The sequence below is a fragment of the Ramlibacter sp. genome (assembly GCF_035548915.1).
Taxonomy (GTDB): domain Bacteria; phylum Pseudomonadota; class Gammaproteobacteria; order Burkholderiales; family Burkholderiaceae_C; genus Ramlibacter.
In genome coordinates this window covers 1-56,381 of the sequence record NZ_DASZSE010000007.1, presented here as the reverse complement: position 1 = coordinate 56,381, position 56,381 = coordinate 1, and the positions used below count along the sequence as shown (strand labels likewise).

Here is a 56,381-nt window from a genome sequence, read left to right as displayed (position 1 = left end):
GCGGGCCGGCCGGAGGTGAAGCACGTGTGCCTCTTCGCGCATCCGATCAATCGCATCGATGCGACGGGCGTCGAGGTCTTCCTCAGTCTTCGCCGGACGCTCGCCGCACGCGGCATCACGCTGCACGTGAGCGGTGTGAAGCTGCCGGTGGAGAAGGTGCTGGAGCGCGCGGGCGCGCTCGAGCCCGGGCCGCTGCTGCGGCTCTATCGCACCGACACCGAAGCGCTGCAGTCGCTGGATGAGCTCGGTCGCGGCGTTGAGACGGATTGAAAGGGGCGCCGAGGTGGCATCGCCAATCGCTTGATATCCTTCGAGCATGCTTTCCGCTGCTCGAAGCATCGTCACCGGCGCCCGCCCTGGGCTTTTCGTAGTTCTCTTTGCGTTCCATGTGATCGCAGGAGTCTGCGTGGGCGTTGCGCTCGTTTTCACAGCCATGTACACGTCTCAGGAAGCCGAGGCACCCCTGTGGTGGAGAATTCTCTACGTCACCTGGGAGATCGTCTGGTTTCCCTCTTCGTCCCGGCTTGTGGCGCAGTTCGGAATCACGCCCATGATGGGACTGATCTATGTGGGGAACAGCCTGGTGTGGGCGAGGCTTCTGACAGGCGCGTGGTCATGGTTTCGACCCATGCGCCTTGGATGACGAAGCGAACAGACGCACCAATCGAAGAACTGAGTCCGCGCTCATCGAAGGGGCGCCCTCGTCGGCGAATCGATCGGCGTGCATTGGTGCCCTCCCACAGGAACTCACGGTCCTCACCCGTGGTCCTTTCGACAAACGTCACTTTGCCGCGTTCGATGCCGACGCATCCGGGCCGCTGCGGCGAGGGGGAAACCTGAGCGCTTGCCGTTGCCTGGCAACACGCGACGAAGAAAGCCGTGATCCAGAACCTCATCTGTCTTCGCGACGTTTGACGATGGCCGTCACCGAAGCCCGAGCATAAGTCACGTCGCGCGACGCGACAGCGTCCTACAGCGCCCACGCCGCCGCTGCGCCAGAGTTCCCGTGGGAACACCGAAGCGAGGGCCTCTCCATGGCAAAGGAACGCATCGACGACGAACTGGGCCAGGCCTCGGCCGACCTCACGGCACGCCTGCTGCTCGGCAGGCAGCTGCCCCAACGTACTGTCGCGCTCGTGCTCGCCGGCGGACGCGGCTCGCGCCTGCACGACCTCACCGACCGCCGCGCGAAGCCGGCCGTGTACTTCGGCGGCAAGTTCCGCATCATCGACTTCGCGCTGTCCAACTGCATCAACTCCGGCATCCGCCGCATCGGCGTGCTCACTCAGTACAAGTCGCACTCGCTCCTGCGCCACCTGCAGCGCGGCTGGAACTTCCTGCGCGGCGAAGCCAACGAGTTCATCGACCTGCTGCCCGCGCAGCAGCGCGTGAACGAGGCCTTCTGGTACCGCGGCACGGCCGATGCGATCTACCAGAACCTGGACATCCTTCGCGCCTACGACCCGGACTACATCCTCGTGCTCGCCGGCGACCACATCTACAAGCAGGACTACTCGCTCATGCTGCTGGACCACGTGGAGCACGGCGCGCTGTGCACGGTCGGCTGCATCGAGGTGCCGCGGATGGAAGCCACGGCGCTCGGCGTCATGCACATCGACGAAAAGCGGCGCATCACCGCCTTCCTCGAAAAACCCAAGGACCCGCCCGCGATGCCCGGCAAGCCCGACCGCGCGCTCGGCAGCATGGGCATCTACATCTTCAACGCGCAATACCTCTACGAACTGCTCGAAGAGGAAATGCAAAGCGACGGCACCGAGCACGACTTCGGCAAGAACGTGATCCCGAAGGTCGTCGCCGCGGGCCGCGCGCTCGCCCATCCGCTCAATCTCTCGAGCGTGCCGGCCGCCACGCGCGAGCAGCCGTACTGGCGCGACGTGGGCACGGTCGATGCCTTCTGGGCCGCGAACCTGGACCTCGCCTCCGACATGCCCGAGCTCGACCTCTACGACCGCGAGTGGCCCGTGTGGACCTACCAGGAGCAGTTTCCGCCCGCCAAGTTCGTGCCCGACGAGAACGGCAACCACGGCGTGACCGCGAACGTGCTCATCTCCGGCGGCTGCATCGTGCTCGGCTCGGACATCCGCCAGGCAGTGATCTTCTCCAATGTCCGCATCCATTCGTCTTGCACGTTGCGCGAGGCCGTGATCATGCCCGGCTGCGTGATCGGTCGGGGCAGCCGGCTTTCGAAGGTCGTGATCGATCGCGGCTGCGCGATCCCGGAAGGCACCGTGATCGGAGAAAACGAGGAGCACGATGCCGGACGTTTCTTCCGCACACCCTCGGGGGTGACGCTCGTCACGAAGGAAATGCTCGAGAAGCGATGAGCCTTCGGCGCGAAGCGCCTGTCATGCCACGCGCGCGGATGCGTATCGCGGCAGGTCGTCGGCGATCTCCCACCAGCCGCACTTCGAAGCCGTGTGGGCGTGCCATGCGGGGCGCGCCCGCAGGGGTTCATCGATCAGGCCCGCTCGAACGCGCACGATGCCGGGCAGCGACTCGCGCCGGCTGATCAAGGGCGAGCCGCAGCGTCCGCAGAAGACGCGTTCCTTGCCCGGCGAGGACTCGTAGGCCTTCAGCAGGTCCGCTCCGGTGAGCCAATGCATGGCCGAGACATCCACCGCGATGTTCCTTGCGAAGGGCCCGCCCTGCGCCTTGCGGCACTGGCCGCAGTGGCACACCTGGATCGGCTCGAGTTCGCCGTCGATGCGGAAAGTCACCCCGCCGCAGAGGCAACTGCCGGTGTGCGTCGTGGTCACGGCGTCCCCGGCTCCGTCACCCAGGGGTCGTAGGTGCCGACGAACCAGCATCGCCCCTGCGGGTCCATGAAGCCGAATCCGCGGCCGCCATACTCCTCGTCGCGAATCTCGCGCACGATCGTCGCGCCACCGGCCTTCACGTTGCGGAAGACCACGTCGGCATCGCGCACCACGACATACGGACACTGCGTTTCGAACCCGCCGATTTCGTCGGGCTGGCGGATGCGCTGGCCGAACTCCGTGTCGGCGGACGCGGAGCCGAGCATCACCATCCCATTGCCGAGCACGAGCTGCGCATGCGCGACCGTGTTGTCCGGGCCCGGCACGACGAGGTGCCGCTCGAAGCCGACACAGCGGCACAACCATTCGATGGCCGCGTGCGCGTCGCGGTAGCGCATGGCGGGGATGATCGTGCTCTTGCCGCTGGCGAGTTGAGTCGTCATTGGGGGCTCCTTTGAAATGGCAAAGGGTAGCGCAATCACGCGCTCACGATCCACCCTTCCAGCGGATCGAGGTCGTGGGGCAGACCGTAGCGCGGCGGCCCATGGCGGGCTGCCCACGCCGCCTGCACGAGGCACAGCACCGCATCGAGCCGGTCGCCGCTCGCATCGGCGATCAACGCATCGTGCTGCGCATGCGTGAGCTTCAGCCGCAAGCCCAGGCGCGTGCGCCCCTGCTCGAGCGCGGTGACGATGTCCTTGCGCGCGATGAGGCGCTCGGGCGTCTGCTTGGCCTTCTCGTCGCTCTTGTAGCTGCGCCGCCCGATGAGCTCGCGCGCGAGCAGGCCCGGGTAGGCTTCGAGCGCCACGCGGCGCGGATCGCCTTCGTGCAGGCCGGGCAAGTGCACCCCCGCCTCGATGAGCAGCGGCACCGCCGCATGCAGCATGTACGCGACCGGCGGATTCACCCACTTCATCGACGGGCTCGATCCCGCGAGCCGGTCGAACTTGCGGTGCGCGAATTTCGCTCCGGCGGGGCGTGCGTCGCAAAACGCGGAGAAGGCGCCGCGAATCTCGGCACGCGTGAGCCTGGCATAGTGGGCGATGCATTCGCGCCATGCGTTCGGCCAGCCGAGATGCTCGACGAGTTCACGCGGCAGGCCAAAAGGAAAATCGAATCCGCCGATCCAGTCGGGAGTGCCCGAGAGACGGTGCGCGAATTCGGCAAGCGTCGGCAAGGCCTCGAGACGGGAGAGCACGACGCGGTCGCGCTGCAAGGTGCCCAACGCGAGCACGATCGGCTTGCGGCGGGTCGGCGTGCTCGAGAAATCGCAGCCGAGAAGAATCGGCAGCTGCGTCATCCCACCCTACGCGCCGGCCAGACCCAGCGCCGAGCGCAAGTCCGCGGGCATCGGCTCGGCGCGAAGGCGCGAGCCCGGGCCGGATTCGTAGCGGCACCACACGCGCGATTCGCTGCCGCGCGCGAGCACGCGCTCGCCTTCGGCCATCACCACTTCGTGCTGGACAGTGAACGACGAACGGCCGAACCGGCTCACGAAGGAGCGCACCTCGCACTCGTCGCCGAAGGTGGGCGAGCTCACGAATTCGCACTGCGCGTTCACGAGCGGCATCGCGAAGTGTTCGTCGCGCATCCGCGCGGCCCGATATCCCGCGGACGCGACGAGGGTCCACGTCGCGGTGTCCATCCAGCGGTAGTAGGTCGGGTAGTAGATGATCCCCGCGGGGTCGCATTCGCCCCAGCTCAGGATGTGGCGCACGCGGCCGAGTAAGGGCTGCACGGCGCTTTCAGATGCGGCCGCAGATGTTCGCCGTGGCCATCAGGTCCTCGAGCATCGCAAGGGAGACGTCGCCGGAGACGCCATAGGGATCGAGCTCGGGCTTTTCCGAATACTTCAGGAGGATCGAGTGGTTGATCTTGCTCATGTTCACCTGCCCCATCGACCAGCCGCCGAAGCGCCGCTCGGAAATCTCCTGGTACTTCAGCAGCGCGACGTCCTTGTGGCGGGCGTCCTTCACGATGTGGCCGAAGAGTTCGCTCACCTGCATGCGGCCGCCCTCGATCGCCTGCAGGAAGATGCCGCCGCCGTAGCAGAGGATGCCCGTGATGCCGGTGGCGGGGTTGTGTTCGCGCGCCTTCGAGAGGATGGATTCGATCGCTTCGGGGCTCGCGTCCACCGCGCGGCTGCAATAGAGGAGTCGGACCAGCATCTCGCCCTAGCCTTTATCCGGAATGAGTGAAAGGAATTCGCGGCGCAGCGCCGAATTCTTCAGGAATTCGCCGCGCATCACGGAGTTGATCATGCGGCTGCCGAGGTCCTTCACGCCGCGCCACGCCATGCAATAGTGGCTCGCTTCCATCACCACCGCCAGGCCGTCGGGCTGCGTCTTTTCCATGATGAGGTCGGCCAGTTGCACGACGGCCTCCTCCTGGATCTGCGGGCGTCCCATCACCCATTCGGCGAGCCGGGCGTATTTCGACAGGCCGATCACGTTCGTGTGCTCGTTGGGCATCACGCCGATCCAGAGCTTGCCGATCACCGGGCAGAAGTGGTGGCTGCAGGCCGAGCGCACGGTGATGGGCCCGACGATCATGAGCTCGTTCAGATGCTCGGCGTTCGGGAATTCCGTGATGGTGGGCGGCTTCGTGTAGCGGCCGCGGAACACCTCGTTCAGGTACATCTTGGCGATGCGCCGCGCGGTGTCGTTGGTGTTGTGGTCGCTTCCCGTGTCGATGACCATGCTGTCGAGCACCGACTGCATCTTCTGCTCGACTTCGTCCAGCAGCCGCTCCAGCTCGCCAGGCTCGATGAATTCGGCGATGTTGTCGTTGGAGTGGAAGCGCCTGCGCGCTGCCTGGAGGCGCTCGCGAATCTTCACCGACACCGGCACACCCTCGTCGGACGCGGCGGGGGTCAGCTGGCTGGAAGGATCGGCTTTCATGAGCACCGGACATGCTAGCAGGGTTCGGTCGGACCCGCCTTCGACCGCGGCAAAGACGGATTTCCCCAGTGGCCGCCCTACCCTGACCTAACCTAACGATCGACCCGCGCGAGCAAGCCCCGCGTCGACTCCTTTCGCAACGCGAGCGCGTCGACGAACTCGTTCTCGGCCGCCAGGTCGCGCCCGAGGATCAGGCTCGCGGTGCGCACCATCGTGTGCGTCGCGGGCATCGGCACTCCCGCCATGTCGCCGAGGACTTCGCAAAACGCGAGGCCATAGGGCATGTCTTCCGCGAGGAAGCGCGTCCCCGTGTCCGTGGGCCCCGGCGGGCCGCCGCGCTTGGCGTGCAGTTCCGCGGCGATGTCCGCGAGCGTGGCCGAGCCCGTGCCGAACGACTTCGCGAAATGCTCTTCGATCGTGCGCACCTGCAAGCCGAAGGCCCGCGCCAGCGCGAGCCGCTCGGCATCGATCGTGGTGATCGCGCGCGCCACCTGCGGCGTCATGTAGTGGTATTGCGGCCAGTTCTCGGCGCGCTCGATGCGCGTCCAGTTGAACACGGCGAGCGCGCCGTGGGCCACGGGGTTGATGTTGGTGAGCGCACTGGCGAGGCAGTTGTCCTGCGCGACGAAGAGATCGCCGAAGAGTTCGCGGCACAGCGCGAGCGCCTCGCTCTCTCGCGCGCGCGGCAGCGCGGACACGTCCAGCTCGCTGCGGCGCGTCATCACGCGCACCTGCGCCGCGCCCGTGCGCCGCGCCGTGAGCACGGTCGTGCCGAAGCTCGCCACCGTGACGTCGATTCCCCGGATGAGCGCCTGCTCGAACAGGTAGAGCGACGACAGCGAAGCCATCGAGCTCACGACGATCGACTGGCCGCTGCGCAGGTGCGGCAGCATGCTGTCCATCACGCGCTTGTGGCCATTGAGCGGCACGGCGATGAGGAGCACTTCGGCATCGCGCGCGAGCGCTTCGGCGCTCGCGGCCACTCGCACGCGCACGCTTGCTTCCAGCACGCCTTCCGAGCGCAGCGGCTCGTGCCGCAAGGCGGTCGCGCCCTCGCCGCGCGGCGACCACACCTGCACGTCGTGGCCGGCGTGCGCGAGCCACGCGGCACTGGCGTAGCCGATGCCGCCCGTACCCGCGATGCCGATCCTCACCTCACTCGGCCTTGATGTTGGCCTGGCGGATCACGCGGCCCCAGCGCGCGTAGTCGTCGTTCACGACCTTGCCCGCTTCGCTCGGCCCGCCGCAGGTCGTGAGCGCGCCGAGCCCGTTGAACCGCTCCAGCGTTTCCGGCAGCTTGCACACGGCCTCCACCTCGGCCGCGAGCTTGTCCACCACCGCCTTGGGCGTTTTCGCGGGCGCGAGGACGGCAACCCACACCGGCACTTCCAGGCCCTTCAGCCCGCTCGCCTCGTTCATCGTGGGCACGTCCGGGAGATTGCCGAGCCGGTGCGTCGTGAAGGTCGCGAGCACGCGGGCCCGCTTGTCCTCGACCATGGGCGTGATGGACGCGGCGCTGGTCACGATCATCGCGACCTGTCCGCCCATGAGATCGGTCATGGCGGGGGCCGCGCCGCGATACGGCACGTGCAGCAACTGCACGCCCGCGGTCTGCGCGAAGAGCTCGCCCGTGAGGTGCGAGATCGTGCCGTTGCCGGTGGAGGCGAACGTCACCTGCTTCGGCCGCGCCTTCGCGTCCTTCAGCACGTCGGCCACGGTCTGGTAGGGGCTTTGCGAACGCACGGCGAGCGTCATCGGCGTGTCGGCCACGAGCGCGACGGGCGCGAAATCCTTGAGCGGATCGTAGGTGAGCTTCGCGTTCAGGTGCGGCGCGATGGAAATGGCGCCACCGCTGGCGAGGAACACCGTGTTGCCGTCGGGCGCGGCCTTGGCCACCGACTCGGCGGCGATCACGCCGCCCGCGCCGGCCTTGTTGTCGATGACGACGGGTACGCCCATCCGGGTCGTGAGCTTGGTTGCGAGCCAGCGGGCGATCACGTCCTGCGCGCCCCCAGGGGCGAAAGGCACGACGATGTGCAGCGGCTGGCCGGCACCGCCCGCGCTCTGCGCATTCGCTGGCACGGCATGCAGCAGGGAAACGAGCGCGGCCACGGCCAGCAGGGACAGGATTTTCTTCATGAAACGACTCCGAAGGCTTGAAAAGAACAGTTTGTACATCACACGCGGCTTGCACGCAGCTCTACACGCCTCGGCTACGCGACTTCACCAAGGAGCCGCTCGAGTTCGCGCAGCGTGTCCGCTTCGTGCAGCGGCTTGTCGTGCCGGATGCGCAGCATGCGCGGAAAGCGAACGGCAATGCCGCTCTTGTGGCGCGTGCTGCGCTGGATCCCTTCGAAGCCCAGCTCGAAGACGAGCATCGGCTTCACGCTTCGCACCGGACCGAACTTCTCGATGGTGTTGCGACGAATCAGCGCGTCGACCTGCCGGAATTCCTCGTCGGTGAGGCCCGAGTAGGCCTTGGCGAACGGCACGAGCTGCAGCTCGCCCGGCTGCGCCGGCTCCTTTCGCATCATCTGGTCGATCACCGCATCGACTTCCGCCTTGTCCCGCGGGGCGCGGTTCCACACGGCGAACGTGTAGTCGGTGTGGATCGATGAGCGGCGCCCCGAGCCGGGCTGCGCGTACACGAGCACGCAATCGACCGACATCGGCTCCACCTTCCACTTCCACCACAGGCCCTCGGCCTTCGATCGCCCGGTGCCGTAAGCGGCATCCAGGCGCTTCAGCATGAAGCCCTCGACGCCTCGCTCGCGCGACGTCGCGCGGCGGGCCGCGAATTCGAGCCATGACGCGGCCGTCTCGACCGGCGACACGCGCATGCCCGTGCCTCGCAGCAGCGCTTCGAGCCGCGCGCGGCGCTCGCGCTGCGAAAGCGCGCGGATGTCCGCGCCGTCCTGCTCGAGGATGTCGTACGCCATGAAGCTCACGGGTGCATCGGCCAGCACTTTCTTCGTGAGGTTCTTGCGGCCGATGCGCTGTTGCAGCAGCGCGAAGGGCGCAGGCCGGTCGGACGCGTCGTTCCACACGAGGATTTCGCCGTCGATCACGGTGCCGTCGGGCAGGCCCCGCGCCAGCGCCACGATCTCCGGAAACCTGTCGGTCACGAGTTCCTCGCCGCGCGACCACACCCACACGGCGCCCTCGCGCTTCACGATCTGGCCGCGAATGCCGTCGTACTTCCACTCCACCATCCACTCCGCAACCGGCCCGAGACGCGAAGCGAAGACTTCCGGCGGCGCGTCGAGCTGATGCGCGAGGAAGAAGGGGTAAGGCTGGCCTGCGTCGCGAAGCTGTCCCGCTTCGTCTTCTTCCCTGGCGACGAGCGCGCGGTAGCGTTCGGCCGAAGGAAGCACCTTGCCGTCGGTGTAGCCCATCATCCGCTGCGCGATTCGCCTCGCATCGATTCCCGTGTGCGTCGCGAGCGCGCGCTGAACGAGTAGCTTGCTCACGCCGACACGAAAGGCGCCGCCGATCAGCTTGGTGAGCAGGAAGCGCCCGCGCGAGTCGAGCTCGTTCCAGTACGACGTGATCGCCGGCGCGATCTCTTCGTAGGGCTTGCCGCGCAGCGGCAAGAGCCGCTCTTCGACCCACCGCGCGAGGCCGACGTCGGACGTCTCACCCGCGAGCGGCAGCACGAGCGCGATGGTTTCCGCGAGATCGCCCACCTGCTGGTAGCACTCGTCGAAGAGCCACGGCTCGATGCCCGCCACTTCGCACGCGAGCATCCAGAGCGACCCCATCGGCACGACCTGCCGAGGCTTGCCGCCCGCGAGGAAGTACACCGCCCACGCCGCGTCGTGCGGCGACGCCTGGTCGAAGTAGCGCACGAGCGCTTCGACCTTCGCGTTGGTGGAAGTCGTCGCGTCGAGCTCGGCAAAGAGGCGCGAGAAACGTTTCACGCGGGCGGTTCCTTCGCGAGTCGCGAGAGCCGGGGCCGCGGATCGATCATGCGCCCTCGCCCTCGCCCTCGCCCTCGCCCTCACCCTCACCCACGCTTTCGCCCACGCTTTCGCTCGACCCCGCCTGCGCATCGGCTTCGATCGAGTCGTCGCCGTACTCGGTGGCGAAGGCGCCCGCCTCCCAGCCGTGCTCCTGGAGGTAGCGCACCATCGCCGCGCTGCTGCCGTGCGTGACGATGATGCGCCGCGCGCGGGTGGCCTCGATGGCCGAGAGCAGGCCCGGCCAGTCGGCGTGATCGGACAGCACGAAGCCGCGGTCGTAGCCGCCGCGCCTGCGGTTGCCTCTCACCTGCATCCATCCGCTCGCGAAAGCCGTCTCGGCATCGCCGAAGCGGCGCATCCAGGGGCTGGCCGTCGCGCTCGGCGGGCACACCACCAGCGCGCGGCCGAGGTCCGAACGGTTCTTCACGTCGGCAACGCGCAAGGTCTCGGGCAATTCGACACCGGCCGCGCGATAGGCGTCGTTCAAGGGCTCCACCGCGCCGTGCACGATGACCGGGCCGATCGACGGATCGATGCCCGAGAGCAGCCGCTGCGCCTTGCCGAAGCTGTAGCAGCCCACCACGCTCGCGCGCGAATGCGCGACGTTGCGTGACCACCAGTCGTTGATGTCGGCAAACACTTCGTCGTCGGGGCACCAGCGGTAGATCGGCAGGCCGAAGGTGGATTCGGTGACGAACACATCGCAGCGCACCGGCTCGAAGGGCGTGCAGGTGCGGTCCGGCGCGACCTTGTAGTCGCCGCTTGCGACCCAGACGCGCCCGCCATGCTCGAGCCGCACCTGCGCCGAGCCCAGCACGTGGCCCGCCGGATGAAGCGACAGCTTCACGCCGCGATGCGTGATGGCTTCGCCGTAGGCGAGCGTCTGCAGCGTGACGTCGCCCAGCCGCGCGCGCAGCACGCCTTCGCTTGCCTGCGATGCGAGATAGTGCCCGTGGCCCAGGCGCGCGTGGTCCGAATGCGCGTGCGTGATCACCGCACGCGCGACCGGGCGCCACGGATCGATGTAGAAATCTCCTGGAGGGCAATAGAGACCCTCGGGACGTTCGACGACGAGATCGGCCATCAGTATTTCTTGCCCTGGATCGCGAGGCCGATGCGCATGAGAACGAGCGCGAGCCATTCCTTGAAGCGCTGCGAAGGCGGCCGGCGCTCGTACTGCGTCGCATCCATGCGCACGCCGTCGCTGCGCATCGCTTCGACGAGCCGGCCGCGAAGCTGCAGGGCGAACGCAGAGTCTTCCACGACCACGTTGGCCTCACGCGCGAGCAGAAGCGACAGCGGATCGAGATTGGACGAACCGACGGTCGCCCAGTTCCGGTCCACCACCGCCACCTTGCAGTGCAGGAAGCTCGGCGAATACTCGTGAATCTCGACACCCGCGCGCAGCAGCGCGCCGAACACCGAGCGCACGGCGTAGTACTGCAGGAAATATTCGTAGCGGCCCTGCAGCAGCAGGATCACCTTCACGCCGCGCCGCGCCGCCTGCACGAGCGCGCGGCGAAGCTTGCGGCCCGGCACGAAGTAGGCGTTGGCGATGATGATTTCCTCGCGCGCGCGGCCGATCGCACGGCGATACGCCTGCTCGATGCGGGCGCGATTGCGCACGTTGTCGCGCAGCACGAGCGCGGCTTTCGAGCCGCCCCGCGCGGACTCCTGCACTGTCGCCGGCGCGGACGCCGGATAGGCAACCGCGCTGCGCAGCGACGCGAGCGCGCCGGTGAGCCGCGCGTGCTTCAGGCGGCTCACCATCTGCTGCCTTCGCCACTGCCGCGTCATCGTGAGGTGCATCTGCTCCACGAGCGGTCCCGTGACCCGCACGGCGAAGTCGAGCCGCGGCGACTCGAGCGCGCCCCAGTTGGGATCGTGGTAGTCGTCCAGGATGTTGATGCCGCCGCAAAAACCCACGACACCGTCGACCACGCACAGCTTGCGATGCAGCCGCCGCCACTGCCCGGGCACGAGAAGACCGAACATCCCCGGCGGCGAATACGTTTCCCATTGCACGCCGACGGCCTGGAAGCGCAATTGCCACACGCCGGGTATCTCGGGGCAGCCGACGCCGTCCACGAGCACCATCACGGCGACGCCGCGGCGTGCCGCGCGCTCGAGCGCGTACGCGACTTCCTCGCTCGCGCCGGTGAAATCGAAGATGTAGGTTTCGAGCCGCACTTCGTCGGTGGCCGCTTCGATCGCCTGCGCGAGCGAGGGAAAGAAGGCGCGGCTGCCTTCCAGGAGCACCAGGTCGTGCCCGGCGCGCAGGTGTGGCATGCCGTGGGCCATCGCCGTTCGCCCTACAACTTGAACTCCGCGATCAGCGGCAGGTGATCCGACATGCGCCACCAGATGCGCCCGCGCGGAATCTGCAGGGCGTGCGGCTTCATGCCGCGCGCGTACACGTAGTCGAGCTGCGCGAGCGGCAGCCGCGACGGATATGTCATCGCGCGTTCGCCGATGAAGTCGTGCAGGCCGAATGCCTTCATCGCGGGGCGCAGCTTGCCGCCCCAGTCGTTGAAGTCGCCCGCCACGATGAGGGGGGCGCGCCGCGGCACTTCGCGTTCGATGAAGCGGCCGAGCTGCTCGACCTGCCGCGCGCGGCTCGCGGGGATGAGCCCGAGGTGCACCACGATCACGTGGATGTCGCGGCGCATCGCGTGCACGTGCACGTGCAGGAGGCCGCGCTGCTCGAAGCGGTGGTCCGACATGTCCTCGTGCGTCTCGGCCATGACCGGCCAGCGCGAGAGCATCGCGTTGCCGTGTTCGCCGTGCTTCGTGAGCGCGTTGGTGCGGTAGACGGCATAGTAGCCTTCGGGCGCGAGGAATTCGTGCTGCGGCAGTTCGGGCCAGCGCGTGAAATACTGTTCCTCCCGCCGATGGACCTTGCGCACCTCCTGCAGGCAGACGATGTCGGCGTCGAGCTGCTCGACCGCGTGGCCGAGGTTGTGGATTTCGAGCCGCCGCGCGGGGCCGATGCCTTGGACGCCCTTGTGAATGTTGTAGGTGGCGACGCGCAGAACGCTCATCGAGCGAATTGTGGCAGCATCAGGATGGCTTCGGCGTTGGATGGCGAGAAGCACGCGTCCGCCGCTTCGCGATGCGGCAGCCAGCGCGATGCGGTGTGCTCGCGCGGGTTGAGGACGACCGGCGTGCCCGCCGGCACGCACAGGCCGAACACGTGCTCGCGGTTGCGCGTGACGCCCGGCGCATAGCGGTGCAGGTAGCGCGGGTAGATGTCGTAGATGTTTTCGATGTTCCAGTCGGTGAGCGTGCCGATGGCAGTGTCGATGCCGGTTTCCTCCCGCACTTCGCGCCGGGCCGTGTCCTCGAACAGCTCGTCGAGGTGGTCCTTGGAGCCCGTGACCGATTGCCAGTAGCCGGGGGAATCGGTGCGGTTGATGAGGAGGACGTCGAGGCTCGGCGTGTGGATCACGACGAGGACGGATTGGGGGATCTTGAAGGGGCGGGGGTTCACTCGCCTCTCACGAACGCAACTCGATCACATGAACGTCGGACATTCCGGTATCGGCATGAGGACTCTCCAATGATCGCTCAGGTCCAATTTGCTGCAGGTTTCCACGTCCCCACACCATTGACTCCGCGAAGTGCATCACGCAGAAGCGGATCGAGAAAGGCACGAAGTACCTCGACGAATTGGTCTCCGGGCGAGGTTTGCCGGGGCGTTCATGCGATCGAGTCGAGATAGGGTTGCATGACGCGTGTCACGCGGCAGATTCGCGCGAAGCGCGCAAGGTCGTTCGCACCACCACGATATTTCCGGCTGAAGTCGCGCAGCGCCTCCACCGCGACGTCGATGCCGATCTTGTTGCGGTACTTGAAGCAGTCGGCCACCGTCTTCGCCGCGGAGTAAACGCGTATCGGGACACCTTCCGTCTTGTGCACTTCGATGCCCTGCGTCCGCGCTTGCCCCGAGAATCGCGCGATGCGCAGGCGCGGATAGTCGAGTTGCGGCGCACGCGCCTTCTCCGCCAGCGCGATCCAGACTTCCGGAGCGGATTGCGTGGTCAGGTCGTGGAATCGCAGGGCCGTGATCAGGCAGAACACGGCACCCGGCAGGCGCTTGCCGACCTGCGCGAGCGTATGGGAGGGCGTCGGTTCGTGACTGGCCGCCGCGTAGATGCCGCGAGCCTGCCGGATCACTTGTCCCTGCGCCACGAGCCGCGCGAGGTGCGCACGAGTGATGCCGCGCGCCTCCAGCTCCTTGGGACGCGCGAGTCCGATTCGCTCGATCATCCGAATCGCTTGGGCTGAGGTCGTCGTCACCTGCGGATGATACGAAACGTCGGGGATTGTGCACAAGTCCCGATGTTTCGTACTCGGCCGGTCACCCCCCCGGATTCCTCAACCGGATATGCAGCTCCCTCAGCTGCTTCTCATCCACCGCCCCCGGCGCCCCGGTGAGCAGGTCCTGCGCCCGCTGCGTCTTCGGAAACGCGATCACGTCGCGCAGGCTCTCCGCGCCCGTCATCAGCATCACGAAACGGTCGAGGCCGATCGCGATGCCGCCGTGCGGCGGCGCGCCGTACTGCAGCGCATCCAGCAGGAAGCCGAACTTCACCTTCGCTTCCTCCGGCCCGATCTTCAGCGCCCGGAACACCTTGCTCTGCACGTCCTCGCGATGGATACGCACCGAGCCGCCCCCGAGCTCGATGCCGTTCAGCACCGCGTCGTAAGCCTTCGCGAGGCAGCGGCCCGGATCGGTCTCCAGCCAATCCTCATGACCGTCCTTCGGAGACGTGAACGGGTGGTGCACCGCGTTCCAGCGCTGCTCGCCCTCGTCGTACTCGAACATCGGAAAGTCGATCACCCACAGCGGCCGCCAGGCGCCTTGCAGGAGACCGCGCGACTTGCCGAGTTCGCTGTGCCCGATCTTCACGCGCAGCGCGCCGATCGCATCGTTCACGACCTTCGCCTTGTCGGCGCCGAAGAAGATGAGGTCGCCCGCCTGCGCGCCCGTGCGCGCCAGGATCTCGGCGATCGCCTTTTCGTGCAGGTTCTTCACGATCGGCGACTGCAGGCCCTCGCGGCCCTTGCCCGCATCGTTGACCTTGATGTACGCGAGCCCCTTCGCGCCATAGATCTTCACGAACTCGGTGTAGCCGTCGATTTCGCCGCGCGTCATCTCGCCGCCGCCGGGAACGCGCAGGCCGACCACGCGGCCGTCCTCGGCGTTCGCGGGAGCCGAGAACACCTTGAAGTCCACGTCCTTCATCACGTCGGTGAGCTCGGTGAACTCGAGCTTCACGCGCAGGTCCGGCTTGTCCGAGCCGTAGAGGCGCATCGCGTCCGCGTGCTTCATCACCGGAAACGCGCCGATGTCGATCCCAAGCACATTCTGGAACGTGCTGCGGATCATGCCTTCGAACATCGTGCGGATCTCTTCCTCGGTGAGGAAGGAGGTCTCCACGTCGATCTGCGTGAATTCGGGCTGCCGATCCGCGCGCAGGTCCTCGTCGCGGAAGCACTTGGTGATCTGGTAGTAGCGGTCGAACCCCGAGACCATCAAGAGCTGCTTGAACAGCTGCGGCGACTGCGGCAGCGCGAAGAACATCCCGTCGTGCACGCGGCTGGGCACCAGGTAGTCGCGCGCGCCCTCGGGCGTGGACTTCGTGAGCATCGGCGTTTCGATGTCGATGAAGCCGTTCGCGTCGAGGAACTTGCGCACCTCCATCGTCACCCGGTAGCGCAGCATCAGGTTGTTCTGCATGTACGGGCGGCGCAGGTCCAGCACGCGATGGATGAGGCGCGTGGTCTCGGAGAGGTTCTCGTCGTCGAGCTGGAACGGCGGCGTGACCGACGGGTTGAGCACCGTGAGTTCCTGGCACAGCACTTCGATCCTGCCGCTTTTCAGGTTCTCGTTGACGGTGCCCTCGGGGCGCGCGCGCACGACGCCCTTCACCTGCACGCAGAACTCGTTGCGCAGGCCCTCGGCCAGCTTGAACATCTCGGGCCGGTCGGGGTCGCACACGACCTGAACGTAGCCTTCGCGGTCGCGCAGGTCGACGAAGATCACGCCGCCGTGGTCGCGCCGGCGGTTCACCCAGCCGCAAAGGGTCACGGTCTGGCCGAGCAGGGCTTCCGTCACGAGGCCGCAATAGGTGGAGCGCATTTTTTGTGTGGACATGGAGGGACTCTGCAGGAAGTCGCGCCGCCCGGTCGGGCCGGCGGCGGATTATCGATTGTGGCCGATGGAGGGGGCGGCAGGCGCCACCACGCCCATGGAGACCACGTACTTGAGCGCGTCGTCCACGCTCATCTTGAGTTCGATGCAGTCGCTTCTGCGCAGCATCACGAAATAGCCGCCCGTCGGGTTGGGCGTGGTCGGAACGTAGACGCTCAACCAGTCTGCGCCCGTCAGGTGATTCGCGACGTCGCCGCCCGGCACGCCGGTCACGAAGGCGATCGTCCAGACGCCCGGCCGGGGCCATTCGACGAGCACGGCCGTGCGGAAGGCATTGCCGCCGGGAGAGAAGAGCGTGTCGGACACCTGCTTCACGCTCGAATAGATCGAGCGCACGACCGGGATGCGCGACACGATTCGGTCGCCCATGTGAACCAGCTGCTTGCCGATGAAGTTGCTGGCAGCGGCGCCCACCGCGAGCAGGATGAGGAGCGTGAGCAGCACGCCGAAGCCGGGGATGTGCACGCCGATCAGCCGGTCGGGTTGCCAGGCTTCCGGCAGGATGAGGAGCGTCTGGTCGAGCGTGCCGACGATCCAGTTCAGGACTGCCAGCGTGATCGCGACCGGAACGACGACGAGGAGGCCGGCGACCAGCCACTTGCGCAGGGCAGTCACCGCGGACCCGCTCAATGGCAGGCGCAGGAAGCGCCGCAGCCGCCCGCCGAGGCGCTGGGCGCGTCCGACTTGGTGGTGGTCGACTCCGCGGGCTTGGATTCCGCTGTCTTCGAGTCCGAAGTCTTCGAATCGGACGCCGTGGCGTCCGCGGGCTTGGCATCGGCGGCGGACTTGTCATCCGCCTTCGCGGCGCCACCGGCCCCGGAGCCGCCCCGGAAATCCGTCACATACCAGCCGGAACCCTTGAGCTGGAAGCCCGCGGCCGTGATCTGCTTCGTGAAGGAAGACGCACCGCAGGCCGGGCAATCGGTCAGGGGCGCGTCGCTGATCCTTTGCAGCACATCCTTGGCATGGCCACAGGCACCGCACTTGTAAGCATAAATGGGCATGGCGAAGTCGAGGAAAGGAGTGTTCGCAAAGCCCGAAATTATAGTTGACCAGGCGGTTTTCAACCCCGAGGTCCGCAGCTGTCATTCCGGCGCAGGCGGGAATCCGAGGCGTGAAGGGCGAGGATGCCCTGGATTCCCGCTTTCGCGGGAATGACGATGGAAGATTGCGGGAATGACGATGGAAGATTGCGGGGATGACGATGGAAGGTCGTGGGGCTGACGATCGAAGACCGCTGGAACGACGATGGAAGATCGCGGGAATGACGATCAAGATCGCGGTGCCTGAGGCAAGAAGCCAGTCACTGCGCTTGCGCCACCGCGATGTGATGCGTCGCATCATGCCGATTGCGCAACATCTGCGGCGCGAGCGACCCACCGATCATCCCGACGAAAGCCGCGATGAGGCCCGCGAGCTGCCCCGGGAACATCTTGCTCAGCGCCTCGCCGCCGACTTGCGGAAAGAAGACGATCCACACGCCCACACCCAGCGCCAGCGACAGGATCGCGCCTTGCGTCGTCGAGCGCTTCCAGTAGAGCCCCATCACCAGCGGGACGAACGCGCCCACCAGCGTCACCTGATACGCCGCCGACACGAGGTCGTAGATCGCGGTGCCCTTCATCGCGACAGCATAGGCCAGCACGAGCGCGGTGAAAATTACGATCGTCCAGCGCATCGCATAGAGCTGCTCGCGGTCCGTCATCCGCGGCCGCAGGTTCTTCAGGATGTTCTCGACAAAGCTCGTGGAAGGTGCCAGCAGCGTCGCTGACGACGTGCTCTTGATCGCCGAAAGCAGCGCTCCGAAGAACAGGATCTGCATCACGAGCGGCATCTTCGTGAGCACGAAGGTCGGCAGCACACGCTGATAGTCGTTCTTCGCCAGATCGAGCGCGCCGGCGCCCATCACCACCACCGCGCACGACACGATGAACATCGGCACGAAGGCGAAGAAGATGTAGCTCACCCCGCCGATCACCGCGCCGTTGCGAGCGGTTTTCGAATCCTTCGCCGACATGACTCGCTGGAAGACGTCCTGCTGCGGAATGCTGCCCAGCATCATCGTGACGCCCGCGCCCAGGAAGAACGCCATGTCGGTGAACGACCGCTCGGGCAGGAATTTCCACAGGTCCTTCTGCGTGGCCATGTCGATCACCTTGCCAGGCCCGCCCGCGAGGTCGCCCGCGAATACCGCGATGATCGACATGCCGATCACGAGCACGATCATCTGGATGAAGTCGGTCCAGGCAACGGCCAGGAAGCCGCCGATCACCACGTAGATCAGCACCGCAACGGTGCCCACGATCATGCCCGCCGTCTCCGACATCGCGCCGTTCGTGAGCACCGAGAACACGAGTCCGAGCGCCGTGATCTGCGCCGCGACCCAGCCGAGATAGCTCAGGATGATCGCGCCGGAGCAGAACACCTCCACGCCACGGCCGAAACGCTGCCGGTAGAAGTCACCGATGGTGAGCAGGTTCTGCTTGTACAGCCGCATCGCGAAGAAAAGGCCCACGAGGATGAGGCACGTGCCCGCGCCGAACGGGTCTTCGACGATGGCGTTGAGCCCGCCTTGCACGAACCTGGCCGGGATGCCCATCACCGTCTCGGCGCCGAACCATGTCGCGAACGTCGTCGTCACCACCATGACGAGCGGAAGCCTGCGGCCCGCGATCGCGAAGTCCGCGGTGTTCTTGATGCGCGTGCCGGCCCAGACCCCGAGCGCGAGCGTGCCGAGCAGATACAGGACCACGAATGTGATCAGCGTGACGTTCATCGACGGGCTTCCTTCCTCTTCCTCTCGAATTCGCGCGGGATTATGCGCTACATCCCGCGCGCGGCCGGCACGGCGCTACACCACGGGATAGCGCCACAGCAGCTGCATCACGAGCATCCCGAGCAGGAAGCCGATCGCCCCGTACACCGCGCCTTGCAGCAGCCTGTGCATGCGGCGTTGTTCCAGGAGAAGTTCCTGCATCTCGCGCTGTTCCCCCTCGCGCGGACCCTGCAGATACTGATACAGCAGCCGCGGCAGCTCCGGAACGATCTTCGCGTAGCGCGGCGCCTGGTCCTTGAGTTCGTCCAGCAGCTTCTGCACGCCGATCTGGTCGACCATCCAGCGCTCCAGAAACGGCTTGGCCGTGGCCCACAGGTCCAGATCGGGGTCGAGTTCGCGCCCGAGTCCTTCGATATTGAGCAGCGTCTTTTGCAGCAGCACGAGCTGCGGCTGAATCTCCACGTGAAAGCGCCGCGACATCTGAAAGAGGCGCATGAGCACCATGCCGAGCGAAATCTCGCTGAGCGGCCGGTCGAAGTACGGCTCGCACACCGTGCGGATCGCGCCTTCCAGTTCGTCCACGCGCGTGCCCGGGGGCACCCAGCCCGACTCCAGATGCAGTTCCGCGACGCGCTTGTAGTCGCGCCGGAAGAACGCGGCGAAGTTCTGCGCGAGGTATTCCTTGTCGCTTTCGGTGAGCGTGCCGACGATGCCGAAGTCGAGCGAGATGAAGCGGCCGAAACTGCCCGGCGCCACGCTCACCTGGATGTTGCCCGGGTGCATGTCGGCGTGGAAGAAGCCGTCGCGAAACACCTGCGTGAAGAAGATCGTGACGCCGTCGCGCGCGAGCTGGCGAATGTCGACGCCCGCCGCGCGCAGCCGCTCGGTCTGACTGATCGGGATGCCCACCATGCGCTCCATCACGATCGCTTCGGGGTGGCAGAACTCCCAGTACATCTCGGGGATCAGCACGAGGTTCAAGCCGGCCATGTTGCGGCGCAGCTGCGCGGCGTTGGCGGCTTCGCGCAGCAGGTCGAGCTCGTCGTGCAGGTACTTGTCGAACTCGCCCACGACTTCGCGCGGCTTCAGTCGCTTGCCGTCTTCCGACAGGCCCTCGATCCAGCCGGCCATCATGCGCATGAGCGCGAGGTCCTTCTCGATCACGTGCAGCATGCCGGGGCGCAGCACCTTCACGGCCACGTCGCGCAGCGTCCCTTGCCGGTCGCGCAGCGTCGCGAAGTGGACTTGCGCGATCGAGGCGCTCGCCACCGGCTCGCGCTCGAAAGTCGCGAAGATCGAGTCCACCGGCCGGCGAAACGCACGCTCGATCGTCGCGATCGCCACTTCCGAGGGAAACGGCGGCACACGGTCCTGCAGTTTCGCGAGTTCGTCGGCAATGTCGGCGGGCATCAGGTCGCGCCGGGTGGAGAGCACCTGGCCGAACTTGACGAAGATCGGGCCCAGATGTTCGAGCGCCTCGCGCAGCCGCTGGCCGCGCGGCGCATCGAGCCGGCGTCCGATGCGCGAGAGCCGCGCGAGCACGCGCGTCACCGGATTGTGGAAACTCGACAGCGCCAGCTCGTCCAGGCCGTAGCGCAGGACGATCCAGAGAATGACGATCGCGCGCAGGTAGCGCGTCATCGCGGCTTATCCCGCCCCCGAGGGGGGAGGGACGGGCGGCTTGCCTTCCTCCGCCTTCGTGGGTGGGGCGGGCTCGGGGCTTGCGGGCTCGCTCGCGCTCGCCTTGCTCCTTCCCGCGAACTGCCTGAGCGCATCCGCCGCGCGCCGCATGGCCTGGCCGATCGCGTGCGCGGGTGCATCGCCGATCAGGCGCGCCAGGTCTTCCTCGAGGTCCCAGCGCACGTGGTCCACGAGCCACTGCACTTCCGCGGCGAGCTGCACGTCGCCCGAGATCCGCAGCGCGGGCTTGTCGCCACGCAAGGCGGCCTGTGCCAGTGCAAAAGGAGATTCGTCGGTGATCGTGAGCGTGAGGTCCGCCTGCGCGCCTTCGGCGCCGAGGTCCAGCAGACCCGCGGGCGTCGCGACAAGCCGCACGTTGAAGTGGCGCCAGTGCGCCTCCATCACGCGCCCGGCCTGCCGCTTCAGGCGGGCCTGCGCCTCGGGTTCTTGCTGCAGCACGTGATTGAGCATCAGCACGAGCCTGCGCTGCAGTTCATGCACGAACCAGGGCGGCGGCTGCAGCAGCTCGCCCGCCTTGCCGAAGATGCCCTTGAGGAAGTGATCGGAGGAGTCGCTCGCCATCCTCCGATTATCTATTGCAACGCCTGCACGCCCGCCACCAGCCAGCCGCTCGATCCGTTCTTCGGCTTGGTCATGTTCCACACCTCCCGAAACGGGCTCGGCCCGGCGGAGGCATCCTCGCGGATCATCCCGGAGAATTCGACGCTCGCCATGTATTCGTCCGCGACGTCCTCGATGCCGAGGAGCTGCGCCTCGAGCATCACGACTTCCGTGCGTGTGCGCCCTTCGGCACGCGCGCCGGCCTGCGATTCGCGCTCGGCGAGCTCATCGCGGATTTCGCCCAGCATCCGGTCGGTCATCATCGAGCGCAGGATCTTCAGGTCCGCGTGATCCCACGCATCCTGCAGGGTCACAAAGTTGCGCTTCGCCGCGGCGACGAAGGCTTCGGTATCGAAGCCGGCCGGCACCATCCAGCCCGGCTTGCCCTCCAGCGCCGAGCCGATGCGCACGTTGCTGTACCGGGCCGCGTCGAACGCCATGCTGTTGCGCTCCCAGGGCCGGGCCGACGCGTCGTTGCCGACCTTGTCCGGGTTGTACTGGCGCGGCTCCCGCACTTCGGGCGGCGCGGGCTGGAAGTCATAGCCGCCGGTGCGCGGCCCCGCGGCAGGCACGGTCGCGATGCGGCGCGAGCGCGCGACGGCGCCCCAGATCGATGCGATCACGACAACCAGCAGCAGGAAAAGCAGGAAGTGCGCGAAGCCCGAGCCGAGGCCGAGCGAGCTCGCGAGCCAGAAGAGGCCAAGGCCCGCCACCAGGCCGCCGAAGAATCCCCCGAAGCCGGACCGCGGGGCGGCCGCCGGTGTTGCGGGCGGCGCGGGCGCATTGTTCGCGGCTTGCGATGGCGCGCCCGGCCGCTGCGCCGGCTGCCCGGCCTCGCGCTGCGTCACGTTCGACGACTGACGCCCGACCGAGCGGCCGCCACCCAGGCGGCTCGCCGCATCGGAATCGAGACTGGCGCATGCCAGCACCGCCGCCAGCACGACCGCCAAGACATTCGAGTACCTCATACCTCTCCCCTTCCACCACCCCTCGACCCTCTATCTCACCATCTCTTCATCTAGCACTTGATCCCGACGTGCAGGGCCACCACGCCCCCCGTCAGGTTGTGATAGTCGACGTGGCCGAAGCCCGCCGCCTTCATCATCGCCTTCAGTTCTTCCTGCCCCGGATGCATGCGGATCGACTCGGCAAGGTATCGGTAGCTCGCGTCGTCGCCCGCCACCAGGCGACCGAGCCGCGGCAGCACCTGGAACGAATACCACTCGTACGCCTTTTCCAGCGGACGCGCAACTTTCGAGAACTCCAGCACGAGCAATTTGCCGCCTGCGCGCAACACCCGCGCCATTTCGGCGAGCGCGCGATCCTTGTGAGTCATGTTGCGAAGCCCGAACGCGACCGTCACGAAGTCGAAGCTGCCGTCGGCGAAAGGCAGCTTCTCGGCATCGCACACCACCGTGGGCAGCACCACGCCCGCGTCGATGAGGCGGTCGCGCCCGCGCTGGAGCATCGTCTCGTTGATGTCCGTGTGCACGACGCGGCCCGAGCGCCCGACTTTCTTCGCGAAGGCCTCGGCCATGTCACCCGTGCCGCCCGCGATGTCGAGCACGCGCTGCCCCGCCGACGGATTGGCCACCATCAGCGCAAACCGCTTCCAGGCGCGGTGCAGCCCGAGCGACATCAGGTCGTTCATCAGGTCGTACCGCGGCGCGACGGAATCGAACACGCCCCGCACACGGCGCGCCTTCTCGCGCTCGTCCACGGATTCGAAGCCGAAATGCGTGTCGCTCATTCGCCGCTCCCGCGTGCGGCCGGTCCCGCCTTGCTCATCCGTGCCCTCCGCAGGCATGGCCGGCGGCCGTCGCCATGGGCGCATCGCGGTCCACTCCGGCGTCGTTCAGCCGCCGGAGGTATTCGGCCCACAGCTCGTCCTGCCGCGTGCCGAGCCAGTGGAGGTAGTCCCAGGAAAAGATGCCGCTGTCGTGCCCGTCGGAAAACACCGGCTTCACGGCATAGTTCCCGATCGGCTCCAGCTCGACGATGTCGACGCTGCGCTTGCCGGTCTGGAGCACTTCCTGCCCCGGCCCGTGGCCCTTCACTTCGGCCGAAGGCGAATAGACGCGCATCAGCTCGAAGGGGATGCGAAAGCGGGTGCCGTCCGCAAAGCCGATCTCCAGCACACGCGACTGCGAATGCAGGGTGATCGATTCGGGAATGGGCGTGTCGTGAGCAAGGCCTGCCATGGCCTCACACTATAGAGTGTTGGTGGAGCGTTGCGGCCCCGGCGCGCCCGCCGCCGGCTCAGAACTTGACCGAGAGGTTCACGTAGAAGCGGTCGTCGCCGCGCTTGGGGGCGGCGGAATTCGTCGTGAGCGGCATGCGGCTGCCTTCGATGATGCGGCCGTAATCGGCGGTGGCGGCGAACTGGCCCTTCGCATAGCGCAGGCCCACGCCCGCGCTCGCGAGATGGTCGCTCGACAGGCGCTGCACGCCGTCGGAACGGTTGTTCGAAATCCAGCCCGCGTCGACGAAGCCGAGCGCGCGCAAACCTTCCGTGAATTCGGGTGTCGTCACTTCGAACGTCACCGCGGCGCCGCTGTCGCCCGAGATCGGGCGGTCGATCGTCGTGCCGCGCACCGAGCCGAGCCCGCCCAGGCCGAATTGCTCGCCGGAAATCAGCGGATCGGGGCTGAACTGGTAGGTGCCGCGCAGGTTCCACGCCCAGCTCGTCGCGAACGGCGCGACGTAGCTCACCGCACCGCGCAGGACTTTGAAGCTCGTGGTGTCGATGCCCGCGTATTCGCTCTGGTAGGAGAAGAGATCGTTGTGCGAGCCCACTCCCGTGTTGGCGGAAAGTGCGATGTCATAGCCGAAGACGTAGGTGTCCGTCTCCGTGCGCGCCGTGTAGCCGAGCGTGAGAGGCGCGCTGCGGCGGTCGATGCCGATCGGGATGCCGTTGATGACCGTGCCTTTGAACACCTTGTCGTCCAGTCCGACCGTGAGGTAGCTGCGGCGGCCGCCATCCGGCTCGAAATAGTGCGTGTAGCTGAGGCCGAAGGTGTGGCCCGCGCCGGTGCTCGTGAACGCCCCGAAGTTGCCGACGACGTCCGACTTGGTGTAGCTCGCGCCGATCACGCCGCCCAGCTGGTAGAGCGGAATCTTGTACGCGAGGCCGAACTGCTTCACGTCCGACGTGCGCTCGAGCGACGTCGTGTAGGCGGCCACGATCTGGTGGTCCAGGTCCCAGAGATTGGTGTGGCCCGCCGTGAGCGTGACGCGGTCTTCGCCGGACGCCTTGGTGCCGCCGTTGGAAGCACCCAGGCCGAAGGTCCAGGGCTTTTCTTCCTTGACCGTGATGGCGGCGTTGATCTTGTCCGGCTCGTCCGCCTCGCGGATGCCGACCTGGATCTGCTTGTTCGGGTTCTCGTTGGCGATCGCCGTCTGGATCGCGAGCTTCCTGAAGTTCGGCGTCCTGCCTTCCTGCAGTTCCGGCACCGTGCGGCGGATGTTGCCCTCGTCGTAGATCTTGCGGCCCTCGATCACGACCTTGTCGATCGTGAAGGTGACGATGTTGAGCGTGACCGTGTCGCCGACTTCCTGCGGCGGCAGCGCCACCCGGTGCAAGCCGTAGCCACGGCGGCGCAGTTCGGCCTCGAGTGCGGCCGTGGCCTGCTGGAGCGTGTCGATCGTGGCGTCCGCGCGCAGGAAGGGCGCGAGCACGCGGGCCGTCTCGCCTTCGCCGAGCGGGTTGTCACCCGTCACCTTGAAGCCGCGGATCGTGAAGTGCGGGCTCGGCGCGGGCGTGGCCATCGGCGCCGGCGCAGCCGGATTCGCGGCGCGCGCCTGGGCGAGCGCCGCGCAGGGCACCGCCGCGGCGACCGCCGCGCCGGCCACCACATTCACCGCCGCATTCAACAGCGCATTCACCACGGCGTTCACCGGAGCGCTCCTGGGAACCACCATGGGGCCATGGCGGCGCGCCCCGCCCTGGCCGGGCGCCGTCAAGTTCTTTTCCATTCGGGTCTCGCCCTCTTTATGGTTGGTTCGAGCGCAAATTCTCGCACCGGGGCGAACGATTTGTCACCCGCGCCCGGAACCCTTGTGGCTTACCTGCACTGCCTGCTATGCCGGATGCCCGCTTCTCCCAGCACGCTCACGAGCAACGGGTTGTGCGAATTGGGCATCGGAATCCGGTCGAAGTCCATGAACTTCGGAATCGTGGCGGGCCGGCCCGTCTGGCCGCCGAGCCCCGCCCACACCGCCTCGCCGCCCGAGGCGTTGATCACCTGGCTCACGGTGGTCACCTGAATCTGCCCGTCGCGCACGTAGACGAAGAGGCCCTCGTCCGCATCCGTCACGTTGTCGTGGGAGAAGAGGTTCGGCGGGATGTTGATCGTGTTGCTGTCCGGCCGCGGTCCCTGGATGTTGGTCGGCGGGTTGGTGATGGCAAGGATCTGCGTGGGCGTGATGAGAAGGCCCTGCCCCGCCTGCAGCACCTGCAGCGCGGTCGTGCCCGAAGGCGTGACGGCGATCGAGCCGAGCCAGGTCCACAGCGTGAGCCCGGAATCGGACCCGGTGGGCGGCTCGCCCGCGCAGGCGCCCGTGCAGTTGATGTCGACGCCCGTGCCGCGGATGCCGATGGTGGCCGTCTGCGTGGCGAAGCCGACGTTGCGGTTGTTGGCCTTGGCGATCAGCCCCGTGAGCGCCCGCACCGAGCCGCGCAGGACCGACGCGAGGAAGCGGCCCTCGCCCGCGTTCTTGTCGTCGTAGACGAAGTTGTCGAGGCGAAACCGCGTGTTGGAGCCGAGCGTGACGCGGCTGTCGTCGCGAAAGACGAGCACCACGTGCGTGTTCGCGCCGGTCTCCACGAGTTCGCCCGGAAACACGCCGCCGCCGTCGGCGAGGCGGTGACGCTGCCCCTGCGGGTCGGTCGCGAACACGTCGCCTTGCACCTGCACGATCTTCGCGCTGGCCATCACCGCGTTGGGCCGCGCCGTGTCGGGAATCTTGGCCGATTCCTGAGCGCATTCGCGGCCCTGGCAGAGGCGCGCGTCGAAGTCCGTACCGCGGATGCCGATGGTGGCCGTGTTCGTCTGCACCCGGGCCGCGTTCGGCGAACCCTTGGAAATCAGGCCCGTGACGGCGCGAAAGCCCCCGCGCACGAGCTGCATGAGCATCCCGTTGTCCGGCGCGTTTTCCTTGAACTGGTACTGCGTGAGGACCAGCTCCGAATTGGGCCGCACCGTCATGCGCGTGCCGTCGGCCATCTTCACGATCGCCGAGGCGCCTTCGGAGGTCGTGATGCGGTCGCCTTCGCGCAGCGGCAGGCCCTTGCCGAGCGTGCGCGCGGTCTGGCCGGGCGTCTGCGCGAAGCCGACGCCGCGCGAGAACTCGACTTCGCCCGCCTGCTGGGCATACGCCGAGGCCGCGAGCACGAGTCCCAGGACGCCCAGGACGAGCCCGCGGGCATGCCGCGTGCTCCAGGATGTTCGGGTGGGGTTGCCTGCGCGCATCACATGACCTCCGACAGGACTCGAGCGTCCTTTTTGTTGCCTCTGCCTCTGACCACTTGTGGGTTTATACACGGTGATCGCGGCGACCGACCCGTCGCGCGAAACCGCGCCGCACGGCCGCCCGTGCGGAATTCACATTCGACGTGCGATTTTCAGGCCGGGAAGGCCAACTTGCCAAGGTCCCGTTCGAGGATTCCGCGCAACGCTTCGACGCGCGCGAGGCGGCCGGCATCCGGCTCGCGCCTCGCCTCGGCCCACACCGCCCCGGGGAAATGCGAGTCCCACTCGAAGCGTGCGATCACGTGCCAGTGCAGGTGCGCCACCGCGTTGCCGAGTGAAGCGAGGTTCACCTTGGCCGGCTGCAGGTGCTCGCGTATCAGGGTTTCCACCTGAACCACCGCGTCCATGCATTCGGCGCGCTGCGCGCTCGTGAGATCGGAGAACTCCCGCACGTGATCGTTCCAGATCACGCGGTAGAAGGCAGGAAATCCCGGTTCGTCCGCCCGCACGATGCGCCACCGGGCCGACTGCGCGACGAGCGCGCCGCCCGCGCCTTCGCAGAGTGCGCAGCCCTCCTCGCGCAGGCTCACACCAGCACCCGCTCGATGCCGCCCGCGTTCGCCGCGGCGACGTATTTCGGCATCCAGTCCTCACCCAGAATCCTGCGCGCCATCTCGACCACGATGTAGTCGGCTTCGAGCAGGCCGTTCTGAAGATCGTGGCTGTAGCGCGACAGGCCCTGCAGACAGCTCGGGCAGCTCGTGAGGATCTTCACGTTCTCCTTCGCGCCGACTCGGCCCGAGGCGCGCAGCGCTGCTTCGTCCTTGCGCAGCTCCTCTTCCTTGCGGAAGCGCACCTGCGTGGAAATGTCGGGCCGGGTGATGCCGAAGGTGCCCGATTCGCCGCAGCAGCGCTCGGACTTGCGCACGGCGTCGCCCACGAGCGCCTTCACGGTCTTCAGCGGCTCCTGCAGCTTCATCGGCGTGTGGCAGGGGTCGTGGTACAGGTAGGCGCCCGCGCCATCGAGCTTGATGTTCTTCTCCAGCAGGTATTCGTGGATGTCGATGATGCGGCAGCCGGGGAAGATCTGGTCGAACTCGTAGCCTTGCAGCTGGTCGTAGCACGTGCCGCACGACACCACCACGGTCCTGATGTCGAGGTAGTTCAGGGTGTTCGCCACGCGGTGGAAGAGCACGCGGTTGTCGGTGATGATCTTCTCGGCCCGGTCGAACTGGCCCGAGCCGCGCTGCGGATAGCCGCAGCACAGGTAGCCGGGCGGCAGCACGGTCTGCACGCCGGCGTGCCACAGCATCGCCTGCGTCGCGAGCCCCACCTGCGAGAAAAGCCGCTCCGACCCGCAGCCGGGGAAGTAGAAGACCGCCTCGGTTTCGGCCGTCGTCGCCTTCGGGTCGCGGATGATCGGCACGTAGTCCTTGTCCTCGATGTCCAGAAGGGCGCGCGCCGTCTTCGACGGCAGGCCGCCGGGCAGCTTCTTGTTCACGAAGTGGATCACCTGCTCCTTCACCGGCGCCGGGCCGGTCGTGGCGGGTGGGCGCTGCACCTGGAAGTGCGCGAACCCGCGCAGGAGGTCGTTGCCCAGGCGCTGCGCCTTGAAGCCGATGTCCACCATCGCGGTGCGCGCGAGCTTGATCGTCTCGGGATTCGTCGCGTTCAGCATGAACATGGCCGCCGCGTTGGCGGGACGGAACGACTTCTGTCCCATCTTGCGCAAGAGGTTGCGCATGTTCATCGAGACGTCCCCGAAGTCGATGTTCACGGGGCACGGGTTCACGCATTTGTGGCACACGGTGCAGTGGTCCGAGACGTCCTCGAACTCCTGCCAGTGCTTGATCGAGATGCCGCGGCGCGTCTGCTCCTCGTAGAGGAACGCCTCCACGAGCAGCGAGGTGGCGAGAATCTTGTTGCGCGGGCTGTAGAGCAGGTTCGCGCGCGGCACGTGCGTGGCGCACACCGGCTTGCACTTGCCGCAGCGCAGGCAGTCCTTGATGCTGTCGGCGATCGCGCCGATGTCGGACTGCTGCATGATGAGCGATTCGTGTCCCATGAGGCCGAACGACGGCGTGTACGCGTTCGTGAGGTCGGCGTAGACGGGCAGCCCCACGTCCGCCTCGGCATGGCGCAGGAGCTTGCCCTTGTTGAAGCGGCCTTGCGGGTCCACCCGCTGCTTGTAGTCCGCGAAGGGCCTCAACTCGTCGTCGGTGAGGAACTCGAGCTTGGTGATGCCGATGCCGTGCTCGCCGGAGATCACGCCGTTCAGCGACCGCGCGAGCACCATGATGCGCTTCACCGCTTCGTGCGCGGTCTGCAGCATCTCGTAGTCGTCGCTGTTGACCGGGATGTTGGTGTGCACGTTGCCGTCGCCCGCGTGCATGTGCAGCGCGACCCACACGCGGCCCTTCAGCACGCGCTTGTGGATCGCGTCGACTTCGGCCAGCAGCGGCACGAAAGCGTTGCCCGCGAAAAGGTTCGCAAGCGGCGCGCGAAGCTGCGTCTTCCAGCTCGCGCGCAGCGTGTGGTCCTGCAGTTGCGGGAACAGCGTGTCGACTTCGCGCAGCCAGCCTTGCCACTGCTCGCTCACCTGGCCGATGAGCGCGAGCGCCTGCGCGACGCGGTCTTCGAGCAGTTCGGCCGAGGCAATCTCTCCCGCGTCGTCCTGGCGGCCGAGCGGCAGGTTGCCGCGGCGGAAGAACGCCTCCAGCTCGGACGCGAGCTTCAGCTTGTTGCGCAGGCTGAGTTCGATGTTGATGCGCTCGATGCCGTCGGTGTATTCGGCCATGCGCGGCAGCGGGATCACGACGTCCTCGTTGATCTTGAAGGCGTTCGTGTGCTTGCTGATCGCCGCGGTGCGCTTGCGATCGAGCCAGAATTTCTTGCGCGCCTCGGGGCTGATCGCGACGAAGCCTTCGCCGCTGCGCGAATTGGCGAGCCGCACGACCTCCGACGTGGCGCGGGCGACCGCATCGGGGTCGTCGCCCGCGATGTCGCCGATCAGCACCATCTTCGGCAGGCCCGCGCGCTTCGACTTCGTGGCGTAGCCGACCGCGCGCAGATAGCGGTCGTCGAGGTGTTCGAGCCCCGCGAGCACGGTGCCGCTTCGCTCGGCCTCGCCGAACATGAAATCCTTGATCTCGACGATGCTCGGCACCGCGTCCTTCGCGTTGCCGAAGAATTCGAGGCACACCGTGCGCGTATGCGCGGGCATGCGGTGCACGACCCAGCGCGCGCTCGTGATGAGGCCGTCGCAGCCTTCCTTCTGCACACCGGGCAAGCCGGACAGGAATTTGTCGGTGACGTCCTTGCCGAGGCCGACTTTGCGAAAGGTGGCGCCGGGGATTTCGAGGTTTTCGGTGCGCACCGGCGTCTTGCCGTCGGCTTCGAAGTAGCGGCACTCGAACGTGGCCACCGGCGCGTCGTGAATCTTGCCGAGGTTGTGGTCCAGGCGCGTCACTTCGAGCCACTGGGCCTCGGGGGTGACCATGCGCCACGAGACGAGGTTGTCGAGCGCCGTGCCCCAGAGCACCGCCTTCTTGCCGCCCGCGTTCATCGCGATGTTGCCGCCGATGCACGAGGCTTCCGCCGAGGTCGGGTCCACCGCGAACACGAAGCCCGCGCGCTCGGCCGCATCGGCCACGCGCTGCGTGACGACGCCGGCTTCGGTCCAGATGGTCGGCACCGGCTCGTCGCGGCCGGCGATGGGCGACATCTCCACCTCGCTCATCGCCTCGAGCTTTTCGGTGTTGATGACCGCGCTCTTCCACGAGAGCGGCACCGCGCCGCCGGTGTAGCCCGTGCCGCCGCCGCGCGGGATGATGGTGAGGCCCAGCTCGATGCAGCCCTTCACGAGCCCCGCCATTTCGGCTTCGGTGTCGGGCATGAGGACCACGAAGGGATACTCCACGCGCCAGTCCGTCGCGTCGGTCACGTGCGACACGCGCGAGAGGCCGTCGAAGCGGATGTTGTCCTTGTGCGTGTACTTCTTCAGCGCCCGCGACGTGCGGCCGCGCAATTCGGCCGCGGCGGCAAAGCCGCGGTCGAACGACTCCACCGCCGCGTTCGCCGCGTCCAGCAGTTCGCCCACCATCGTGTCGCGCTCGCGGTCATCCGGTGTGCGGCGCTTCTGGATTTCCGCGAGGCGGTGGTGCATGGCCTCCACGAGGAGGCGCCGCCGCTTCGGGTTGTCCAGCAGGTCGTCCTGCAGATAGGGATTGCGCTGCACGACCCAGATGTCGCCGAGCACCTCGTACAGCATGCGGGCGGAGCGGCCGGTGCGGCGTTCCTCGCGCAGGCGGTTCAGGATGTCCCAGGCGCGCGCGCCGAGCAGGCGGATGACGATCTCGCGGTCGGAGAACGACGTGTAGTTGTAGGGGATCTCGCGCAGTCGCGGGGCATCGCCCGCAGCGGCGTCCATGAGTTGATCGAGGGTGTTGGGGGCGTTCATCGGTGGGGATGTCAGCCAAACGAATGCAGCCTCGGCTGAGAGGAGATGTTACCGCAGTGCAGCAAGGGCCTGTGCCTGCTATGGGAAACCCGCCTTGCCGGGGCTTGCGCGCGGCTTGTGTAATCGCTGTCACAGAAATGCCGTAGAGTCGCGCCGTCTTGCGTGTCTTCACCTTTCGGATTTCGTACAACCTCAGGAGTACTTGAATGAGAGCCAAGCTAACCGCCCTGCTGCTCGGTGCCGCCTTCGCCGCGGCAGCGCACGCCCAGACCGAGATCCAGTGGTGGCATTCGATGACGGCCGTGAACGGGGAGATGGTGAATCAGCTCGCGGCGGACTTCAACGCGAAACAGAAGGAGTACAAGGTCGTTCCGGTCTTCAAGGGCGGCTACGACGAGTCGATGACGGCGGCCATCGCCGCGTTTCGCGCCGGCAACGCGCCGGACATCCTGCAGGTCTTCGAGGTCGGCACCGCGACCATGATGGCTTCGAAGGGCGCCATCGTCCCGGTGAGCAAGGTGATGTCCGATGCCGGCAGGAAGTTCGATCCGGCGGCCTACGTGCCTGCGGTCGCGGGCTACTACACGGCGCCCAACGGGCAGATGCTGAGCTTTCCCTTCAACAGCTCCACGACCGTGTTCTACGTGAACAAGGACGCGTTCGAGAAGGCGGGGCTCGATACGAACAACCTTCCGAAGACCTGGCCCGAGGTCGCGCTCGCGGCGGCCAAGCTGAAGGCGAGCGGCCACAAGTGCCCGCTCACGATCGCCTGGCAGGGCTGGACCCAGCTGGAGAGCTTCTCCACCTGGCACAACACGCTGCTTGCGACCAAGCGCAACGGCCTGGACGGCATGGACGCGCGCCTCGTGGCGAATTCGCCGCTGCACGTGCGCCATATCGAAAACCTCGCGAACATGGCGAAGACGGGCCTTTTCGTCTACAAGGGCCGCGCCAACGCGCCGGAGGCGACTTTCGTGTCCGGCGAATGCGCGATGATCACGACGTCTTCGGGCTTCTACGGCAACGTGGCGAAGAACGCGAAGTTCAAGTTCGCCGTCTCGACGCTGCCCTACTACCCGGACGTGCCGGGCGCGCCGCAGAACACCGTGATCGGCGGCGCGAGCCTGTGGGTGATGTCGGGCAAGACGCCGGATCACTACAAGGCGGTGGCGGCCTTCTTCGATTACCTGTCGCAGCCCGAAGTGCAGTCGACGTTCCACAAGAAGACCGGCTACCTGCCGATCACGCTCGCTTCGTACAAGCTCACGGAGCAGTCGGGCTTCTACAAGGAAAATCCCGGCACCGACACGGCGGTGAACCAGATGATCAGGAAGACGACCGACAAGTCGCGCGGCATACGCCTGGGCAACTACGTGCAGATTCGCGCGATCGAGGACGAGGAGCTCGAGCAGGTGTGGGCCGGCAAGAAGACGGCCAAGGAAGCGCTCGATGCGATCGACAAGCGCGGCAACGAACTGCTCGAGCGGTTCGAGAAGGCGCACAAGGGATAGTCGTTGCGGTGGGGTGCCCCGGGGAGAGGGAGCAGAAATGAACCACCGTTGCTGATGCAATAGGATGGAAAAACGGGTCACCTTCCGTTCGCAATGGCTGCCCTGGGTGCTCCTCGCGCCCCAGGTGGTCGTGATCGCCGTCTTCTTCTTCTGGCCCGCGGGCCAGACGCTCATCCAGTCGTTTCAGCAGCAGGATGCTTTCGGCACCTCGGTGCAGTGGATCGGCCTCGAGAACTTCCGCAACCTCGTGGCCGACGGGAGCTACCTCGCGTCTTTCCAGGTCACCGCGAAGTTCTCGATCCTCGTTGCCTTCTTCGGCCTCGCGATCTCGCTCGTGCTGGCGGTCTTCGCCGATCGCGTCGCGCGCGGCGCGATCGTGTACCGCACGCTCCTCATCTGGCCCTACGCCGTGGCGCCGGCGGTGGCGGGCGTGCTGTGGCTCTTTCTCTTTTCGCCGAGCATCGGCATCCTCGCCTACTACCTGCGTGAGGCCGGCTTCGCCTGGGACCCGCTCCTGCGCGCGGATCACGCGATGGCGCTGGTCGTGGGCGCGGCGGTGTGGAAGCAGATCTCGTACAACTTCCTCTTCTTCGTGGCCGGGCTGCAGAGCATTCCGCGCTCGCTCATCGAAGCGGCCGCCATCGACGGCGCGGGGCCCTGGCGGCGCTTCTGGACGATCCAGTTCCCGCTCTTGTCGCCCACGACCTTCTTCCTGCTCGTCATCAACATCGTCTATGCGTTCTTCGACACGTTCGGCATCATCGACGCCGCCACCAAGGGCGGGCCGGGCAAGGAAACCGCGATCCTCGTCTACAAGGTGTATTTCGACGGCTTCAAGGCGCTCGACCTCGGCGGCTCGGCGGCACAATCCGCCGTGCTGATGACGATCGTGATCGTCCTCACGGTGATCCAGTTCCGCTTCGTGGAGAAGAAGGTGAACTACTGATGATCGAGCGCAACCGGTTCCTCGCGGTGCTCACGCATGCGGTGCTCGCAGCCGGCGTGCTCGTGATCGCCTTTCCGCTTTATCTCGCCTTCATCGCGTCCACGCACACCACGCAGGACGCCGTGCAGGTGCCGATGTCGCTTCTGCCCGGTTCGAGCACGCTCGAGAACTATCGCGTCGCGCTGCTGGGCGAGCGCACGGGCGGCGGCTCGCACGCGCCGGTGGCGCGCATGATGGCCGTGAGCCTCGTGATGGCGCTCGGCGTCACGATCGGCAAGATCGCGATTTCGCTGCTGTCGGCGTTCGCGATCGTCTACTTCCGCTTTCCGTTTCGCATGTTCTTCTTCTGGGCGATCTTCATCACGCTGATGCTGCCCGTCGAAGTGCGGATCGCGCCGACCTACAAGGTGGTGTCCGACCTCGGCATGCTCAACTCGTTTCCGGGGCTCATCATCCCACTCATCGCCTCGGCCACGGCCACGTTTCTCTATCGCCAGTTCTTCCTCACCGTGCCCGACGAACTCGCCGAGGCCGCGCGCATCGACGGCGCGGGGCCGCTGCGCTTCTTCCTCGACGTGCTGCTGCCGCTGTCGGCCACGAGCACGGCGGCGCTCTTCGTGATCCAGTTCATCTACGGCTGGAACCAGTACCTGTGGCCGCTGCTCGTCACCACCGAGGAGCGCATGTATCCCGTCGTGATGGGCATCAAGGCGATGATCTCCGGGGGCGACGCGCAGATCGAATGGAACATCATCATGGCCACCGCGATCCTCGCGATGCTGCCGCCCGCGCTCGTGGTGATCCTGATGCAGAAGTGGTTCGTAAAGGGCCTCGTGGATACGGAAAAATAGGACTCGACCGACGCATGGCCGCCATCTCCTTTCGCGACGTGATCAAACGCTACGGCAAGGGACGCCAGGAACTCCAGGTGATCCATGGGGTGAACGCCGAGATCGGCGACGGCGAATTCGTCGTGATCGTGGGGCCCTCGGGCTGCGGCAAGTCGACGCTGCTGCGCATGGTGGCGGGACTCGAGGAGATTTCGAGCGGGCAGATCGCGATCGGCGGGCGCGTCGTGAACGACATCGAACCGGCCGAGCGCGACATCGCGATGGTGTTTCAGAACTACGCGCTCTATCCGCACATGACGGTGTTCGACAACATGGCGTACGGCCTGAAGATCCGCAAGATGCCGCCGGGCGAGATCCGCAAGCGCGTGGACGATGCGGCGAGGATTCTCGAGCTCGGCCATCTGCTGGACCGCAAGCCGCGGCAGCTCTCGGGCGGACAGCGGCAACGCGTCGCGATGGGCCGCGCGATCGTGCGGCAGCCGCAAGTGTTTCTCTTCGACGAGCCGCTTTCGAACCTGGACGCCAAGCTGCGCGCGCAGACTCGCATCGAAATTCAGAAGCTGCATCGCGAGCTCGGCATCACGTCGCTCTTCGTCACGCACGACCAGGTGGAGGCGATGACGCTCGCGCAGCGCATGCTCGTGATGAATGCCGGCCGCATGGAGCAGTTCGGCACGCCCGAGGAGGTCTATCGCGAGCCGGCGACCACGTTCGTCGCGAGCTTCATCGGCTCACCGCCCATGAATCTGCTGAAGGGCGCGCCGGGGACGAAGCCGGGCACCGTCACGGGCATCCGGCCCGAACATCTCGACATCGGCGAACACGGCTGGGAAGTGCGCGTGGAGACGGTCGAGCTGCTCGGCGCGGAGCGGCTGATCTACGGCAGGCTCGGAGACGAACACATCATCGTGCGCACGGAAGAAGGCCAGCCCGCGCCCGCCAACGATTCCATGATCCGCGTGCGGCCGCGCGAAGGGCGGCTTCACCAATTCGACGCCACGACCGGGCGGCGCGTGTGACGTGGCAGACGATCAGGCCAACTTCGTCCTCCCCTCTTCTTCGTCATCCCCTCTTCTTCGTCATCCCCGCGAAGGCGGGGATCCAAAGCATTCGACGCCCTGGATTCCCGCCTTCGCGGGAATGACGGATGATGCCGCGACACGCTATGGACAACTGACATGAACCCGTGGCCCTACTCCCGCTGGGTCGCGCATCGCGGCGCCGGCAAGCTCGCGCCCGAGAACACGCTCGCAGCGTTGCGGCTCGGAGCGCACTACGGATATCGCATGTTCGAATGCGACGTGAAGCTCTCGTCGGATGGCGTGCCCTTCCTGCTGCACGACGCCACCTTGCAGCGCACGACGAATGGGCACGGCACCGCGGGCGACAAGGACTGGAGCGAACTCTCGCGGCTCGACGCCGGCAGCTGGCATTCGCGCACGTTCGCGGGCGAGCCGCTGCCGGCTTTCGAACAGGTCGCGCGCTTCTGCACGGGCAATGGATTTCTGCTGAACGTGGAGATCAAGCCGACGCCGGGACACGAAGCCGAGACCGGAAGCTTGGTGGCACAACACGCGGCACGGCTGTGGCACGGCCAGGCCGTCGCGCCGCTGCTCTCCTCGTTCCGCCCGGAATCGCTTCAGGCTGCGATGGCGGCCGAGCCGCAACTGCCGCGCGCGCTGTTGCTCGACACGCTGTGGGATGGGTGGTTCGGCGTTGCGCGGGCGCTCGGGTGCGTGGGCATCGTGTGCAATCACGCGCTGTGGTCCGAAGAGACCGTGGCGACCGTGAAAGGCGCAGGGATGCGCTGCCTGAGCTACACCGTGAACGACGAGTGGGCGGCTTCGCGCCTCATCGCGCTCGGGACGGACGGGATCATTACCGACCGGGTGGATCTGTTCTCACCGGCGTGAATGCGCCTCACGGCCCCTCACCCCAACCCTCTCCCCGGAGGGGAGAGGGAGCAATACCGGACCGCATCCTCACCGCAAATCGCTTGCCAGCGACGCGAGCGCCTCCGGCGCGATGCTCACGTGCGCCGGATAGTTCGTGTGATCGCATCCCAGCTTCACCGCCGCGCCCGCCTTCACGGCCGCCCGCATCGCGGGCGCGAGCTCGAACCGCAGGAAGTGCACCGACGAAGTCTTCTCCTCGTTCTCGCGGGGGAGGTCCTCGTCGGCGATCGCATAGACGCGCTCGTGACCTTCCACTTCCACGAACATGCGGTCCTCGATGCCGATCAACCGCGCCAGCTCGCGCCGGCGCTCGTTCTCGTCGGGGTACTCGATCATCATCGTCGCCTTCCAGTTGCCGCCGTCCGGCACGAGCGGCGCATACGCGTCGATTTCCGAGCGGATGCCCTCCTCCTCGAAGATCTTCTCGATGCGCAGCATCTCCTGGATCTGGTAGCGCATCGAAATCTCGCTTTCGAACTGCACCGTGACGTGCTCGCCCAAGGGAACGCTGCGAAGCTTGCGATGCGCGATGACCTCTCGCTGGTGGGCCTTGCGCCACTTGCTGTACGCCTCGAGCGTCATCAGGCTTTCAGGCGTGATCTTTCCGGTGAGCTGCATGATGTTCACTTCAGGCCGTAGGCGATGCGAACGAGCGTGATCGGATGCTCGATCTTCGGCGCTCCGAGCGAGTTCACATCGAACCCCTGCTCGATATGGTGCCCCGCCAGCGCGCAGTCGGAGCTGACGTAGTCGGGCTGTCCGCCGCCCGGATGCTCGGCCATCTTCTTGAACAGCGGCTTGCCGATCTTCATCGCGACTTCATGCGTCGGCTTCTTCACGCCATACGTGCCCGCATGTCCCGAGCAGCGCTCGTTCGTGTGCACCTGCGTGCCGGGAATCGACTTGAGCACCTCCTCGGTCTTCTTCCCGATGTTCTGCACGCGCTGATGGCACGGCACGTGATAGCTCACCTTGCCAAGCGGCTGCGGGAACTCGGTCTTCAGCAGCCCGTCGCGCCGGCGCGCCGCCAGGTACTCGAAGGGGTCCCACATCGCCTCCTTCACCGCCTGCACGTCGGCGTCGCCGGGGTACATGAGCGGGATTTCCTGCTTGAACATGAGCGTGCAGCTCGGCACCGGCGCCACGATCGCGTAGCCTTCCTTCGCGTACTTCAGGAGCACCGGGATGTTGGCTCGCCTGCTCGCGTCCACCGACTCCAGATCGCCCAGCTCCAGCTTGGGCATGCCGCAGCACTTTTCCTTCTCGACGATCACGTAGGGGATGTCGTTGTGCCGCAGCACCTTCACGAGGTCGAGCCCGATCCCCGGCTCGTTGTAGTTGACGTAGCAGGTGGAAAAGATCGCCACCTTGCCCGGCGTGCGTTCGCCGTCCTTCACGGGCACCTCGGCGGACTGGGGCGCCGAGCCGCGGAAGCGCCGCGAGGCAAGCGACGGCAGCCACGCGTTGCGGTCGACGTGCAGCGTCTTTTCCATCGCGGCGCGCGCGGGCGCCGTCGCGTTCACCGCGTTCACGACCTGCGTGACGATCGGGATGCCCGCGAACTGGCCATGCACGTCGGTGGAGGCGAGCAGCTTCGAGCCGAAATCGACGCCGCCTTTGCTGAACTTGATCGCCTTCGCGCGAAGCATCGTGTGCGGGTAGTCCACGTTCCACTCGTGCGGCGGGACGTACGGGCACTTGGTCATGTAGCAAAGATCGCAGAGGTAGCAGTGGTCCACGACCTTCCAGAAATCCTCCTTCTCGACACCGTCGACCTCGCCCGTCTTGCCTTCGTCGACGAGATCGAAAAGCGTCGGAAAGGAATTGCAGAGGTTCACGCAGCGCCTGCAGCCGTGACAGATGTCGAAGATGCGCTCCAGCTCCTGGAAGCACTTCTCCTCGTCGTAATACTGCGGATTCTTCCAGTCGATCGGATGGCGCGTGGGCGCCTCGAGACTGCCTTCGCGTGAAGCCATGGATCGTTCTTGTACGTGTTGAGGAACATCCGTCATCCCCGCGAAGGCGGGGATCCAGCGTCTTCCACGGAAAGCCACTGGATTCCCGCCTTCGCGGGAATGACGGGGGGGGGCGTCGCCCACTGGATTCCCGCTTTCGCGGGAATGACGGGGGGCGTCGGTACGCGACGCGTCGACCCGTCGGCGGCTCAGTCCGCCAGTTCGTTCAACGCCTTCGTATAGCGGTTCGCGTGCGAGCGCTCCGCCTTCGCGAGCGTCTCGAACCAGTCGGCGACTTCGTCGAAGCCCTCTTCGCGCGCCATCTTGGCCATGCCCGGGTACATGTCGGTGTACTCGTGGGTTTCGCCGGCGACGGCGGCCTTCAGGTTGTCGCGCGTGGCGCCGATGGGCAAGCCCGTGGCCGGGTCGCCGCACTGCTCGAGCCACTCGAGGTGGCCGTGCGCATGACCCGTCTCGCCTTCCGCGGTGGAGCGGAAGAGCGCCGCGACGTCGTTCTGGCCTTCGACGTCGGCCTTGTTTGCGAAGTAGAGGTAGCGGCGGTTCGCCTGCGATTCGCCCGCGAAGGCGGCTTTCAGGTTCTCTTCCGTCTTGGAGCCCTTCAGGGTGGCCATGGAAATCTCCTTGTGGTGTGGGTGAAGGAAAGAAAGCGTATTCCGCCGCGCAAGTCCCGTCCAATAGGCGCGCCAAATCGGATTCATTATGCCGTTCTATGAACACGGCCCAGTTGATTGCATCGCCATCGCGGCTTCCGCGCCCGAGCTTGGCGGCCGCACGCAATTACGATAGAGTAAACGCATTACGCATTGGTAAATCAAGATCAAAGGAGACCGCGATGCTGCCCGCCCCGGCGCCCATCCAGCAACTGCACCACTACGCCTACCGCGCGAGGGATGCGGAGGAAACGCGGCATTTCTACGAAGACATCCTGGGCCTGCCGCTCTACCACATCATCCAGAGCGACTACGTGCCGAGCACGGGCGAGTACTGCCCGTACACGCACTTCTTCTTCCGCCTGCAGGACGGCTCGTTCATCGCCTTCTTCGACCTGGGCGACGATCAGCTCGCCGAGCCCTCGCCCAACACGCCCAAGTGGGTGAACCACATCTCCTTCCGGGTCGATTCGATGCAGGCGCTGAAGGACATGAAGGCACGGCTGGAGGCCAACGGCATCGAGGTGCTGGGCATCACCGACCACCACATCTTCCACAGCATCTACTTCTTCGACCCGAACGGCGTGCGCCTGGAGCTCACCGCGCAGCAGGCCGACGAATTCCAGATGCTGGAGGAAAGCAAGACGGCGCACGCGCGCCTGGCCGAATGGACGGCGCGCAAGGAGACGTGGCGGCGCGACCGCGCCGAGGGCAAGGTGGCGGCGCCGCTGAAACCGCAGCAGAATGACCGTCCCGAATTCGTGAAGAACTGATGCAGCGGCATGTCCTGGCGGGAAACGGCATTCACCAACGGCTATGAATTCACGCAAGGCAGCGGCTACGCGCTGCCCGAATACCCATTCACCGAACCGCCGGAGCTGAAGTCCGGCGCAACGGGGCGGCACTCGGTCGTCATCGTGGGCGGCGGCATCACGGGCCTCACGATGGCGTGCGCGCTCGCGCAGTACGGCATCGACGCCGTGCTGCTGGACGAAGACAACACCGTGGGCGTGAAAGGCGCATCCTCGCGCGGCATCTGCTACACGCAGAAGTCGCTCGAGATCTTCGACCGTCTGGGCGTCTACGAACGCATCGCGGCCAAGGGCATCCAGTGGAGCATCGGGCGCACCTTCGCCGGGCGAGACGAGGTCTATTCGTTCGACCTGCGCCGCAACGCGGGCTACAACCTCTCGACCCAGCCGCCTTTCATCAACATCCAGCAGTTCTACATCGAGGGCTATCTCGTGGAGCGCATCTACGAGCTGGGCCGAGTGGACATCCGCTGGAAGAATCGCGTCGTGGGCTTCGAGCAGGACGCGCAGGGCGCGACGCTCACCGTCGAAACGCCCGCGGGCTCCTACACCCTTCGTGCCGACTACGTCGTCGACGCGAGCGGGGCACACTCGCCCTTTCGCGAGTGGGCGGGCGCCTGCGTCACCGCGAAGAAGGGCGACGACCGCTGGTGCATCGCCGATGTCCGCTTCACGCGGCATCCGCCGGTGGAGCGGCACACCTGGATCGAAGCGCCGTTCAACGAGAACCGCGCGGTGTGGCAGCACCTGATGGGCGATGGTGTGTGGCGCATCGACTACCAGATGGCGCCCGATGCGGACCCGGCCGAGGTGAGCCGCGAGGATGCCGTGCGCGAACGGCTCGCGCGGCAGTTCGGCGCGGACTGCGAAGTCGAGATCGTCTGGGTGGGCCCCTACGCCTACAAGAGCGAGTGCATCGACCGCATGCGGCACGGCCGGCTCTTCTTCATGGGCGATGCGGCCAAGGTGGTGAGCCCCTTCGGCGCGCGCGGCGGCAACACCGGGATTGCCGATGCCGACAACCTCGCCTGGAAGCTCGCCGCCGTGCTGCGGGGCCGCGCGGCAAGCGCGCTGCTCGACACGTACGACGAAGAGCGCCACGAGGCCGCGCGGCAGAACGTGCTGGTGACGAACCGCACGGCGCGCTTCCTGCGCCCGGCCACGCCGATCGAGAAGCTCTTCCGCGACGCCGCGCTCACGCTTGCCCGGCAGCACGTGTTCGCGCGCCAGCTCGTCAACACGGGCCGCATGGCCATCGCCAACCCGTACACACGCTCGAGCGGCTGCGGCGCAGCCGGCGGCCAGTCGGTGCAGAACGTCGCCTTCGAATGGGCCGACGGCAGCCGGGGCACCGTGAATCAACTCATCGAATGGGCGCAAGGCGCGCTCCTCGTGCTGCTGTTCGGACAGGCACCGCACGAGGCGCTGCAGAGACTGCGGCAGCTCGGTGCGACGGCGCGCGTGCGCTGCGTGCAGGTGGTGGGACCGCAGGAGCCGGCCGGCGCGCTCGAACACGTCCGCGATCCGAAGGGACATCTTCAAGGCGCATGCCACGTGTTCGGCCACGCCTGGGCCGTGGTGCGGCCGGATGCCTATGTCGCGGCCACGGGCGAGACGGTCGACGCTTCGCTCGTGCATGCGGTCGGCTGCGCGCTGGGCGCGCCGCTCGCTCGGGAGCCGCGATGAAGACGACGCTCAACCTTCAGGATGCCGACGGCTTCTACGAGCAGCTGCTCGATGCGCACCAGGGCCTCACCAAGGAGCAGTCGGACCTGCTCAACGCGCGCCTGATCCTGCTGCTTGCCAACCAGCTCGGCGACGCGAAGGTCCTGCGCGAATGCATCGAGGCAGCAAGGAACATGCCCGCGTCATCGTGATCGGGGCCGCCCGGTAAAATCGGGCCGGTGAGCAACCAACAACCCGCACTGCAAAGCCTGTCCAAATCGTTCGAGCCGGCCGCCGTCGAGGCGCGCTGGGGCCCCTGGTGGGAAGGGCGCGGCTTCTTCCGCGCCGGCTTCCGCGGCTTCGGCGAGCCGAAGGTGGGCGAGCCCTCGTTTTCGATCCAGCTGCCGCCGCCCAACGTCACGGGAACGCTGCACATGGGGCACGCGTTCAACCAGACGATCATGGACAGCCTCACGCGCTACCACCGCATGCGCGGCTTCAACACGCTGTGGGTGCCGGGCACCGATCACGCGGGCATCGCCACGCAGATCGTGGTGGAGCGCCAGCTGCAGGACCAGGGGCTCTCGCGCCACGACCTCGGGCGCGAGAAGTTCGCGCAGAAGGTGTGGGAGTGGAAGGAGAAGTCCGGCTCCACGATCACGCAGCAGATGCGCCGCATGGGCGCGAGCGTCGACTGGTCGCACGAATACTTCACGATGGACGAGAAGCTCTCGAAGATCGTGACGGAAACCTTCGTGCAGCTCTACGAGCAAGGGCTCATCTACCGCGGCAAGCGCCTCGTCAACTGGGACCCGGAACTGAAGACGGCGGTGAGCGATCTCGAAGTGGAAAGCGAGGAGGAGGACGGCTTTCTCTGGCACATCCGCTATCCGTTCGCGGGTTCGGAAGGCGGCCACGTCACCGTCGCCACCACGCGTCCCGAGACGATGCTCGGCGACGTCGCGGTGATGGTGCATCCCGAGGACGAACGCTACCGGCACCTCGTGGGCAAGCTTGTGAAGCTGCCGCTCACGGGCCGCGAGATCCCGGTGATCGCCGACGACTACGTCGACCGCGCCTTCGGCACGGGCGTGGTGAAGGTGACACCCGCGCACGACGCGAACGACTACGCCGTGGGCCAGCGCCACGGCCTGCCGATGATCGGCGTGCTCACGCTCGATGCGAAGATCAACGACAACGCGCCCGAGAAGTATCGCGGCATGGACCGCTTCGTCGCGCGCAAGCAGGTCGTGTCCGACCTCGAAGCACTGGGTCTTCTGGAAGACACGCGCAAGCACAAGCTGATGGTGCCGCGCTGCGCGCGCACCGGGCAGATCGTCGAGCCGATGCTCACCGACCAGTGGTTCGTCGCGACCACGAAGGTGAGCGAGAAGGACCCGGCGGGCAGGTCGATCGCGCAAAAAGCGATCGATGCGGTGCAGTCCGGCGCGGTGAGCTTCGTGCCCGAGAACTGGATCAACACGTTCAACCAGTGGATGAACAACATCCAGGACTGGTGCATCTCGCGCCAGCTCTGGTGGGGCCACCAGATCCCCGCGTGGTACGACGCCGAAGGCAATGTCTATGTGGCGCGCAGCGAGGCGCAGGCGCAGGCGCAGGCGCCGGGCAAGACGCTCACGCGCGACGCCGACGTGCTGGACACCTGGTACTCGTCGGCGCTCGTGCCGTTTTCCACGCTCGGCTGGCCCGCGCAGTCGCAGGAGATGGACCTCTACCTGCCTTCCACCGTGCTCGTCACGGGCTACGAGATCATCTTCTTCTGGGTCGCGCGCATGATCATGATGACGACCCACTTCACCGGCCGCGTGCCGTTTCGCCACGTCTACATCCACGGCATGGTGCGCGACCACGAAGGCAAGAAGATGTCCAAGTCCGAGGGCAACGTGGTCGATCCGGTCGACCTGATCCAGGGCGCGGACCTCGAGACGCTGATCCACAAGTCCACGGTGGGCCTGCGCAAGCCCGAGACCGCGCCGAAGATCGCTCAGCGCGTGAAGAAGGAATTCCCCGAGGGCATGCCCGCCTACGGAGCCGATGCGCTGCGCTTCACGATGGCGAGCTACGCGAGCCTCGGGCGCAACATCAACTTCGACACGAAGCGCTGCGAGGGCTACCGCAATTTCTGCAACAAGCTCTGGAACGCGACGCGCTTCGTGCTCATGAACTGCGAAGGCTTCGATCTCGCCGAGGAAGGCGCCACGCTCTCGGCGGCCGATCGCTGGATCGTGTCGCTCTTGCAGCGCGTGGAAGCGGAAGTCGCGAAGGGCTTCGCCGAGTACCGCCTCGACAACGTCGCGAACACGATCTACCAGTTCGTGTGGGACGAGTATTGCGACTGGTACCTGGAGATCGCGAAGGTCCAGGTGCAGACCGGCGACGAATCGCAGCAGCGCGGCACGCGCCGCACGCTGATCCGCGTGCTGGAAGCGGTCCTGCGGCTTGCGCATCCAGTGATCCCCTTCATCACGGAGGAGCTGTGGCAGAAGGTCGCGCCGGTCGCGGGCAAGCAAGGCGACACGATCAGCACCGCGCCCTACCCCCAGTCCCAGCCCGCCAACATCGACGAAGCGGCCGAAGCGCAGTTCGCGAAGCTGAAGTCGGTGGTCGATGCCTGCCGCATGCTTCGCGGCGAAATGAATGTGTCGCCGGGCACGCGCCTGCCGCTTTACGTCGCAGGCGATGCCGAATTCATCCGCGGCTGGTCACCGGTGCTGCAAGCGCTGGCGAAGCTGAGCGAAGTGAAGATCTTCGATGACGAAGCTTCGTGGGCGGCCGCGGCGAAAGCGGCACCCGTGAGCGTCGCGGGCGAAGCGCACCTGTGCCTCTACATGGAAATCGACGTCGCCGCCGAGCGGGCCCGGCTCGCGAAGGAAGCCGCGCGGCTGCAAGGTGAACTCGCCAAGGCGAACGGCAAACTCGCGAACGAGTCGTTCGTCGCCAAGGCGCCGCCCGCGGTGATCGAGCAGGAGAAAAAGCGCATCGCGGACTTCACCGCGACGCTGCAGAAGATCCAGGGGCAGCTTGGACGGCTGGGCTGAGCGGCCCCGCCCCGGTCATCACGCACCGGTCATCACGCCGGCCCTCACCCCAGCCCTCTCCCGCAGGGAGAGGGAGCAACAACCGCCTCAACGCACGATCAGTGGCGCCGACGGGTCGGCAACGCCTTGGAAATGCGGCGCGGGCGGCGAGTCGAGGTCCATCGGACCGCTCATGAGCGAATCGAAGCCGCTCGGCCGCGGGGCCGCCAAGGTTTCGTGAATGCGATGCGCCACATACCAGCTTGCGCGCAGACGCGATTCTCGCGTGTGCGAACCGAGCCGCGGCGTGAGAAAGAGGTTGTTCTTCTCGTGCAGCGGCGAACCCTGCGATGCAAAGCCGGATTCCGCGCCGTCGACCATCGCGGCTTCGATGCGACCGTCGGTCAGCGCGCGGGCCAGCGCGTCGGTGTCGAAGACGAGCGAACGGCTGATGCACACCCACAGCTGCCCTTCCTTGCAGTGGGCGAGGACCTTGTCGTTGATGAACCCCTGATAGCGCGAGGCGTACATCATCTGCAGCGACACGGCGTCCGACTGCGCCATCAAGTCCGCCAGGCTCACGGGCTGGATGTGCAGGCGCTGCCAGAGCGGCGCCGTGTGGTGCACGGCCGGGTCGTAGCCGATCAGCTTCGCACCGAGCGAATGCAGCATCAGCGCGAGGGTGTGCGCGGTGGGCTGCAGGCCGAGGATGCCGATGGTGCTGCCATTGAGCTCCCGCCCGATGCGCACTTCGGCGTGGCGGTCGCCGCTCATGGGCGCGCCGATGCCCCGGCGGAACATGAGCAGCAGCGCTGCAAGCAGGTACTCGGCGTTCGAACGGACGTTGGCCGTGGTCGCCTGGATCACGCGCACCTTGCGGTCGCGGCATGCTTCGAGATCGGTGTTGTCGGTACCGACGTGCATGCGGGCCACCGCCTTCAGTGCGGGCGCGTGCTCGAGGAATTCACGCGTGACGACCACCTTGCGCGGCAGCACCACGGCCTGGGTCTGGCCGAGCGCCCTGCGGATCGCGGCAGGATCCGTCGCGATTTCCGGTCGCACCACGAGGGCGTGGCGCGATTCGAGCCACGCCTCGGCCTCCGGGATCAGTCGTTCGAGAAGTAAGATGTCCACCCTGTTCGCACCTGGGTCAGGAACGAAGACTTTAATCACAAATGACTCTTCAGTCGATGAAAAAATTCACAGGAATTCACAAGGCCGTATTCCCGGTCGCGGGGCTCGGCACGCGGTTCCTGCCGGCTACCAAGGCGCAGCCGAAGGAGATGCTGCCGATCGTCGACAAGCCGCTCATTCAGTACGCGGTGGAAGAGGCCTACGCCGCCGGGGCGCGTCACATGATCTTCGTCACGGGCCGCAACAAGCGCGCGATCGAGGATCACTTCGACACCGCCTACGAACTCGAAAACGAACTCGAGGCCGGCGGCAAGACGCAGCTCCTCGAACTCGTGCGATCGCTGGCACCCGCGGACATGGTGTGCTCCTACGTGCGCCAGCCGCGCACGCTCGGGCTCGGGCATGCGGTGCTCTGCGCGCAGCCGCTCGTGGGTGACGAGCCTTTCGCCGTGCTGCTCGCCGACGATCTGATGTGCGGACCGGCCGGTGACCAGGGCGTGCTCGCCCAGATGGTGCGCGTCTTCGAGTCCGCGCAGGCCTCGCTGATCGCGGTGCAGGAAGTGCCGCTGGAGCACACACGGCGATACGGCATCGTCGCGGGCTCGCCCGCCGGCGAGCGGCTGATCAGGATCGATCGGATGGTGGAAAAGCCCTCCCCGGAAAGCGCGCCGTCTCGCATGGGCGTGGCGGGCCGCTACGTGCTCACGCCTTCGGTCTTCGACCACATCCGCCGCCAGGAGCGCGGCGCGGGTGGCGAGATTCAACTCACCGATGCCATCGCGAAACTGATCGAGTCCGAAGGGGTCTACGCGTACCAGTACGCGGGCAAGCGCTACGACTGCGGCAGCAAGGAAGGCTTCCTGGAAGCGACCGTCGAGCTCGCGCTGCGCCACCCCGAGGTGGGAGAACGTTTCGCGGCTTACCTGAAGAGCGTCAGCGGCGACGCAGGACGTGGATGAAGTCGGCGCCCGCGGTCTGCTGCTCCACCAGTTCGTTGCCGGTCTGCTTCGCGAACGCCTGGAAATCGCGCACCGACCCCGGGTCGGTGGCGACCACCTTGAGGAGCTGGCCGCTTTCCATGTCCGTGAGCGCCTTCTTCGCCTTCAGGATGGGCAGTGGGCAATTGAGCCCGCGCGTATCGATTTCCTTGTCGACGTCCATGATGCTTTCGATTGTAGGAGCGCTCAGCGCCGCGGCAAATCCATGAATTCGGGTTCGAACCCCATGCCGCGCAGCCACTTCGCAAGCGCCTGCCCCGTGCCCGCGGGCCAGCACCGCACCTGGTCGTAGGCGAAGAGCCGGTAGTCCGCGAGTTCGGGCGAGAGCCGCACCTCGCCGTGCGCCACGGCATGGTAGGCGATGATCACCTGGTTCGCGCGCTGGAAGTCCCACACGCCGATCAGATTGAGCTCGCTCGCGTCGAGATTCGTTTCTTCCTTGATCTCGCGCCGGATGCCCTCCTCGGGCGTCTCCCCGGCTTCCATGAAGCCGGTGATGAGCGCGTACATCTTGTTCGTCCACGCCGCATTGCGCGCAAGCAGCACCTTGTCCTGGTACTGGATCACGGCGGCGAGCACGGGCGTCGGATTGTTCCAGTGCGTCCAGGCACATGCCGGGCAGCGCAGGCGCTCGCGCATTCCGCTGTCCTCCTGCTGCGCGAGCCATGCGAGGGGCGTCGCGCAAACCGGGCAGAACTTGTACTCGGCCATGTCCGGGATGGGAAAGTGACCTCAGGCGGGAAACACGCCCGTGGAAAGGTAGCGGTCGCCGCGGTCGCAGACGATGAACACGATCGTCGCCTTCTCGACGTCCCTGGCCACCTGCAGCGCGACCCAGAGCGCCCCCGCCGATGAAATGCCGGCGAAGATGCCCTCTTCGCGCGCGAGCCGCCGGCACATCTCTTCGGCCTCTTCCTGGCTCACGTAGACGAGTTCGTCCACGCGCTGCGGCTCGTAGATGCGAGGCAGATACTCCTGCGGCCACTTGCGGATGCCGGGAATGCGCGAGCCTTCGTTCGGCTGAGCGCCGACGATGCGCACGCCCGCGTTCTTTTCCTTCAGGAACTTCGATACGCCGGTGATCGTGCCCGTCGTGCCCATCGCGCTCACGAAGTGCGTGATGCGCCCGCCCGTCTGCTCCCAAAGCTCGGGACCCGTGGTCTCGTAGTGGATGCGCGGGTTGTCCATGTTGGCGAACTGGTCGAGCACGCGCCCCTTGCCTTCCTTCTGCATGTTCTCGGCGAGGTCGCGCGCGTATTCCATGCCGCCGCTCTTGGGCGTGAGCAAGAGCTCGGCGCCGAACGCCTTCATCGTCTGCGCGCGCTCCACCGAGAGGTCTTCCGGCATGATCAGCACCATGCGGTAGCCGCGAATGGCCGCGGCCATGGCAAGCGCAATGCCGGTGTTGCCGGAAGTCGCCTCGATGAGCGTGTCCCCGGGCTCGATCTCGCCGCGCTCCTCGGCGCGCTTGATCATCGAAAGCGCGGGACGATCCTTCACGGAGCCGGCGGGATTGTTGCCTTCGAGCTTGGCGAGGATGACGTTGCCGCGCTTCGCGCTGTCTTGCGCGCCGATGCGCTGCAGGGCCACGAGCGGCGTGCGGCCGATGGCGTCTTCGATCGTCGGGTATTGCATGGCGTCACTGTGCCATAATTCCCCGCTTCGCTCTTTCCCCCCTGCCGAAGTGGCGAAATCGGTAGACGCAGCAGACTCAAAATCTGCCGGGGTCACACCCGTGCCGGTTCGAGTCCGGCCTTCGGCACCAGGGGCCCGCTCAGGTCAGATCGACCCGAGCACCTTCACTCCGGTGAAGACGAGCACGCATGCGAGCGCGGTGCGCAGCATGGCGTAAGGCAGTTTCGCCGACAGCCACGCGCCGACCAGCACACCGGGGATCGAACCCACCAGCAGATTCGCGAGCAGCGCGTAGTCGACGTTGCCCATCAGCAGGTGGCCGCTGCCCGCGAACATCGCCAGCGGAATCGCATGAACGATGTCCGTCGCGACGAGCCGCGAAGGCGTGAGCCGCAGCGGATAGAGATACGCGAGAAACACGACACCGAGCGCGCCCGCGCCGATGGATGTCAGCGTCACGAGCGCGCCGAGCAAGGCGCCCGCCGCGACGGTGAGCGGCGCCTGCATCGCCTTGAAATGCACGCTGTCGTGCAGGCGAAAGCCGCGGCCGAGCGCATGCAGCTGCTTCTGGAAGAGCATCGACGCGGCGGTGACGAGCACGGCGATCGCGACGCTTGCCTTCAGCAGCGTTTCGGTTTCACGGCCGATCGGCACATAGGCCATCCACGCGAGCGTGATCGCCGACGCCGGAAGGCTGCCGCACCAGAGACGCCGCACCACCTGCCAGTCGATGAGTCCGCGCGCGTGATGCACGCGCGTCGCGGCGAGCTTCGTGAAGCTCGCGAACCACAGGTCCGTGCCGATCGCGGAGGCGGGCGCGAAGCCGAACACGAGGAGGAGGAGCGGCGTCATCACGGAGCCGCCGCCCACCCCTGTCATGCCGACGAGCACGCCGGTGCCCGCGCCGGCCACGACGAGCATCGCATCGAGGGTCATCTGCTTTTCTTTCTTCGGATCGTCTGTACAATGCGACCCGCACAATACCTTTAATTCTGGCGAATTTATAAAGGTTTGATTGGATTCTTCCCTCGTGAACGGCAACCAGCTTTCCATCTCCGACCTGAACGCCCGCCGGCGCCAGGCGGTGATGCTGCGCCTGCAAGGGCAGAAGCTCGCGGCCGTCGCGGGCAGCACGGGCCTGAGCGCGCCCACCGTGATCGCCGCGGTGAAAGCCTATCGGCAAGGCGGCTGGGCGGCCGTGGACGTGCGGCCGCGGCGCGGCCGCCCGCCCAAGGACGAGCAGGGCTTGCCGGCGGCGCATGCGGAAAGACTCCTGGCCGACATGCTGGACGGCGCCCCCTCGTCGAAGGGTTTCGCGAATCACGTGTTGTGGAGCCGCCAGGCCGTGGGCGAATGGGTCGCGCGCCATCACATGCCGCGCAGCGCGGGGCTCGTCGCGCGCCTGTGCGAGCAACTCGGCCTGAACGCCGAACTCGCCGATTCCGAGCGCATGCCCGACGGCTCGTTGCGAATCCATGGCGTCGAGCACTACCTCGCCGGCCATCCGCAACAAGGCGTGTTGTGCGCGCGAATGCCGCGGGGCAAGCTGCTGTGGCTGATGTTCGAAGGGCCGCCGAACGCGCGGCACTTCATCGAATTCCTGTCGGGGCTCATGGCCCACGTGCAAGGGCGCATCGAACTGCGCATCGCGGGCTGCGCGCGATTGGCGCGCGTGCCGCAACTGCGCGAATGGGTCGAGGCCCATCGAGACCGGCTCACGCTGGTCGACCCCGATCTCGGCGAGCCGGCGGTGCAGGCGCGCGCCGAGCCCATCCTCACGCCCCCCGGGGGCGGGCTCAGCAGATTCAATCCAGAAAGGACGTCCGTGACGACGACGCTCACCCACTTGCAGCGGCTCGAGGCCGAGAGCATCCACATCATGCGCGAAGTGGTCGCCGAAGCCGACAAGCCGGTGATGCTCTATTCGATCGGCAAGGACAGCGCCGTGATGCTCCACCTCGCGATGAAGGCGTTCTATCCATCGAAGCCGCCCTTTCCGCTGCTGCACGTCGACACGCGCTGGAAGTTCCGCGACATGTATGCGTTTCGCGACCGGATGGTGAAGGAGCTCGGTCTCGACCTCATCGTGCACATCAACCCGGAAGGCGTCGCGAAGAATATCAATCCCTTCACGCACGGCTCGGCGATCCACACGGACGTGATGAAGACCGAGGGGCTCAAGCAGGCGCTCGACAGGCACGGCTTCGACGCGGCCTTCGGCGGCGCGCGGCGCGATGAGGAGAAGTCGCGGGCGAAGGAGCGAATCTTCTCGTTTCGCAGCGCCCAGCATCGCTGGGACCCGAAGAACCAGCGGCCCGAACTCTGGAAGCTCTACAACGCGCGCAAGCACAAGGGCGAGACGCTGCGCATCTTTCCCCTCTCGAACTGGACCGAGCTCGATGTGTGGCAGTACATCTACCTGAACAAGATCCCGATCGTGCCGCTCTACTACGCGGCCGAACGGCCCGTGGTGGAACGCGGCGGCACGCTCATCATGGTGGACGACGAGCGCATGCCGCTCGCCCCGGGCGAGGTGCCGATGCGAAAGAAGGTGCGCTTTCGCACGCTCGGGTGCTATCCGCTCACCGGCGCGATCGAATCGAGCGCCGACACGCTGCCGCGGATCATCCAGGAGATGCTGCTTGCGAAGACGTCCGAACGGCAGGGCCGCGTGATCGACCACGACTCGGCCGCCTCCATGGAAAAGAAGAAGCAGGAGGGGTACTTCTGATGGGACACCGCGACGAACTCATCGCGTCGGACATCGACGCGTATCTGAAGCAGCACGAAGGCAAGAGCCTGCTGCGTTTCATCACCTGCGGCAGCGTGGACGACGGCAAGAGCACGCTCATCGGGCGGCTTCTGTACGACAGCAAGATGCTCTTCGAGGACCACATCGCCGCGATGGAAGCCGACTCGCGCAAATGGGGCACGCAGGGCGACCAGATCGACTTCGCGCTGCTCGTCGACGGACTTGCCGCGGAACGCGAGCAGGGCATCACCATCGACGTCGCCTACCGGTTTTTCGCGACGGACCGGCGCAAGTTCATCGTGGCCGACACGCCCGGGCACGAGCAGTACACGCGCAACATGGTCACGGGCGCGAGCACCGCCGACGCCGCGGTGCTGATGGTCGATGCGCGCAAGGGCGTGCTCACGCAGACGCGCCGCCACAGCTACCTCGTGAACCTGCTCGGCATCCGCCACATACTGGTCGCCATCAACAAGATGGACCTCGTGGACTACTCGCAAAAGGTGTTCGAAGGCATCATGGAGGACTACCGGGCGTTCGCGAAGCAGCTGGGCTCGGCCGACGTCACCTTCATCCCGGTGTCGGCGTTCCGCGGCGACAACATCATGCGTCCCAGCGAGAAGATGCCCTGGTACCACGGCACGACGCTCATGGGCTACCTCGAGACCGTGGAGGTGGACGACATGCGCATGCAGCGCTCGCCGCTGCGCCTGCCGGTGCAATGGGTGAATCGCCCCAACCTCGACTTCCGCGGCTTCGCGGGCACGATCGCGGGCGGGCGCGTGCGGCCCGGCGACCGCATCCGCGTTCAGCCCTCGGGCCGGGAAAGCACGGTGGAGCGCATCGTCACGTTCGACGGCGACCTGCCCGAGGCGGTCGCGGGCCAATCCGTCACGCTCACGCTCGCCGACGAGATCGACATCTCGCGCGGCGACCTCATCTCCGGCACCGACGAGCCCGCCGGCACCGCCGACCAGTTCGAGACGACGCTCGTGTGGATGCACGACGAGCCTCTCCTGCCCGGGCGCAGCTACCTCGTGAAGATGGGCACGCGCACGGTGAACGCGTCGATCATGGAGATCAAGTACCAGGTCAACGTGAACACGCTGGAGCACATCGCGGCAAAGACGCTGGGCCTGAACGCGATCGGCGTGTGCACGCTGCACCTGGACCGCATGGTCGGCTTCGACGCCTACGCCGACAACCGCGACACGGGCGGCTTCATCGTGATCGACCGCATGACCAACGCCACCATGGGCGCGGGCATGATCCACTTCGCGCTGCGCCGCAGCCAGAACATCCACCTGCAGCACGTGGACGTCGACCGGGCGGCGCGCAACAAGCTCAATCATCAGCGCTCGTGCGTGGTGTGGCTCACCGGCCTTTCCGGCGCGGGCAAGTCCACCGTCGCGAACCTCGTGGAGAAGAAGCTGCACGCGATGGGCCACCGCACCTACCTGCTGGATGGCGACAACGTGCGCCACGGCCTCAACAAGGACCTCGGCTTCACCGATCAGGACCGCGTGGAGAACATCCGCCGCGTGGCCGAAGTCGCGAAGCTGATGGTCGATGCGGGGCTGATCGTGATCACTTCGTTCATCTCGCCGTTCCGCTCCGAACGCCGCATGGCGCGCGCGCTCATGGCCGAGGACGAGTTCTACGAAGTGCACGTGGACGTGCCGCTCGCCGTGGCGGAGGAACGCGACGTGAAGGGCCTCTACAAGAAAGCGCGGCGCGGCGAGCTGAAGAACTTCACCGGCATCGACTCCGACTACGAAGTGCCCGAGCAGCCGGAACTGAAGGTCGAGACGCACAAGTTGCGGCCCGAGGAAGCCGCCGACCGCATCGTGGCCATGCTGCGCGAGCACGGTCGGCTTCAGTGAAGCGCCGCCCTGTTCAGTGCCCGAACGGATTCGCGAACACGAACATCATCGCCACGCCGACCCCGATCAGGAAATTGGCGTCGATGAGGCCCGCCAGCACGAACATCTTCACCTGCAGCGGCTCCATCATCTCGGGCTGGCGCACGGCGCCTTCCAGGAAGCGGCTGCCCATGGTGCCGATGCCCAGGCAGGCGCCGATCGCGCCCAGGCCGATGATCAGTCCGCATGCGACTGCGATGAGACCGGTGTCTGTCATGTAGTTCTCCAGAATCGTGTTGCCTTGCACCGATCATGGAGGCCGCGCGTCACGGAACCAATGACGCCGGAGGTAAAGCCTCGATACGCTGGGAAGCCACGCGCGCGAGCTCGTCGGTGCTCACGCGTGACGGCGCGATCTCTGCAAGGGGAACGAGCACGAAGGCGCGCTCTCGCATGCGCGGATGCGGCACGACGAGCACGGCGCTGTCGATGCGGCCCGTCCCATACAGCAGCAAGTCGAGATCGAGCGTGCGCGGTGCATTGCGATAAGGCCGCTCACGCCCGGCCTCGGTTTCGAGCCGCTGCAACAGCGCGAGAAGTTCCGGCGCGGTAAGCCGCGTCGCGACTTCGACCACCGCGTTCACGTAGTCCGGCCCGCTCGAGTCGAGCGGCGCTGTGCGATAGAGCGACGACTGCCGCCGCAAAGCGACACCTGGCAATCGACCGATGGCGGCGATCGCGTTGCATGCGGCCTGCCGCGCGTCGCCCACGTTGGCGCCGACGGCGATGTATGCGCAGACGGGCTCGCGCATGCTCGCGTCTTCGCCTCAGGCGTCCGGGGGCGCCGCGCCGCTGCCCTGCCCCGAAGGTTTGCGGCGACGGCGGCGGCGCTTGCGAGGCGCGTCGGCCGCGCCGCCTTCCGTGGCATCGGCGGGCGCGTCTTCGCTTGATTCGTCCCTGGCAACGTCCCTCGCGCCCTCCCTCGCACCTTCCCTCGCACCTTCCCTCGCACCTTCCCGCGAGCGTTCACCGCGGCCCTCCTGCTGCCCGCCGATCGCGGCGCCCTGCGCGGCCGCGCCGGGCGCCGGCGGGCGCGGCGAACGCACTCGCCTCTGGTGCTTGTGCTGCTCCTCGCGCAACTGCGCCACGAGGTCCTCGCGCACCGCATCGCTTGCCTGGCTGAACTCCTGCCACCAGTCGGCCAGCACGACGTCCACCTCGCCCGCGTCGGCGCGCAGGCGCATGAAGTCGAAGCCGGCGCGAAACCGCGGCTGCTCCGCAAGAGAAAAGGGCGTGGTCCCCGTGCGCTTTTCGAATCGAGGCTGCATCATCCAGATCTCGCGCATGTCCGCGCCGAGCTTGCCGCGCCCCGACACGTCGCCGATGCGCGCGTCGAACACATCGTCGATGGCGCCTTGCAGCGCGGGAAACGAATGCTCCTTGCGCGCGATGCGTTCGGCCCAGCCGTCGCGCACGTCGGCCCACAGCACGCACGCGAGGAGAAAGCTCGGCGCGACCGGCTTGCCTTCGGCGACGCGCCGGTCGGTATCCTGCAGCGCGGACTTCACGAACGGCTGGTCGGCACGCTCCACGACCAGGTCCAGCAGCGGATACATGCCGCGCGAGAGCCCGAGTGACTTCAGCTGCGCGATCGTGCCGAGCGAGTGCCCCGTCTGCAGCAGCTTCAGCATCTCGTCGAAGAGGCGGCTTTGCGGCACGTCCTGCAGCAGCGCGACGCTCGGCTTCAGCGAAGAGCCGGTCTTCGAATCGAGCTTGAAGCCGAGCGGCGCGAGCTTCGCCGCGAACCGCACGGCGCGGATGACGCGCACCGGGTCCTCGCGATAGCGCGCCATCGGGTCGCCGATCATCCGGATCGTGCGGTTCTTCGCGTCCTTGATGCCGCCGTGGTAGTCCACCACGATGCGCCGCTCGGGGTCGTAGTAGAGCGCGTTGATCGTGAAGTCGCGCCTCGCGGCGTCTTCTTCCTGAGGCCCCCAGACGTTGTCGCGCAGAACGCGTCCCGACGCGTCCACCGCGTGCTTCATGCCCGCGAGTTCGCTGCGGCTCGTTTTCTCGTTGCCGCTCACGGCTTCGGCGGCCGCGCTGTCGAGGTAGGCGCGAAACGTCGACACCTCGATCACTTCATGCTCGCGTCCGCGGCCGTAGACCACGTGGACGATGCGAAAGCGCCGTCCGATGATGAAGGCGCGGCGAAAGAGCGACTTCACCTGCTCGGGCGTGGCGTTCGTGGCGACGTCGAAGTCCTTGGGGCGCAGGCCGAGCAGCAGGTCGCGCACCGCGCCGCCCACGATGTAGGCCTCGTAGCCGGCTTCCTTCAGCGTGTGCACGACGTTCAGGGCGCGGTCGTCCACCAGCGCCGCATCGATGCCGTGCGCCTCGGGCCCGACCTCCTGGCGCTTGCCGAACCGGGGTTTGCGCGGTGTGGCGGACTCGATCAGCTTGTCGATGAATCTTCGGATCATTGGGGTTTCGCAAACAGGTCCAGGACGCGCCAGCCACGCTCCAGCGCGAGAGTGCGCAGGCGCGGGTCGGGATTGGTGGCGACCGGATGATCGACCTGCTCCAGCAGGGGCAGGTCGTTCATGGAATCGGAATAGAACGTGGTTTCCACGTCCAGCCAGTCGGTGCCGCGCTGCGCGAGCCAATGCGTCGCCCGCACGACCTTGCCCGCGCCCAGCGAAGGAACGCCCGAAATCTCGCCGGTGATCCAGCCCGCGCCGTCGCGTTCCAGTTCGACGGCGATGAGCTCTTCGATCTCCAGGGCGTCCGCGATCGGACGCGTCACGAGTTCGTTGGTGGCGGTGATGACGGCAACCGTGTCCCCCGCGGCGCGATGTCTGCGGATGAGGTTCAGCGCGGCGGGCAGGACGACGGGCCGGATCACTTCACGCATGAAGCGCGCATGGGCCTCGCGGTATTCGGCCTCGCTGCGAATCCTGATCGCCTCCACCGCGAAGCGCACGTAGTCGTGCACGTCGAGCGTGCCGGCCTTGTAGTGCTCGAAGAACGCGTCGTTGCGCCGCTTGAACTCGACGGGATCCGTCCAGCCGATCGCCTGGGTGAACTCGCCCCAGGCGTAATCGGAGTCGATCGGCAGGAGCGTGTGATCGAGATCGAAGAATGTGATTTTGTTCTTGGCGCTTCCCATGTACCGCCATTCTAGTTTTTTGGCCTTGTCGATCCGGCGCGCATCGCCCCAGGGACGTCCGGCGGGTCAACCGATGTCTCGGCCGAAGGGCCGTTCACTGGAAATGATCCGTGTGCCGCTCGTGGCGAATCGATTTGCCCAGGTGAACTGCTGCACAATGCATGCTTTTCGGTGATACGTTCGGCCGAGGTGGAGAACTATTCTCTTCCAGCATAAAGAAGATTCAAGGGGAGGAGCGGCACATGGTCGCCATCGTCGCGGGCAACAGCCTGGGGTTGACATCGACATCGCTTGCCACGCTGGGAGAGCAAGGAACCGCGGGCTCGGCCGGCGCCGGCCGAAGCGGCGAGCAGGTGTACGTGAACGCGAGCAACGGCAACCTGGTGGTGCAGGACCGCGATGAGAAGCTTGCCGCGCGCGGGCTCGATCTGGTGGCGCTGCGCACGTACAACAGCGAAGGCAAGATCGTGGGCGGCCACGCCGATGCGTGGGCGCTGGGATCGATGCGCGAGCGCATCGTGCCGCCGGCGAGCTGGGGCAGCGGCTTGCTGGTGCGCGTGGAGG

The 56,381-nt window shown here is 66.6% G+C and carries 54 protein-coding genes, 1 tRNA gene and 1 pseudogene (1 of these 56 running past the window's edge); 17 read left to right on the top strand and 39 right to left on the bottom strand.

The window, feature by feature from the left end:
• A protein-coding gene (locus VHA82_RS01510) for a SulP family inorganic anion transporter (RefSeq protein WP_325539537.1) crosses the window boundary here: on the top strand, positions 1–270 show its final stretch. 1,398 nt of this gene lie to the left of the window's left edge; 270 of the gene's 1,668 nt are visible here — the last part of the coding sequence; the start codon falls outside the window, past its left edge; it ends in the stop codon at positions 268–270.
• 764 nt (positions 271–1,034) lie between these two features.
• The gene (gene glgC, locus VHA82_RS01505) at positions 1,035–2,345 is read left to right on the top strand and encodes a glucose-1-phosphate adenylyltransferase (protein ID WP_325539536.1); all 1,311 of its coding nucleotides are present in this window, start codon (positions 1,035–1,037) and stop codon (positions 2,343–2,345) included.
• A 21-nt stretch (positions 2,346–2,366) separates the two neighbouring features.
• On the opposite strand, the gene VHA82_RS01500 is transcribed toward glgC, so the two are convergent.
• From VHA82_RS01500 to VHA82_RS01370, 27 genes are all read right to left on the bottom strand, one after another.
• A complete protein-coding gene (locus tag VHA82_RS01500; RefSeq protein ID WP_325539534.1) occupies positions 2,367–2,777 on the bottom strand; it encodes a GFA family protein in 411 nt (136 codons plus the stop codon).
• Positions 2,774–3,220 carry a VOC family protein gene (locus VHA82_RS01495; protein ID WP_325539532.1) on the bottom strand — a complete coding sequence of 149 codons (447 nt, stop codon included), beginning with the start codon at positions 3,218–3,220 and terminating at the stop codon, positions 2,774–2,776. The genes VHA82_RS01500 and VHA82_RS01495 overlap by 4 nt, the downstream gene beginning before the upstream one ends.
• Positions 3,221–3,255: 35 nt before the next feature.
• Positions 3,256–4,077 carry a DUF429 domain-containing protein gene (locus VHA82_RS01490; protein WP_325539530.1) on the bottom strand — a complete coding sequence of 274 codons (822 nt, stop codon included), beginning with the start codon at positions 4,075–4,077 and terminating at the stop codon, positions 3,256–3,258.
• Between the two features lie 6 nt (positions 4,078–4,083).
• A complete protein-coding gene (locus tag VHA82_RS01485) occupies positions 4,084–4,515 on the bottom strand; it encodes an acyl-CoA thioesterase (protein ID WP_325539528.1) in 432 nt (143 codons plus the stop codon).
• Positions 4,516–4,522: 7 nt separating this feature from the next.
• Positions 4,523–4,945 carry a BLUF domain-containing protein gene (locus VHA82_RS01480; RefSeq protein WP_325539526.1) on the bottom strand — a complete coding sequence of 141 codons (423 nt, stop codon included), beginning with the start codon at positions 4,943–4,945 and terminating at the stop codon, positions 4,523–4,525.
• A gap of 6 nt (positions 4,946–4,951) precedes the next feature.
• The gene (folE, locus tag VHA82_RS01475; protein WP_325539524.1) at positions 4,952–5,677 is read right to left on the bottom strand and encodes a GTP cyclohydrolase I; all 726 of its coding nucleotides are present in this window, start codon (positions 5,675–5,677) and stop codon (positions 4,952–4,954) included.
• 92 nt (positions 5,678–5,769) lie between these two features.
• The gene (locus tag VHA82_RS01470; protein WP_325539522.1) at positions 5,770–6,831 is read right to left on the bottom strand and encodes an NAD/NADP octopine/nopaline dehydrogenase family protein; all 1,062 of its coding nucleotides are present in this window, start codon (positions 6,829–6,831) and stop codon (positions 5,770–5,772) included.
• 1 nt (position 6,832) lies between these two features.
• Positions 6,833–7,816: a tripartite tricarboxylate transporter substrate binding protein gene (locus VHA82_RS01465; RefSeq protein ID WP_325539520.1), complete on the bottom strand. Its 984-nt coding sequence runs from the start codon at positions 7,814–7,816 to the stop codon at positions 6,833–6,835.
• Between the two features lie 74 nt (positions 7,817–7,890).
• A complete protein-coding gene (locus VHA82_RS01460; RefSeq protein WP_325539518.1) occupies positions 7,891–9,597 on the bottom strand; it encodes an ATP-dependent DNA ligase in 1,707 nt (568 codons plus the stop codon).
• A 46-nt stretch (positions 9,598–9,643) separates the two neighbouring features.
• Positions 9,644–10,723, bottom strand: coding sequence for a ligase-associated DNA damage response exonuclease (locus VHA82_RS01455; protein ID WP_325539517.1), 1,080 nt, complete (start codon positions 10,721–10,723; stop codon positions 9,644–9,646).
• Positions 10,723–11,928 (bottom strand): cardiolipin synthase ClsB, encoded by a 1,206-nt coding sequence (gene clsB, locus VHA82_RS01450; RefSeq protein ID WP_325539516.1) that lies wholly within the window; start codon positions 11,926–11,928, stop codon positions 10,723–10,725. The genes VHA82_RS01455 and clsB overlap by 1 nt, the downstream gene beginning before the upstream one ends.
• A 23-nt stretch (positions 11,929–11,951) precedes the next feature.
• Positions 11,952–12,680, bottom strand: a complete 729-nt coding sequence (locus VHA82_RS01445; protein WP_325539515.1) for an endonuclease/exonuclease/phosphatase family protein — start codon at positions 12,678–12,680, stop codon at positions 11,952–11,954.
• On the bottom strand, positions 12,677–13,129 hold the full coding sequence (nudB, locus tag VHA82_RS01440) for a dihydroneopterin triphosphate diphosphatase (protein WP_325539514.1): 453 nt from the start codon (positions 13,127–13,129) through the stop codon (positions 12,677–12,679). Before nudB ends, VHA82_RS01445 begins: the two co-directional genes overlap by 4 nt.
• A gap of 209 nt (positions 13,130–13,338) precedes the next feature.
• Positions 13,339–13,908: a type IV toxin-antitoxin system AbiEi family antitoxin domain-containing protein gene (locus VHA82_RS01435; RefSeq protein WP_325539513.1), complete on the bottom strand. Its 570-nt coding sequence runs from the start codon at positions 13,906–13,908 to the stop codon at positions 13,339–13,341.
• Between the two features lie 91 nt (positions 13,909–13,999).
• Entirely contained in the window at positions 14,000–15,799 is a 1,800-nt protein-coding gene (gene aspS / locus VHA82_RS01430) for an aspartate--tRNA ligase (RefSeq protein ID WP_325539511.1), read from the bottom strand.
• A 48-nt stretch (positions 15,800–15,847) separates the two neighbouring features.
• Entirely contained in the window at positions 15,848–16,471 is a 624-nt protein-coding gene (locus VHA82_RS01425; RefSeq protein WP_325539509.1) for a DUF502 domain-containing protein, read from the bottom strand.
• Between the two features lie 11 nt (positions 16,472–16,482).
• The gene (locus tag VHA82_RS01420; RefSeq protein ID WP_325539675.1) at positions 16,483–16,860 is read right to left on the bottom strand and encodes an FmdB family zinc ribbon protein; all 378 of its coding nucleotides are present in this window, start codon (positions 16,858–16,860) and stop codon (positions 16,483–16,485) included.
• Positions 16,861–17,159: 299 nt separating this feature from the next.
• Positions 17,160–18,632 (bottom strand): sodium:solute symporter family protein, encoded by a 1,473-nt coding sequence (locus VHA82_RS01415; RefSeq protein ID WP_325539507.1) that lies wholly within the window; start codon positions 18,630–18,632, stop codon positions 17,160–17,162.
• A 75-nt stretch (positions 18,633–18,707) separates the two neighbouring features.
• On the bottom strand, positions 18,708–20,273 hold the full coding sequence (ubiB, locus tag VHA82_RS01410; protein WP_325539505.1) for a ubiquinone biosynthesis regulatory protein kinase UbiB: 1,566 nt from the start codon (positions 20,271–20,273) through the stop codon (positions 18,708–18,710).
• 6 nt (positions 20,274–20,279) lie between these two features.
• On the bottom strand, positions 20,280–20,894 hold the full coding sequence (locus VHA82_RS01405; RefSeq protein WP_325539503.1) for a ubiquinone biosynthesis accessory factor UbiJ: 615 nt from the start codon (positions 20,892–20,894) through the stop codon (positions 20,280–20,282).
• A gap of 11 nt (positions 20,895–20,905) precedes the next feature.
• Complete coding sequence (locus VHA82_RS01400) at positions 20,906–21,901, bottom strand: Tim44-like domain-containing protein (protein ID WP_325539501.1); 996 nt, start codon at positions 21,899–21,901, stop codon at positions 20,906–20,908.
• A 50-nt stretch (positions 21,902–21,951) separates the two neighbouring features.
• Positions 21,952–22,683, bottom strand: coding sequence for a bifunctional demethylmenaquinone methyltransferase/2-methoxy-6-polyprenyl-1,4-benzoquinol methylase UbiE (ubiE, locus tag VHA82_RS01395; RefSeq protein WP_325539499.1), 732 nt, complete (start codon positions 22,681–22,683; stop codon positions 21,952–21,954).
• 34 nt (positions 22,684–22,717) lie between these two features.
• Entirely contained in the window at positions 22,718–23,134 is a 417-nt protein-coding gene (locus tag VHA82_RS01390; protein WP_325539497.1) for a DUF971 domain-containing protein, read from the bottom strand.
• Between the two features lie 58 nt (positions 23,135–23,192).
• Positions 23,193–24,908: a ShlB/FhaC/HecB family hemolysin secretion/activation protein gene (locus VHA82_RS01385; RefSeq protein ID WP_325539495.1), complete on the bottom strand. Its 1,716-nt coding sequence runs from the start codon at positions 24,906–24,908 to the stop codon at positions 23,193–23,195.
• An 89-nt stretch (positions 24,909–24,997) separates the two neighbouring features.
• A complete protein-coding gene (locus VHA82_RS01380) occupies positions 24,998–26,404 on the bottom strand; it encodes a FecR family protein (RefSeq protein ID WP_325539493.1) in 1,407 nt (468 codons plus the stop codon).
• Positions 26,405–26,556: 152 nt separating this feature from the next.
• Positions 26,557–26,988, bottom strand: coding sequence for an HIT family protein (locus tag VHA82_RS01375; RefSeq protein WP_325539673.1), 432 nt, complete (start codon positions 26,986–26,988; stop codon positions 26,557–26,559).
• Between the two features lie 2 nt (positions 26,989–26,990).
• On the bottom strand, positions 26,991–30,863 hold the full coding sequence (locus VHA82_RS01370) for an FAD/FMN-binding oxidoreductase (protein ID WP_325539491.1): 3,873 nt from the start codon (positions 30,861–30,863) through the stop codon (positions 26,991–26,993).
• A gap of 206 nt (positions 30,864–31,069) precedes the next feature.
• On the opposite strand from VHA82_RS01370, the gene ugpB reads away from it, so the two are divergent.
• The 5 genes from ugpB (at position 31,070) to ugpQ (ending at position 36,084) form a co-directional block, all read left to right on the top strand.
• Positions 31,070–32,374 carry a sn-glycerol-3-phosphate ABC transporter substrate-binding protein UgpB gene (ugpB, locus tag VHA82_RS01365; protein WP_325539489.1) on the top strand — a complete coding sequence of 435 codons (1,305 nt, stop codon included), beginning with the start codon at positions 31,070–31,072 and terminating at the stop codon, positions 32,372–32,374.
• 64 nt (positions 32,375–32,438) lie between these two features.
• A complete protein-coding gene (ugpA, locus tag VHA82_RS01360) occupies positions 32,439–33,320 on the top strand; it encodes a sn-glycerol-3-phosphate ABC transporter permease UgpA (RefSeq protein WP_325539487.1) in 882 nt (293 codons plus the stop codon).
• Positions 33,320–34,171, top strand: a complete 852-nt coding sequence (gene ugpE / locus VHA82_RS01355) for a sn-glycerol-3-phosphate ABC transporter permease UgpE (protein WP_325539485.1) — start codon at positions 33,320–33,322, stop codon at positions 34,169–34,171. The genes ugpA and ugpE overlap by 1 nt, the downstream gene beginning before the upstream one ends.
• A gap of 14 nt (positions 34,172–34,185) precedes the next feature.
• Entirely contained in the window at positions 34,186–35,190 is a 1,005-nt protein-coding gene (gene ugpC, locus VHA82_RS01350) for a sn-glycerol-3-phosphate ABC transporter ATP-binding protein UgpC (protein ID WP_325539483.1), read from the top strand.
• A 159-nt stretch (positions 35,191–35,349) separates the two neighbouring features.
• Entirely contained in the window at positions 35,350–36,084 is a 735-nt protein-coding gene (ugpQ, locus tag VHA82_RS01345; protein WP_325539481.1) for a glycerophosphodiester phosphodiesterase, read from the top strand.
• Between the two features lie 69 nt (positions 36,085–36,153).
• Here ugpQ and VHA82_RS01340 read toward each other — a convergent pair whose 3' ends face one another.
• The 3 genes from VHA82_RS01340 to VHA82_RS01330 form a co-directional block, all read right to left on the bottom strand.
• Positions 36,154–36,744, bottom strand: a complete 591-nt coding sequence (locus VHA82_RS01340; RefSeq protein WP_325539479.1) for a DUF3501 family protein — start codon at positions 36,742–36,744, stop codon at positions 36,154–36,156.
• A gap of 5 nt (positions 36,745–36,749) precedes the next feature.
• Positions 36,750–38,102, bottom strand: coding sequence for a (Fe-S)-binding protein (locus VHA82_RS01335; RefSeq protein WP_325539477.1), 1,353 nt, complete (start codon positions 38,100–38,102; stop codon positions 36,750–36,752).
• A 188-nt stretch (positions 38,103–38,290) separates the two neighbouring features.
• Positions 38,291–38,713 carry a rubrerythrin family protein gene (locus VHA82_RS01330; RefSeq protein WP_325539475.1) on the bottom strand — a complete coding sequence of 141 codons (423 nt, stop codon included), beginning with the start codon at positions 38,711–38,713 and terminating at the stop codon, positions 38,291–38,293.
• Positions 38,714–38,934: 221 nt separating this feature from the next.
• On the opposite strand from VHA82_RS01330, the gene VHA82_RS01325 reads away from it, so the two are divergent.
• Genes VHA82_RS01325 through VHA82_RS01310 form a run of 4 tightly spaced genes read left to right on the top strand, consistent with a single transcriptional unit; the run spans position 38,935 to position 44,288 of the window.
• Positions 38,935–39,525 carry a VOC family protein gene (locus tag VHA82_RS01325; protein ID WP_325539473.1) on the top strand — a complete coding sequence of 197 codons (591 nt, stop codon included), beginning with the start codon at positions 38,935–38,937 and terminating at the stop codon, positions 39,523–39,525.
• Between the two features lie 9 nt (positions 39,526–39,534).
• Positions 39,535–41,250, top strand: coding sequence for an FAD-dependent oxidoreductase (locus VHA82_RS01320; RefSeq protein ID WP_325539471.1), 1,716 nt, complete (start codon positions 39,535–39,537; stop codon positions 41,248–41,250).
• Positions 41,247–41,441 carry a DUF2783 domain-containing protein gene (locus VHA82_RS01315; RefSeq protein ID WP_325539469.1) on the top strand — a complete coding sequence of 65 codons (195 nt, stop codon included), beginning with the start codon at positions 41,247–41,249 and terminating at the stop codon, positions 41,439–41,441. The genes VHA82_RS01320 and VHA82_RS01315 overlap by 4 nt, the downstream gene beginning before the upstream one ends.
• Positions 41,442–41,468: 27 nt before the next feature.
• A complete protein-coding gene (locus VHA82_RS01310; protein ID WP_325539467.1) occupies positions 41,469–44,288 on the top strand; it encodes a valine--tRNA ligase in 2,820 nt (939 codons plus the stop codon).
• 87 nt (positions 44,289–44,375) lie between these two features.
• Here VHA82_RS01310 and VHA82_RS01305 read toward each other — a convergent pair whose 3' ends face one another.
• Positions 44,376–45,401: an NAD(P)-dependent oxidoreductase gene (locus VHA82_RS01305; RefSeq protein ID WP_325539465.1), complete on the bottom strand. Its 1,026-nt coding sequence runs from the start codon at positions 45,399–45,401 to the stop codon at positions 44,376–44,378.
• Between the two features lie 56 nt (positions 45,402–45,457).
• On the opposite strand from VHA82_RS01305, the gene galU reads away from it, so the two are divergent.
• The gene (gene galU / locus VHA82_RS01300; protein WP_325539463.1) at positions 45,458–46,360 is read left to right on the top strand and encodes a UTP--glucose-1-phosphate uridylyltransferase GalU; all 903 of its coding nucleotides are present in this window, start codon (positions 45,458–45,460) and stop codon (positions 46,358–46,360) included.
• Here galU and VHA82_RS01295 read toward each other — a convergent pair.
• From VHA82_RS01295 to cysM, 3 genes are read right to left on the bottom strand one after another with little or no spacing between them, the layout of a single operon-like run.
• Positions 46,335–46,562 (bottom strand): sulfurtransferase TusA family protein, encoded by a 228-nt coding sequence (locus VHA82_RS01295; protein ID WP_325539461.1) that lies wholly within the window; start codon positions 46,560–46,562, stop codon positions 46,335–46,337. The two genes, galU and VHA82_RS01295, sit on opposite strands and share 26 nt — an antisense overlap.
• Positions 46,563–46,585: 23 nt before the next feature.
• The gene (locus VHA82_RS01290) at positions 46,586–47,110 is read right to left on the bottom strand and encodes an NUDIX hydrolase (protein ID WP_325539459.1); all 525 of its coding nucleotides are present in this window, start codon (positions 47,108–47,110) and stop codon (positions 46,586–46,588) included.
• Positions 47,111–47,131: 21 nt separating this feature from the next.
• A complete protein-coding gene (cysM, locus tag VHA82_RS01285) occupies positions 47,132–48,034 on the bottom strand; it encodes a cysteine synthase CysM (protein WP_325539457.1) in 903 nt (300 codons plus the stop codon).
• 43 nt (positions 48,035–48,077) lie between these two features.
• Between cysM and VHA82_RS01280 the strand changes: the two genes are divergently transcribed.
• Positions 48,078–48,164: transfer RNA gene (locus VHA82_RS01280), tRNA-Leu, on the top strand.
• Between the two features lie 14 nt (positions 48,165–48,178).
• Here the strand turns inward: VHA82_RS01280 and VHA82_RS01275 are convergent.
• Complete coding sequence (locus VHA82_RS01275) at positions 48,179–48,970, bottom strand: sulfite exporter TauE/SafE family protein (RefSeq protein WP_325539455.1); 792 nt, start codon at positions 48,968–48,970, stop codon at positions 48,179–48,181.
• Between the two features lie 94 nt (positions 48,971–49,064).
• Here VHA82_RS01275 and VHA82_RS01270 point away from each other — a divergent pair.
• The 3 genes and pseudogenes from VHA82_RS01270 to cysN all read left to right on the top strand — a co-directional run.
• Positions 49,065–49,256 (top strand): annotated as a pseudogene (locus VHA82_RS01270) (helix-turn-helix domain-containing protein); the annotation flags it as partial.
• Between the two features lie 603 nt (positions 49,257–49,859).
• Positions 49,860–50,765 (top strand): sulfate adenylyltransferase subunit CysD, encoded by a 906-nt coding sequence (gene cysD / locus VHA82_RS01265; RefSeq protein ID WP_325539671.1) that lies wholly within the window; start codon positions 49,860–49,862, stop codon positions 50,763–50,765.
• Positions 50,765–52,669, top strand: coding sequence for a sulfate adenylyltransferase subunit CysN (gene cysN, locus VHA82_RS01260; RefSeq protein WP_325539453.1), 1,905 nt, complete (start codon positions 50,765–50,767; stop codon positions 52,667–52,669). The genes cysD and cysN overlap by 1 nt, the downstream gene beginning before the upstream one ends.
• Before the next feature lie 13 nt (positions 52,670–52,682).
• Here the strand turns inward: cysN and atpE are convergent, their stop codons facing one another.
• From atpE to VHA82_RS01240, 4 genes are read right to left on the bottom strand one after another with little or no spacing between them, the layout of a single operon-like run.
• The gene (atpE, locus tag VHA82_RS01255) at positions 52,683–52,925 is read right to left on the bottom strand and encodes a F0F1 ATP synthase subunit C (protein WP_414708609.1); all 243 of its coding nucleotides are present in this window, start codon (positions 52,923–52,925) and stop codon (positions 52,683–52,685) included.
• Positions 52,926–52,974: 49 nt separating this feature from the next.
• A complete protein-coding gene (gene folK, locus VHA82_RS01250; protein ID WP_325539451.1) occupies positions 52,975–53,460 on the bottom strand; it encodes a 2-amino-4-hydroxy-6-hydroxymethyldihydropteridine diphosphokinase in 486 nt (161 codons plus the stop codon).
• A 15-nt stretch (positions 53,461–53,475) separates the two neighbouring features.
• Positions 53,476–55,131, bottom strand: coding sequence for a polynucleotide adenylyltransferase PcnB (gene pcnB, locus VHA82_RS01245; RefSeq protein WP_325539449.1), 1,656 nt, complete (start codon positions 55,129–55,131; stop codon positions 53,476–53,478).
• A complete protein-coding gene (locus VHA82_RS01240) occupies positions 55,128–55,817 on the bottom strand; it encodes an HAD family hydrolase (protein ID WP_325539447.1) in 690 nt (229 codons plus the stop codon). Before VHA82_RS01240 ends, pcnB begins: the two co-directional genes overlap by 4 nt.
• Before the next feature lie 242 nt (positions 55,818–56,059).
• Here VHA82_RS01240 and VHA82_RS01235 point away from each other — a divergent pair.
• Positions 56,060–56,381: hypothetical protein (locus VHA82_RS01235; RefSeq protein ID WP_325539445.1), on the top strand; the 322-nt coding region annotated here is incomplete at its 3' end.

Excerpts from the sequence above, each read along its gene's own strand:
- VHA82_RS01495 (WP_325539532.1), bottom strand. The coding sequence starts at position 3,220 with ATGACGACTCAACTCGCCAGCGGCAAGAGCACGATCATCCCCGCCATG.
- VHA82_RS01445 (WP_325539515.1), bottom strand. The coding sequence starts at position 12,680 with ATGAGCGTTCTGCGCGTCGCCACCTACAACATTCACAAGGGCGTCCAA.
- VHA82_RS01405 (WP_325539503.1), bottom strand. The coding sequence starts at position 20,894 with ATGGCGAGCGACTCCTCCGATCACTTCCTCAAGGGCATCTTCGGCAAG.
- galU (WP_325539463.1), top strand. The coding sequence starts at position 45,458 with ATGAAAAAATTCACAGGAATTCACAAGGCCGTATTCCCGGTCGCGGGG.
- folE (WP_325539524.1), bottom strand. The coding sequence starts at position 5,677 with ATGAAAGCCGATCCTTCCAGCCAGCTGACCCCCGCCGCGTCCGACGAG.
- pcnB (WP_325539449.1), bottom strand. The coding sequence starts at position 55,131 with ATGATCCGAAGATTCATCGACAAGCTGATCGAGTCCGCCACACCGCGC.
- cysM (WP_325539457.1), bottom strand. The coding sequence starts at position 48,034 with ATGCAATACCCGACGATCGAAGACGCCATCGGCCGCACGCCGCTCGTG.
- ugpA (WP_325539487.1), top strand. The coding sequence starts at position 32,439 with ATGGAAAAACGGGTCACCTTCCGTTCGCAATGGCTGCCCTGGGTGCTC.
- VHA82_RS01435 (WP_325539513.1), bottom strand. The coding sequence starts at position 13,908 with ATGATCGAGCGAATCGGACTCGCGCGTCCCAAGGAGCTGGAGGCGCGC.
- ugpB (WP_325539489.1), top strand. The coding sequence starts at position 31,070 with ATGAGAGCCAAGCTAACCGCCCTGCTGCTCGGTGCCGCCTTCGCCGCG.
- VHA82_RS01400 (WP_325539501.1), bottom strand. The coding sequence starts at position 21,901 with ATGAGGTACTCGAATGTCTTGGCGGTCGTGCTGGCGGCGGTGCTGGCA.
- ubiB (WP_325539505.1), bottom strand. The coding sequence starts at position 20,273 with ATGACGCGCTACCTGCGCGCGATCGTCATTCTCTGGATCGTCCTGCGC.
- cysN (WP_325539453.1), top strand. The coding sequence starts at position 50,765 with ATGGGACACCGCGACGAACTCATCGCGTCGGACATCGACGCGTATCTG.
- VHA82_RS01325 (WP_325539473.1), top strand. The coding sequence starts at position 38,935 with ATGCTGCCCGCCCCGGCGCCCATCCAGCAACTGCACCACTACGCCTAC.
- VHA82_RS01390 (WP_325539497.1), bottom strand. The coding sequence starts at position 23,134 with ATGGCAGGCCTTGCTCACGACACGCCCATTCCCGAATCGATCACCCTG.
- aspS (WP_325539511.1), bottom strand. The coding sequence starts at position 15,799 with ATGTCCACACAAAAAATGCGCTCCACCTATTGCGGCCTCGTGACGGAA.
- VHA82_RS01380 (WP_325539493.1), bottom strand. The coding sequence starts at position 26,404 with ATGCGCGCAGGCAACCCCACCCGAACATCCTGGAGCACGCGGCATGCC.
- folK (WP_325539451.1), bottom strand. The coding sequence starts at position 53,460 with ATGCGCGAGCCCGTCTGCGCATACATCGCCGTCGGCGCCAACGTGGGC.
- VHA82_RS01290 (WP_325539459.1), bottom strand. The coding sequence starts at position 47,110 with ATGGCCGAGTACAAGTTCTGCCCGGTTTGCGCGACGCCCCTCGCATGG.
- VHA82_RS01415 (WP_325539507.1), bottom strand. The coding sequence starts at position 18,632 with ATGAACGTCACGCTGATCACATTCGTGGTCCTGTATCTGCTCGGCACG.
- VHA82_RS01455 (WP_325539517.1), bottom strand. The coding sequence starts at position 10,723 with ATGGCCGATCTCGTCGTCGAACGTCCCGAGGGTCTCTATTGCCCTCCA.
- VHA82_RS01330 (WP_325539475.1), bottom strand. The coding sequence starts at position 38,713 with ATGGCCACCCTGAAGGGCTCCAAGACGGAAGAGAACCTGAAAGCCGCC.
- VHA82_RS01465 (WP_325539520.1), bottom strand. The coding sequence starts at position 7,816 with ATGAAGAAAATCCTGTCCCTGCTGGCCGTGGCCGCGCTCGTTTCCCTG.
- VHA82_RS01370 (WP_325539491.1), bottom strand. The coding sequence starts at position 30,863 with ATGAACGCCCCCAACACCCTCGATCAACTCATGGACGCCGCTGCGGGC.
- VHA82_RS01320 (WP_325539471.1), top strand. The coding sequence starts at position 39,535 with ATGTCCTGGCGGGAAACGGCATTCACCAACGGCTATGAATTCACGCAA.
- atpE (WP_414708609.1), bottom strand. The coding sequence starts at position 52,925 with ATGACAGACACCGGTCTCATCGCAGTCGCATGCGGACTGATCATCGGC.
- VHA82_RS01240 (WP_325539447.1), bottom strand. The coding sequence starts at position 55,817 with ATGGGAAGCGCCAAGAACAAAATCACATTCTTCGATCTCGATCACACG.
- ugpC (WP_325539483.1), top strand. The coding sequence starts at position 34,186 with ATGGCCGCCATCTCCTTTCGCGACGTGATCAAACGCTACGGCAAGGGA.
- VHA82_RS01385 (WP_325539495.1), bottom strand. The coding sequence starts at position 24,908 with ATGGAAAAGAACTTGACGGCGCCCGGCCAGGGCGGGGCGCGCCGCCAT.
- VHA82_RS01275 (WP_325539455.1), bottom strand. The coding sequence starts at position 48,970 with ATGACCCTCGATGCGATGCTCGTCGTGGCCGGCGCGGGCACCGGCGTG.
- VHA82_RS01315 (WP_325539469.1), top strand. The coding sequence starts at position 41,247 with ATGAAGACGACGCTCAACCTTCAGGATGCCGACGGCTTCTACGAGCAG.
- VHA82_RS01295 (WP_325539461.1), bottom strand. The coding sequence starts at position 46,562 with ATGGACGTCGACAAGGAAATCGATACGCGCGGGCTCAATTGCCCACTG.
- VHA82_RS01490 (WP_325539530.1), bottom strand. The coding sequence starts at position 4,077 with ATGACGCAGCTGCCGATTCTTCTCGGCTGCGATTTCTCGAGCACGCCG.
- glgC (WP_325539536.1), top strand. The coding sequence starts at position 1,035 with ATGGCAAAGGAACGCATCGACGACGAACTGGGCCAGGCCTCGGCCGAC.
- VHA82_RS01420 (WP_325539675.1), bottom strand. The coding sequence starts at position 16,860 with ATGCCCATTTATGCTTACAAGTGCGGTGCCTGTGGCCATGCCAAGGAT.
- VHA82_RS01480 (WP_325539526.1), bottom strand. The coding sequence starts at position 4,945 with ATGCTGGTCCGACTCCTCTATTGCAGCCGCGCGGTGGACGCGAGCCCC.
- ugpE (WP_325539485.1), top strand. The coding sequence starts at position 33,320 with ATGATCGAGCGCAACCGGTTCCTCGCGGTGCTCACGCATGCGGTGCTC.
- clsB (WP_325539516.1), bottom strand. The coding sequence starts at position 11,928 with ATGCCACACCTGCGCGCCGGGCACGACCTGGTGCTCCTGGAAGGCAGC.
- ubiE (WP_325539499.1), bottom strand. The coding sequence starts at position 22,683 with ATGAGCGACACGCATTTCGGCTTCGAATCCGTGGACGAGCGCGAGAAG.
- ugpQ (WP_325539481.1), top strand. The coding sequence starts at position 35,350 with ATGAACCCGTGGCCCTACTCCCGCTGGGTCGCGCATCGCGGCGCCGGC.
- VHA82_RS01335 (WP_325539477.1), bottom strand. The coding sequence starts at position 38,102 with ATGGCTTCACGCGAAGGCAGTCTCGAGGCGCCCACGCGCCATCCGATC.
- VHA82_RS01340 (WP_325539479.1), bottom strand. The coding sequence starts at position 36,744 with ATGCAGCTCACCGGAAAGATCACGCCTGAAAGCCTGATGACGCTCGAG.